Annotated in this window: 34 protein-coding genes, 3 pseudogenes and 2 CRISPR repeat arrays; of the genes and pseudogenes, 24 read left to right on the top strand and 13 right to left on the bottom strand. The window is 46.4% G+C overall.

Features of this window, described 5'->3' with window-relative positions; genetic code table 11:
* Positions 1-152: 152 nt before the first annotated feature.
* A CRISPR array of direct repeats spans positions 153-621; the repeat unit is 36 nt; unit sequence CTTTGGTTAATCACTTCCCCGCAAGGGGACGGAAAC.
* Positions 622-878: 257 nt separating this feature from the next.
* Positions 879-1,091: pseudogene (locus QUA99_RS33210) on the top strand (hypothetical protein); the annotation flags it as partial.
* 97 nt (positions 1,092-1,188) lie between these two features.
* Here QUA99_RS33210 and QUA99_RS20215 read toward each other — a convergent pair.
* From QUA99_RS20215 to alaS, 3 genes and pseudogenes are all read right to left on the bottom strand, one after another.
* A pseudogene (locus QUA99_RS20215) lies at positions 1,189-1,572 on the bottom strand (DHHA1 domain-containing protein); the annotation flags it as partial.
* Between the two features lie 102 nt (positions 1,573-1,674).
* Positions 1,675-2,598: a tetratricopeptide repeat protein gene (locus QUA99_RS20210; RefSeq protein WP_333460401.1), complete on the bottom strand. Its 924-nt coding sequence runs from the start codon at positions 2,596-2,598 to the stop codon at positions 1,675-1,677.
* 401 nt (positions 2,599-2,999) lie between these two features.
* Positions 3,000-5,696, bottom strand: a complete 2,697-nt coding sequence (gene alaS / locus QUA99_RS20205) for an alanine--tRNA ligase (protein ID WP_333236199.1) — start codon at positions 5,694-5,696, stop codon at positions 3,000-3,002.
* A 750-nt stretch (positions 5,697-6,446) separates the two neighbouring features.
* Between alaS and QUA99_RS20200 the strand changes: the two genes are divergently transcribed.
* The 8 genes from QUA99_RS20200 to QUA99_RS20165 all read left to right on the top strand — a co-directional run bounded on the left by QUA99_RS20200 (position 6,447) and on the right by QUA99_RS20165 (position 19,998).
* Positions 6,447-6,656, top strand: coding sequence for a hypothetical protein (locus QUA99_RS20200; RefSeq protein ID WP_333236197.1), 210 nt, complete (start codon positions 6,447-6,449; stop codon positions 6,654-6,656).
* A gap of 170 nt (positions 6,657-6,826) precedes the next feature.
* Positions 6,827-7,435, top strand: coding sequence for a hypothetical protein (locus QUA99_RS20195; RefSeq protein WP_333236195.1), 609 nt, complete (start codon positions 6,827-6,829; stop codon positions 7,433-7,435).
* A 6-nt stretch (positions 7,436-7,441) separates the two neighbouring features.
* Positions 7,442-10,141, top strand: coding sequence for an OmpA family protein (locus tag QUA99_RS20190; RefSeq protein ID WP_333236193.1), 2,700 nt, complete (start codon positions 7,442-7,444; stop codon positions 10,139-10,141).
* A gap of 2 nt (positions 10,142-10,143) precedes the next feature.
* The gene (locus QUA99_RS20185) at positions 10,144-10,680 is read left to right on the top strand and encodes a Rab family GTPase (RefSeq protein ID WP_333236190.1); all 537 of its coding nucleotides are present in this window, start codon (positions 10,144-10,146) and stop codon (positions 10,678-10,680) included.
* On the top strand, positions 10,677-12,230 hold the full coding sequence (locus QUA99_RS20180) for a PAS domain-containing sensor histidine kinase (RefSeq protein ID WP_333236188.1): 1,554 nt from the start codon (positions 10,677-10,679) through the stop codon (positions 12,228-12,230). Before QUA99_RS20185 ends, QUA99_RS20180 begins: the two co-directional genes overlap by 4 nt.
* 60 nt (positions 12,231-12,290) lie before the next feature.
* Positions 12,291-15,077 carry an adenylate/guanylate cyclase domain-containing protein gene (locus QUA99_RS20175; protein WP_333236186.1) on the top strand — a complete coding sequence of 929 codons (2,787 nt, stop codon included), beginning with the start codon at positions 12,291-12,293 and terminating at the stop codon, positions 15,075-15,077.
* Positions 15,078-15,167: 90 nt separating this feature from the next.
* Positions 15,168-18,875, top strand: a complete 3,708-nt coding sequence (locus QUA99_RS20170; protein ID WP_333236184.1) for a PAS domain S-box protein — start codon at positions 15,168-15,170, stop codon at positions 18,873-18,875.
* Positions 18,876-18,879: 4 nt separating this feature from the next.
* Positions 18,880-19,998, top strand: coding sequence for an ATP-binding protein (locus QUA99_RS20165; RefSeq protein ID WP_333236182.1), 1,119 nt, complete (start codon positions 18,880-18,882; stop codon positions 19,996-19,998).
* Between the two features lie 279 nt (positions 19,999-20,277).
* Here QUA99_RS20165 and QUA99_RS20160 read toward each other — a convergent pair whose 3' ends face one another.
* Entirely contained in the window at positions 20,278-21,450 is a 1,173-nt protein-coding gene (locus QUA99_RS20160; RefSeq protein ID WP_333236203.1) for an FAD-binding oxidoreductase, read from the bottom strand.
* 218 nt (positions 21,451-21,668) lie between these two features.
* On the opposite strand from QUA99_RS20160, the gene QUA99_RS20155 reads away from it, so the two are divergent.
* Together QUA99_RS20155 and QUA99_RS20150 are read left to right on the top strand one after the other, a co-directional pair.
* Positions 21,669-21,947: a hypothetical protein gene (locus QUA99_RS20155; RefSeq protein ID WP_333236180.1), complete on the top strand. Its 279-nt coding sequence runs from the start codon at positions 21,669-21,671 to the stop codon at positions 21,945-21,947.
* A 51-nt stretch (positions 21,948-21,998) separates the two neighbouring features.
* Complete coding sequence (locus tag QUA99_RS20150; RefSeq protein ID WP_333236177.1) at positions 21,999-22,538, top strand: DUF2231 domain-containing protein; 540 nt, start codon at positions 21,999-22,001, stop codon at positions 22,536-22,538.
* Between the two features lie 55 nt (positions 22,539-22,593).
* On the opposite strand, the pseudogene cutA reads toward QUA99_RS20150, so the two are convergent.
* From cutA to QUA99_RS20135, 3 genes and pseudogenes are all read right to left on the bottom strand, one after another.
* Positions 22,594-22,925: pseudogene (gene cutA, locus QUA99_RS20145) on the bottom strand (divalent-cation tolerance protein CutA).
* 356 nt (positions 22,926-23,281) lie between these two features.
* Entirely contained in the window at positions 23,282-24,181 is a 900-nt protein-coding gene (locus QUA99_RS20140; protein WP_333236175.1) for a pentapeptide repeat-containing protein, read from the bottom strand.
* Positions 24,182-24,434: 253 nt separating this feature from the next.
* The gene (locus QUA99_RS20135) at positions 24,435-27,014 is read right to left on the bottom strand and encodes a VIT domain-containing protein (RefSeq protein WP_333236174.1); all 2,580 of its coding nucleotides are present in this window, start codon (positions 27,012-27,014) and stop codon (positions 24,435-24,437) included.
* 343 nt (positions 27,015-27,357) lie between these two features.
* Here QUA99_RS20135 and QUA99_RS20130 point away from each other — a divergent pair, with 343 nt between their 5' ends.
* The 3 genes from QUA99_RS20130 to QUA99_RS20120 all read left to right on the top strand — a co-directional run bounded on the left by QUA99_RS20130 (position 27,358) and on the right by QUA99_RS20120 (position 30,945).
* Positions 27,358-28,290: an Rpn family recombination-promoting nuclease/putative transposase gene (locus QUA99_RS20130; RefSeq protein WP_333236173.1), complete on the top strand. Its 933-nt coding sequence runs from the start codon at positions 27,358-27,360 to the stop codon at positions 28,288-28,290.
* Positions 28,291-28,395: 105 nt separating this feature from the next.
* Positions 28,396-30,054, top strand: a complete 1,659-nt coding sequence (locus QUA99_RS20125) for a CTP synthase (protein ID WP_333236172.1) — start codon at positions 28,396-28,398, stop codon at positions 30,052-30,054.
* Positions 30,055-30,522: 468 nt separating this feature from the next.
* On the top strand, positions 30,523-30,945 hold the full coding sequence (locus QUA99_RS20120; protein WP_333236171.1) for a hypothetical protein: 423 nt from the start codon (positions 30,523-30,525) through the stop codon (positions 30,943-30,945).
* Positions 30,946-31,235: 290 nt separating this feature from the next.
* Here QUA99_RS20120 and QUA99_RS20115 read toward each other — a convergent pair whose 3' ends face one another.
* From QUA99_RS20115 to QUA99_RS20100, 4 genes are all read right to left on the bottom strand, one after another.
* A complete protein-coding gene (locus tag QUA99_RS20115; RefSeq protein WP_333236170.1) occupies positions 31,236-32,123 on the bottom strand; it encodes an ROK family protein in 888 nt (295 codons plus the stop codon).
* Positions 32,124-32,348: 225 nt separating this feature from the next.
* A complete protein-coding gene (locus tag QUA99_RS20110; RefSeq protein ID WP_333236169.1) occupies positions 32,349-33,053 on the bottom strand; it encodes a tetratricopeptide repeat protein in 705 nt (234 codons plus the stop codon).
* A gap of 151 nt (positions 33,054-33,204) precedes the next feature.
* Complete coding sequence (locus QUA99_RS20105) at positions 33,205-34,428, bottom strand: murein transglycosylase A (protein ID WP_333236168.1); 1,224 nt, start codon at positions 34,426-34,428, stop codon at positions 33,205-33,207.
* Positions 34,421-34,678 carry a hypothetical protein gene (locus QUA99_RS20100; protein ID WP_172192361.1) on the bottom strand — a complete coding sequence of 86 codons (258 nt, stop codon included), beginning with the start codon at positions 34,676-34,678 and terminating at the stop codon, positions 34,421-34,423. The genes QUA99_RS20105 and QUA99_RS20100 overlap by 8 nt, the downstream gene beginning before the upstream one ends.
* A 443-nt stretch (positions 34,679-35,121) precedes the next feature.
* Here QUA99_RS20100 and QUA99_RS20095 point away from each other — a divergent pair, with 443 nt between their 5' ends.
* The 4 genes from QUA99_RS20095 (at position 35,122) to carB (ending at position 40,637) form a co-directional block, all read left to right on the top strand.
* Positions 35,122-35,250, top strand: coding sequence for a hypothetical protein (locus QUA99_RS20095; RefSeq protein ID WP_333236167.1), 129 nt, complete (start codon positions 35,122-35,124; stop codon positions 35,248-35,250).
* Between the two features lie 91 nt (positions 35,251-35,341).
* The gene (locus tag QUA99_RS20090) at positions 35,342-35,584 is read left to right on the top strand and encodes a hypothetical protein (RefSeq protein ID WP_333236166.1); all 243 of its coding nucleotides are present in this window, start codon (positions 35,342-35,344) and stop codon (positions 35,582-35,584) included.
* 311 nt (positions 35,585-35,895) lie between these two features.
* Positions 35,896-36,735 (top strand): glycosyltransferase, encoded by an 840-nt coding sequence (locus tag QUA99_RS20085; protein WP_333236165.1) that lies wholly within the window; start codon positions 35,896-35,898, stop codon positions 36,733-36,735.
* 590 nt (positions 36,736-37,325) lie between these two features.
* Complete coding sequence (gene carB, locus QUA99_RS20080; protein ID WP_333236164.1) at positions 37,326-40,637, top strand: carbamoyl-phosphate synthase large subunit; 3,312 nt, start codon at positions 37,326-37,328, stop codon at positions 40,635-40,637.
* A 50-nt stretch (positions 40,638-40,687) separates the two neighbouring features.
* On the opposite strand, the gene QUA99_RS20075 is transcribed toward carB, so the two are convergent.
* Positions 40,688-40,927, bottom strand: a complete 240-nt coding sequence (locus tag QUA99_RS20075; protein ID WP_333236162.1) for a DUF6737 family protein — start codon at positions 40,925-40,927, stop codon at positions 40,688-40,690.
* A 56-nt stretch (positions 40,928-40,983) separates the two neighbouring features.
* A complete protein-coding gene (locus tag QUA99_RS20070; protein ID WP_333236161.1) occupies positions 40,984-41,586 on the bottom strand; it encodes a Uma2 family endonuclease in 603 nt (200 codons plus the stop codon).
* 244 nt (positions 41,587-41,830) lie between these two features.
* Here QUA99_RS20070 and QUA99_RS20065 point away from each other — a divergent pair, with 244 nt between their 5' ends.
* The 6 genes from QUA99_RS20065 (at position 41,831) to QUA99_RS20040 (ending at position 56,971) form a co-directional block, all read left to right on the top strand.
* The gene (locus tag QUA99_RS20065; protein WP_333236160.1) at positions 41,831-42,493 is read left to right on the top strand and encodes a VWA domain-containing protein; all 663 of its coding nucleotides are present in this window, start codon (positions 41,831-41,833) and stop codon (positions 42,491-42,493) included.
* Positions 42,494-42,675: 182 nt separating this feature from the next.
* Positions 42,676-43,461 (top strand): PP2C family serine/threonine-protein phosphatase, encoded by a 786-nt coding sequence (locus QUA99_RS20060; protein ID WP_333236159.1) that lies wholly within the window; start codon positions 42,676-42,678, stop codon positions 43,459-43,461.
* Between the two features lie 819 nt (positions 43,462-44,280).
* Positions 44,281-44,973 (top strand): hypothetical protein, encoded by a 693-nt coding sequence (locus tag QUA99_RS20055; protein ID WP_333236158.1) that lies wholly within the window; start codon positions 44,281-44,283, stop codon positions 44,971-44,973.
* A gap of 353 nt (positions 44,974-45,326) precedes the next feature.
* A complete protein-coding gene (locus QUA99_RS20050) occupies positions 45,327-47,093 on the top strand; it encodes a ribonuclease III domain-containing protein (RefSeq protein WP_333236157.1) in 1,767 nt (588 codons plus the stop codon).
* Positions 47,094-47,357: 264 nt separating this feature from the next.
* Positions 47,358-49,475 carry a DNA-binding protein gene (locus QUA99_RS20045; protein WP_333236156.1) on the top strand — a complete coding sequence of 706 codons (2,118 nt, stop codon included), beginning with the start codon at positions 47,358-47,360 and terminating at the stop codon, positions 49,473-49,475.
* A gap of 279 nt (positions 49,476-49,754) precedes the next feature.
* Positions 49,755-54,293: a CRISPR direct-repeat array (repeat unit 37 nt; unit sequence GCCGCAATTAACCTAATTCCCTATCAGGGATTGAAAC).
* Between the two features lie 617 nt (positions 54,294-54,910).
* Positions 54,911-56,971, top strand: coding sequence for an elongation factor G (locus QUA99_RS20040; RefSeq protein ID WP_333236155.1), 2,061 nt, complete (start codon positions 54,911-54,913; stop codon positions 56,969-56,971).
* Positions 56,972-57,324 lie beyond the last annotated feature (353 nt).

The following is a 57,324-nucleotide window of genomic DNA, read 5'->3' as shown; positions in this document are numbered from 1 at the left end:
GTTACAAGTCTTTACGATTCCTAAGTTATCTGAAGGATTTTTTCAACTTCAAATGCTTGTCAATAATCTAACTCGTCCAATTTTTCAAAACTTTAACATCCCTGATTTTAATTTTTCATCTGCCTAGAGTGACAAAAGAGGGTTAGAATTTGGTTTGGTTAATCACTGCCCCGCAAGGGGACGGAAACTTTCCCGGGGGGTAACTTGACTATGCAAATTGGCTCTTTGGTTAATCACTTCCCCGCAAGGGGACGGAAACAATATATCCAGTACCTTTTCCCGTCTATTACTTGAGCTCCTTTGGTTAATCACTTCCCCGCAAGGGGACGGAAACGTTTCATGATTTGATTTCTCCTTGATGTGTCAAATTCTTTGGTTAATCACTTCCCCGCAAGGGGACGGAAACTTCTTGAGCAAAAGCGCCAGAAACACCAAGAACAACTTTGGTTAATCACTTCCCCGCAAGGGGACGGAAACCATTTACTGTGTTAGCCATGATCGTTTCCTCGACTTTGGTTAATCACTTCCCCGCAAGGGGACGGAAACCAATTGTGTCAGCACCCAAATTTCCATAAACCGTTGTAGCTTTGGTTAATCACTTCCCCGCAAGGGGACGGAAACTCTAGCTCATTATCAACCAGCCCGCGTCAAGGTGGCGAAGAAGGCAATCAAACCCTTGAAAATTCGTTGCCTGCGATCGTTCGACAGTCATGCTTTTTAACCGCAATCGACAATAAATCTTGAAATCGATCGATTGCAGACAGCTAGGATGACGTAAGTGCGTCGATCCCACCTTGACGCGGGCTGCTAATTATCAACTTGCGATAATGCTCGTCAATTAGCAGCCTATGCTGGTCTAACTCAAGCGCGAACGGAGTTCTGGAACTTCGGTTCAAGGCAAAACTCGTTTGTCTGATACCGGAAACGTCCGACGAAAAAAGGCGTTGTATATGCCGGAGGTAGTGGCGATGCCCTGCAACCCGTTACTGAAAGCGACTCGCTGTGCGATTATTGGGTCGTGTCCAGGTCAAAATGCAGGTGATTGGTGCAATGATATCGGAAGTTGGTACATTGGGCTTTTGGGATTTTAAAACCCCAAAAGGCTTTCGACCCCAATTATTTGAACGCTACCCCTTTACAGGTCAAGACAGTATCTACAGTTTCCCCTAAATCACCCGATCCGAGTAATTAACCCAACCCTTCAACTAACAAATTGCGAGCACTTTCCAACGCTGACTGCAACTTACTTGCATCGCGTCCCCCAGCTTGCGCCAAATTCGGTCGCCCGCCGCCTTTTCCGCCGCAAATTTGAGCAATTCCCCCGATAAACTTGCCAGCTTGCAATCCTTTTTTATTGACTTGGGGACTAAAAGCAGCCACCAAACTTACCTGATCCGGTTCAGGAATTGATGCCAAAACAACCGCAGCATTTCCTAATTTTTGCTGCAATCTTTGGGCCGCAGTTTTCAGCGCTTCTGCATCCAAATCTCCCAATTGAGCTACAATGATTTTGAATTCGCCGAGCTCCTCACCCCGTTCACCTTTGAGCCTGTCACTGCAAGCAGCCGCCAAACTATTTTGAATCATCCCCCAATCTTGCGGGAAAGCAGGGCGGGTATAAACTTGTAAAGCTGCTTCAAAAAATGCGATCGCCTTTTCTACATTCTCACCCCGCTATCCCTTGATTCTGTCACTGTAAGCAGCCGCCAAACTATTTTGAATCATCGCCCAATCTTGCGGAAAAGCATCGCGGGTGTAAACTTCACTAGCTGCTTGATAAAATGCGATCGCCTGTTTGATATTCTCACCCCGTTCTCCTTTGATTCTATCTTTGTAAGCATTTGCCAAATTAGTTTGAGTACCAGCCCATTGTTGCGGGAAAGCCGCGCGGGTGTAAATTTCACTAGCTGCTTGATAAAAGGCGATCGCCTGTTCGATATTCTCACCCCGTTCTCCCTTAATTCTGCTATAGTAAGCATTTGCCAAATTATTTTGAATCATCGCCCAATCTTGCGGAAAAGCATCGCGGGTGTAAACTTGTAAAGCAGCTTCAAAAAAGGCGATCGCCTGTTCGATATTCTCACCCCGTTCTCCTTTAATTCTGTTACGGTAAGCATTTGCCAAATTATTTTGAGTCATCGCCCAATCTTGCGGAAAAGCAGCGCGGGTGTAAACTTGTAAAGCTGCTTCAAAAAAGGCGATCGCCTGTTCGATATTCTCACCCCGTTCTCCTTTGATTCTGTTACGGTAAGCAGCCGCCAAATTATTTTGAAGACCTGCCCAATTTTTGGCATAAGCATCTCGCTTAAAAATTTGCAGTCCCACCTCATAGCCGGCAATGGCAATTTCCATATTCCTGCTTTTGCTGCCCCGCGGAAACTGTTGAATCAAGTTACTGAACATAATAATATTAATAGTAAGGTTTGTAGCTGCCTCTGACTCCATTTCTGCCAGAGTTTGAGTTGCCCACTCGCGCAAAACTGAGGTGAACTTATCGTCGATTAGTTCGAGATTGTTTTGCAGGATAGCGATTTGTTCGTCTTCAGGGGAGTTGAGGAGGGATTGGATCAGGACGAGATAAATTTGTTTTTCGTTCATTGGACTACCTATGTTTGAGATATTTTACATTTGTTGGGGGGAAAAACCCGGGATTTTTGCACAATACCTTTACCCAGATGTTGTGGGGGCGGGTTTTACCAACCATATCTAACGAATACCAACAATCTAGATCGACCCGCCCTCCACCACCGATAACTCACATCAACCTGGAATTTGCATCGCATCGGAAAATGTAGGTTGGTATTTTTCGTTGGGTGGGGGCGGGTTTTCGAGATTGTCGATTATTGACGATTATGGTTGGTGAACCCGCCCCTACGAGCACCATGTACATTGTAATTTATGGTTGGGTGGGGGCGGGTTTATCAGATTGTCGATAATTGGCAATTATGGTTGGTAAAACCCGCCCCTACAGTTTCCCCGAAATCACCCGATCCGAGTAATTAACCCAACCCTTCAACTAACAAACTGCGAGCACTTTCCAGCGCTGACTGCAACTTACTTGCATCGCGTCCCCCAGCCTGCGCCAAATTCGGACGCCCGCCGCCTTTTCCGCCGCAAATTTGAGCAATTCCCCCGATAAACTTGCCAGCTTGCAATCCTTTCTTATTAACTTCTGGACTAAAAGCAGCCACCAAACTTACCTTGTCCGGTTCAGGAATTGAGGCCAAAACAACCGCAGCATTTCCTAATTTTTGCTGCAATCTTTCCGCCGCAGTTTTCAGCGCTTCTGTATCCACATCTCCCAATTGAGCTACAATGATTTTGAATTCGCCGACATCCTCAGCCGCACTCAGCAACTGGTCGGATTTCGCGATCGCCAATTCCGACTTCACAGCAGCCAAATGTTTCTGAGTATCCTTCAACTCATTCTGCAAATTAGTAATCCGGTTCGGCAATTCTTCAGGCTTCGCCTTAAATCGATCGCCCAAATCGCGCACTACCTTATCCCGCACGTTCAAATAGTCCAAAACAGCTTGACCGGAAACCGCTTCAATCCTGCGAGTTCCCGCCGCTACCCCCGCTTCGGAAACAATCTTAAACAGCCCGATTTCTGCGGTATTGCTGACGTGAGTCCCGCCGCACAATTCCATCGAAACGCCGGGAAAATCGATAACCCGCACCACGTCGCCGTACTTCTCGCCAAACATCGCAGTCGCGCCTTTTTCTCTCGCAAGGGCGATCGGCATTTCTGCAACGACCGCAGCGTGCGCCTCAGCAATCCAACTATTAACTAAATCCTCAATTTTCTGCAACTCTTCTGCTGTGACAGCGCGCGGAGAATTGAAATCAAACCGCAATCTCTCTGACGATACCAGCGAACCAGCTTGCGAAATCGAATCGTCTACAATTTTCCGCAAAGCTGATTGTAATAAGTGAGTTGCTGTGTGGTTAGCCTGAATTCGGCGGCGACCGCTATTGTCAATTTTCGCAGTAATACTATCGCCAACTCTCAGGGTTCCCCGTTCCACCAAGCCGAAATGCACGAAGAAATCTGATTCCTTCTTCACATCATCAACTCTTACCAACAAACCATCACCATTATCTCCGCTTTTCAAATAACCTTTATCCCCAATTTGTCCGCCGGATTCTGCATAAAACGGCGTTTGGTTCAAAACAACTTGTACCTCAGTGCCTGCGGCTGCTTCTTCCACAGATTTGCCGTCAACCAAGATAACTTCCACCTCAGCTAAACTCGACAATTCAGCATAACCGACAAACTCAGTTCCCTGGATAGTTTCAGCCAACTTATCCAAAGAACCCTGCACCGTCAAATCGATTGTTTGGCGAGCATCTTTAGCGCGAGTTTGCTGTTCCTTCATCGCCCTTTCAAATCCTTCCAAATCCACAGAAATCCCCTGTTCCTCAGCAATTTCTTGAGTCAGTTCTAAGGGGAAACCGTAGGTATCGTAAAGAGTGAAAGCATCTTGACCAGAAATCTCTACTGTGGGGTGGGCATCTTGCCCGCCCCCAGAAACCGACAGGCGAGACGCCTGTTCCACAAGAGCTTTTTTGACAATTTCCTCCAGCAGCTTCTCTCCGCGTTCCAAAGTCTTGAGAAACTGCGCCTCTTCCCTTGCCAATTCCGCCTTAATTTGAGCTTCCCGCCGCCGCACATTCGGATAAGCTGCTTCCGAAAGGCCGATCGCACTTTCAGCAACCCGCACCGTAAATTCGCCCTGAATTCCAATCAGCCGCCCGTGGCGCACTACGCGGCGAATCAAACGGCGCAAAATGTAACCCCGACCAACATTCGACGCGCGAATTTCGTCCGCAATCATGTGCACCACAGCCCGAATGTGATCGCCAATTACTTTCAGCGAAACCTTGACTTTCTCATCGCTATTGTGGTAATCAATCCCGGCAATTTTTGCTGCCGATTGCACGATCGGAAAAATCAAATCTGTTTCGTAATTATTGGGGACTTTCTGGAGGATTTGCGCCATCCGTTCCAGTCCCAAGCCAGTATCAATATTTTGATTTTGCAGCGGTGTTAAATTGCCCTCTGCATCTTTATTGTACTGCATGAAAACCAGGTTGTAGAATTCAATAAACCTGGTATCATCTTCGAGGTCAATCTTGTCGCCTCTCTCTGGGTAGAAATCATAGTAAATCTCCGAACACGGGCCGCAGGGGCCAGTCGGGCCGGATTCCCAGAAATTGTCATCTTCTCCCATGCGCTGAATCCGATCGCCCGGAATGCCAATTTCATCGCGCCAAATCGCAAAAGCTTCGTCATCATCTCGGAAAACGCTAACAACCAAATTGGATGCTGGTAAGCCGAAAACTTCCGTGGAAAGTTCCCACGCCCAGGCGATCGCCTGTTTCTTGAAATAATCCCCGAAACTGAAGTTGCCCAACATCTCAAAAAACGTGTGGTGGCGGGCGGTGCGGCCGACGTTTTCGATGTCGTTGGTGCGGATGCACTTTTGAGAAGTCGTGGCGCGCGGTGATTCGGCGGTGCGCTGTCCGAGAAATATCGGCTTGAATTGCAGCATTCCGGCGATCGTCAGCAACACTGTCGGATCTTCGGGCACCAAAGAAGCACTCGGCAATATCTTATGTCCCCGCTGGGCATAAAAGTCGAGGAATGTTTGGCGGATTTGGCTGCCACTGAGAAACTTAGGAGAAATAGTCATGACAAGAACTGTTAAGTATGTAAAGATGTAGCAACAATAGAATTTATAGGACTTTTGCACGGGTGTCCAGAAACCGGGTTTTTAAACCAAAATACACGGGCTGTAAATCCTCAATCTCGGTGAAAAAACCCGGTTTCTTTGTGGGCGAGTGCGTGAGTGCTAACTTACATCTATTTGGATATTCATATCATTATACTTAGTAATGTAAAGAGCTATCAAGTTTTGCAAATTGTGCTTTACTGCTCGGAAAGCTCGTGCTAACTTAATAATAGACACCGGGACAGGAAGAGAAAGGAGGTCGCTATATTTAGAAACAAAGTTCGAGGATATAGACATGGTGTCTCCGGTCTAGATTCCCAGGCGCAGCAGAAATTAACCGAACACAACTTGGAATAGTGGCGAACTGCCGATCGAGCAGTCAAGCCAAACCGCAATCGAGTCAGACTTAGTTGTAGTTGCGATTAAAAGTAAAGCTGGACAAGTTGTACACCCTAGTAAGTAAAAGTTCTCCACCGGAAACACATTTCGTTTGTTAGAAAAAACAAAGCTCTCATATTATTGGGTCTGGTCGCTGTCGATCGGGCCCTATGAATTTTTATAGGGCGATCGCAGCAGGACAGGGAAAAGGGGGAGAGAGGGGCAGAGTTCGACTGTATAAGTGCTTTCTGCTCAAAGGCTAGATCCATCCCTCGGAGCCGCTGGGCGAGCGATCGGTGCAGCTTTTGAGTTATATATTATATATAATGGGACGTGGAGCAAGCCCGCCCGCTTTTTGCCGGAACTCAAGCGCTGTGGTATGAGGCACTGTCAAGATGCGATATCATTGAGGATGTCACTCAAGACATTAAAACCTACCCCGCTGTGCTGTATAGCAGCAAAATCTACGCTTCTATGAGCTTGCTGCAAGCCAAGGATAGCCAACCGCCATTTTTGGTGACAAGACCAGGCTCAAAAATTTGAATCTCAGGATATTTAGAGTCAAGACCCTAAAAAATCCCATCCCCGACGCAAGGGTTAGAGTTCAAAAAATAAAAGCCCGCCCACTCAAAAAAGCTAGTGCCACCAACAACGGTAGTAAATCACTAGCATAGTTCTTAAACTCACAATTTCCGGAGATTCCAGGTACAAGTATGGCAGAAATAACTAAAGAAGAAATGCGCGAACGGCTGGGAAATATCGACCAGATCCGGGATATAATTTTCGGAGCGCAGCTTAGAGAATACGACAATCGCTTCGATAAAATAGATTCCGACTTGTCGATGATGCAGCAAGATATGCAAACTCGCATCGAACAAGTAAAAACAGTTCTTTCAGGAGAAATGAGAGCTGCAGTTGATTCGTTAGAAAAGAAAGTTAAATCGCTCACCTCAAACACCCAAGAAGAAAGCGCAGACATCCGTCAGCAAGTCGATCGCGTTAACCGCAAATTCTCCAGCAGCATGGAAGCCCTCGACGAAGCTATAGACAATCAAACCAGTTCGCTTCGCGACGAACTCTCCCAAACCAGAGAGCGACTATCTGAAGAAACCCGCACTTTGAAAACACAGGTTTTTGAAGAACTAGATCGCCGCTTTTCCATGCTCAGAGATGTTAAAGTTTCTAGAGACGATATGGCAGAAATTCTGTTTGAACTTGGCATGAGGCTCAAAGGAACAGAATTTGTACCCGAACTTAAAGGCGTTGCGGATAATAAGTTAAATACCGAATTTCTGTTGCCGGAGCGCCACAATCACGGATAATAACGCATGGCTTTACCGAAAGAAAATCCGGCTGACGAAGATGAGTTAGAGGGTTTTGTTTCTCAACCTGACGAGTCCGCTGCCGGTGCAGCAACCCAGCTAGAACCCTTGCTGAATCTGTTACTCGATCTCAAAATTATTGCTGGTTCAAACCAGCAAAATGCAGAGCCCGAAGGTGACAGCAGCAGCGAAAACGATCGAGCTGGGGATCTCGGCGGGTTGATGGATTTGTTAGGTATTTCTTCAGAAAAGCAAGAGGAAGTTGCAGCGAGTGTACCCGAAACTGGCGATCGCGAACCTGAGTCTGGCGATTCTTGGGATGTTAAAGATAAGTTCAAAAGTTTGCTATTCGCTACTCAAAAACTCAACATTTCAGAACTCGAAAGAAACTATTCCTCCGCTAAAACTATAGATGTTTCAGCGATCGCCCAGCCGGATTTGGAGGAGAAATCAGAGCCACTCCAAGAATTGTCTAACTTGACAATGGAAGATTCTCTACAGGAAGTACAGGCTCAAAAATCCCAGCGGTTCGATCGGCATTTACAGGATGTTTCCCCTCCCGAAACAGAGTCAAAATTCTCGGTAATTCCCCATAACCCCATAGTTTCCCCAGTCTCAAATCCACCAGAAACTGGATATTTAGATGCTGCGATGGCTTCGGCTATAGAAATCCCAAACGTACTAGAACAGCCGACAGAAATATTAGGTCAAATTAAACAAGACTTAAATCAAGCCGACAGCGCGATGGAAACGCTGCAAAATCTGATTTTCGGCTCAAAAATATCAGATATCGAGCAAGTCAAAAATCTGCTGGCAGAAAACGACTTGCCGGGGGTGCGCCACCTGATGGCAAAAATCGACGATAAATTAGGAAAATTGGAGCACCAAATCTACGATCCCCAAGAGTTGATTCAGTTGATGTTGCCTTGGATCGCAGAAATTCTCAGCCGCAAAATTGCCGATTCCAGAGAAGAAGTTGTCAAGGCGATCGGGCCAATTATTGACGAAGTGATTAGGGCAAAAACTCAGGAAAACAAGTCGGCAATGAGTGCGGCAATAGCTGAGCTGCTTCCCGAGGCACTTGCTCAACAAATAGTGAATTCGCCAGCGGATATTGCTAAGGCGATCGCCCCAGAAATCGGTCTGGCAATTAAAGAGCAAATTCGCCTCGACCAAGAGTCGATCGCCCAGGCCCTCGCCCCGGAAATGGGCAAAGCGATTACAGCCCAAATTGAACTCGAACGAGACGCAATGGTCGATGCCCTCTATCCCGTAATTGGCAATACTATTTCCAGATACATGGCAGAAGCTATCAAGACAATCAATGAAAAAGTATCAAATGCCCTCAGCGTCGAAGGAGTTCAGCGCAAAATTCGCTCCAAAGTACAAGGAGTCTCCGAAGCCGAATTAATCCTCAAAGAATCAGTACCCTTTACCATCCAAGCAGCATTCTTAATTCACAAAGCATCAGGCTTGATAATTTCCGAATTTCAAAATTCAGAAAGCTACCAGTTAGAATCAGAAATGGTAGCAGGAATGCTCACAGCTATTCGCAGCTTTGTTAACGAGTGCATCGTGCAGCCCGGAGAAGTTTCCGAACTCAATCAAATTGAATACGGCGACTCAAAAATCCTGCTAGAAGTAGCGGGTTATTGCTACATGGCAGTCGTGATCAAAGGAGAACCGCCACAGTCGTTCATCAACAAACTGCGGCAAACAGTTAGTAATCTCATCCTTAATTACGCTAAAGTAATTCACGAGTTTAACGGCGACCCCGGTACTATACCCGAGTCGCTGCACCCGTACATAAAAACTTTATTCGACCCCCTGCAAACGGAAAAATCAACCAAACCTCCGATCGCCCTAGCCGTTATCAGTTTAGCCGCCCTGAGCTTAATCTTAGTACCTTGGGGAATTTATCAGTACCGCAGCAGCGTTGAGCGCCGCCTCGAAGCAAATGCCATCGCAGCTTTAGCATCCACTCCCGAATTAGCAGTTTACCGCTTAGATGTTGCAGTTGATGGCAAAACTTTAAAGCTAACCGGTAAGTTGCCAAATCAAGAATTGCGGGCACAAGCCGAAAAAATAGCCGCATCAACTGCACCGAAATTGCAATTAGATAATAGGATTATAGCTGTAGATGTCCCCCCAGATCCAGTTTTGACGGCGGCCGAGGTGCAGCGGATTACCGCTGTTTTGAACCAGAGAGAGGGCGTTTTAATTTCTACTCGGTACGGCGACCGCAAAGTGACTGTAGAGGGTACAGTTAGAGACGGTGCAGATGCACAGAAAATAGCTCAGTCCCTGAAGCAAATTCCCGGTGTTCAATCGGTGATTAGCACAGTTAAATTAGAGCCTCTTAAAATTACAACCCGCATCTACTTCCAGCCAGGAACGGCAACATTAGACTCTACATACGGAGAAACCATCGCCAGTGTCAAAAAATTCATGGCTCGATATCCTCAAAAACATATTAAGATAATTGGGCACAGCGATCGAACTGGAGAAGTTGTGACAAATCAACAGTTGTCGCTCAAGCGTGCCGCAGCAGTGCGAGATGCTTTAGTGCGACAAGGTGCTGACCCGAAGCGCCTCCAAACGGTCGGCAGCCCAAATCCTCCTCCCGGCTTGGAACCCAATCAACCGCTACTTTTAAGCAGATGCGTGCTATTTGAACCAACAACCAAGACCGCAAACAGTAAATAATTATGTCAGTTACTATATCTAAAAAAATGTGCATGATCGGCGACTTTGGCGTCGGCAAAACCAGCCTGATCCGCCGTTTTGTCGATCGGCAATTCAGCGACCAGTACCTGTCCACTGTGGGAGTAAAAATTTCCCGCAAAAGCGTAGAATTAGAAGGCGTAAAACAGCGGGAAAACGTGACTGCACAGTTGCTAATTTGGGACTTAGAAGGGCATACAAAATTCAAAGGAATAGCACCGACTTACTTGCAGGGAGCTAGCGGCGTTTTAATCGTTGCCGATGTCAGCCGCTCCGAAACAGTTGAGCGAATCTCCGAACACATTCAGCTTTTTTCTTCAGTCAATCCTAAAGGGTCAATAATCGTCGCTTTGAACAAAGTAGACTTGATTGACGAGGAAAAATTGGCGCTGCTAGTGGAAATATCCCATTCGATAGGTCAAGACAAAGTAATAGCAGTTTACGCGACATCTGCTAAAACAGGCAAAGACGTTGACGAAATCTTCTATAAACTAGCTTACACAATGGTAGAACAAGTATGAACCCCCTTTTGAAAAAGCTGTTGGAGCCACGGCAAACAGAGTATTTGTTAGTAAATCACAATTTCATTATTCAGGAAACCTCCGCCGAACTCCACCATTATGCCGATACTCCGGTCGATGCCATACCCGGTGCAGATGCTCGCATCAGTTTTCCCGAATTGATTGGCATAGAAAATATCCTCATGTCTATCATTATGGGACGGCTGCCGAGTTTTGAACTCAAAGGTATCGCTCGATTTGCCGATCCCAACCGCCCTTTATACTTTGATATGTTGGCTATTGAACATGAAGGCGAACAAGAAGATGTGCCAAGTAAATTGCTAATTTTGATTGAAGATGCCACCGAAAAGATGGTGATGAAGCAATCGTTGATTCAAAGGGCGAATGAAGCTAATCTTTTGGTGAGCGCCTTAGCCGCTTCTAAAGATTATATAGATAAAGTTATTAGTTCGATGGGCGATGCTTTGTTGGTGACAACAACATTAGGAACTATCAAAACAGTCAATCAATCAGCAAAATCCTTATTTGGGTACAGCGAAGCCGAATTGATCGGCCACCCCCTCTCCATAATAGTAGTCGAAGAAAAATTACTTTACCAAGCTCGCCACCGCTATATTTTGTCTCATCAAGAGCTGCTCAGAGAACTGCAAGTAATCTGCACTACTAAAGCAGGAGAAGAAATTTGGGTAGAATTTTCCTGTTCGGCAATTCAGACAGAATTACAGGAACTTTACGATTTCATCTATATCGGCAGGGACATCACAGAACGCAAGCAACAAGAAATAGAAATTCGCCGCTCTTTGGCAAAAGAGCAAGAACTCAGACAGGTAAAATCTCGTTTTTTCTCAATGCTCGCTCACGAATTCGGCAATCCTTTAAGTACAGTATTATTTGCTACTAAAATCCTCCAAGACTACGGCGACGAAATTACCCACGCGGAAAAAAAAGAATACCTCCAACACGTTAAATCAGCATCTAAACACATGGCTCAGCTATTAGATGATATGCGGTTGCTCAGCAGCGCCGAAGCCGGAAAACTCGAATTCAATCCCGCACCAGTTGACTTACAAAAATTTTGCAGCGAGTTAGTAGAATCAATTAAAATTAGTTACGGAAAAAATCATAGAATTAACTTTATTTGCCCAGAATTAGTTGCGCCGGGAAAAAAAATAGAGAACGAGTCGGAGGAAACGCAACACTGGCCCGCACTCGATGCAAAATTGCTGCGGCACATCTTGACAAATTTGCTGTCAAATGCTGTCAAATATTCGCCGATCGACAGCAATATTTATTTTGAATTAAATTGTGACAATGAAGAAGCTAAATTTCAAATTAAAGACGCAGGCATTGGCATTCCCATCGAAGACAAAGAACAACTCTTTGAATCTTATTACCGAGCGCAAAATGTCGGAAAAATACCAGGTACAGGACTGGGTTTATCCATAGTGAAGCTGTGTGTAGACTTGCACGGAGGTAAAATCGAATTTTCCAGCGACACAGGGTTAGGCACTACCTTTGTAGTCAAAATTCCATTTTACAAACAGAGATAAATAGATTAATTTCAGATAACTCGGTACAACCGAGGGCGCATTCAATACTACCAATATCACATGAAAACCTTATTAAAAAAACTGTTAGTTCCCCACCACTTGGAGTACCTAGCACTGGATAAAGACTTTTTAATCCAAGAAATCTCTCTCAAAGTGCAGCGGTTTGCCGATAGTCCCGAGGAAGTAGTCGCCGGCAACGATGTCCGCATTCCCTTTCCAGAATTGGTGGGAACTGAAGAAATTTTAATCGATATTTTTGAAAGACGTTTGCCCAATTTTGAATTAAAAGCAATCGCGCGGGTATTAGAAAATGGCTTGCAGCTTTATTTTGATATGTATATCGTCGAGTTCAGCAATGACGATAATTATCAGAGATTAATTATATTTTTTGAAGATGTAACCGACAGGATGGGTTTGGAACAAACTCTAGTCCAAGCTACCAATGAAATGAATATTTTGTTGACTACCTTAGCGGCTACTAATAATTATGTGGAAAAAATTATTACTTCAATGGCAGAAGTTTTGTTGGTAACAACGGCCACGGGAAAAATTAAAAAAGTCAATCAAGCGGCTCAAGATTTGTTCGGTTACAGCGAATCGGAATTAGTCGGCCAGCAAATAGATGCTCTTGCTGCTGTGGGCTCCTCTTTGCCAGCAGTCAGCCAAGAGGGACCTCAGCAATCGCAAACTAACGCCGAAGTAATTTGCACGGCAAAAACCGGAGAAAAGCTAACAGTTGCCTTTTCCTGTACTGCGATTCCGGCTGACATTACAGGCATTTCTGGCTCTTGGGCCGCCGTCCAAGATTTCGTGTACATCGGTCGCGACGTTACAGACAGACAGCGAGCGAGCAAGCGAAAAATAGCTCAGTACGTCACCACTCGCATCCTGTCGGCATCCGAAACAATCAAAAAAGCTCTAGCAGCAATTATTCCCGTAATTTGCAACAGTTTGGGATGGGATACCGGTGAACTTTGGATGCCGGAAGCTGGGGAAAAACTGCTGTCAGGAAGTAACAGAATAAATGCTGTTTCCGACCCCAATTTGCTGCGGTGCGTCGCCAGTTGGAAAAAACGCTCAGTTTCCATCCCCAAATTTGCCGAATTTGCCGAAACAATGACCTGTGCCTTTGGCGAAGGATTGCCCGGTCTCGTTTGGGCCAGCGGTTCCTCTCAGTGGATTGCAGATGTCACAGAAAGCGACGGGTTTCTACGCCGAGAAATCGCCGCCCAAGAAGGACTGCACGGAGCTTTTGGCTTCCCGATTTTGGGCGACTACGAGCCGGAAAATTCTGCCCGGTCTGTCTTGGGGGTGATGACTTTCTTTAGCCTGGAAGTGCAGTGTTTCGATGAAGAATTGCTCCAGACAATGGCAACAATCGGTAGCCAAGTCGGTCAATTTATCAAGCGAAAGCAAGCGGAAATAGCTTTGCGGGAAAGTGAAGAACAACTGCGAGACTTATTTGAAAATGCTACTGACTTAATTCAAAGTATTGGAGCAGACGGTCATTTTTTGTATGTTAATCGGGCTTGGCGGGAAACTCTGGGCTACAGCGAAGCAGAAATTGCTCAAATGACTGTTTTTGATATCATTCATCCCAACAGTTCTCAAGAGTCTCTGGACATATTCTATCAAGCTATTACCAAAAAGACCGTAAATAAAAAGACGTTGTATCCAGACTCTATTCAAGCAATATTTATTACTAAACATCACGAACAAATTTGGCTGGAAGGCAGCATAAGCTGTAAATTTGCCGAAGGTTCGCTAGTAGCGATTCGCGCTATTTTGCGAGACATTACGGCTCGAAAGATGGCCGAAGACGCCCTAGCCAAATCTATATCCCTGCTGCAAGCAACTTTTGATTCTACTGCGGACGGTATTTTAGCTATTGACAGGAGCGGAAAAATAGTCACTTTCAATCGAGAATTTGTGGAAATGTGGCGCATACCTAACGAAGTGATGGCACTGCGAGATGACGCCACAATGAACGCTTTTTTTCTGAAACAACTCAAAGACCCTCAAGCATTTCAAGCAAGAATAGAATCGCTTTACGAGCAGCCAGAAGCCGAAAGTTACGACTTATTGGAATTTCAAGACGGCAGATTTTTTGAACGCTATTCGCAACCGCAGCGGCTGGGAGATGAAATTATCGGCAGAGTCTGGAGTTACCACGACATTACGGAACGGAAGCAAGCAGAAGATGCTTTGCGGGAAGAACAAGAAAAATCCGAAAAGCTGCTGCTAAATATTTTGCCGCAAGCAATAGCAGAACGCCTCAAACAAAACGAAACTACTATTGCCGAATACTTTCCGGAAGTGACTGTTTTATTCGCCGACATTGTAGGGTTTACTGCTTTGTCTGCCGTCATGAATCCGATCGAACTCGTGGAGATCCTCAATCAGATTTTCTCAGGATTCGACATTTTGTGCCAACAGCACGGGTTAGAAAAAATTAAGACTATCGGCGACGCATACATGGCGGTAGGAGGACTACCGGAACCCAGCGCCGACCACGCAGAGGATATCGCCCAAATGGCCCTAGATATGCAAGCAGAAATAGCCCGATTTAATACTAGCCATAATAAATATTTTAGCATACGCATTGGCATTCACAGCGGCCCGGTTGTTGCCGGAGTAATTGGCATTAAGAAGTTTATTTACGATTTGTGGGGCGACACGGTAAATATTGCTTCCCGCATGGAATCTCAGGGTTTGCCTTGGCGGATTCAAGTCAGCGAAACTACTTATAAGTTACTGGCAGACAAATATTTGTTTCAGGAGCGGGGAATTATTGAAGTTAAAGGCAAAGGGGAAATGAAAACTTATATTCTACTTCGGAAAAAATAATGTCTGTTATAACTCATCAGTCATCAGTCCTCTAGCTGATGACAAAAAGTGTTGCTAAAGTTAATTAGCAATACTTTTTCGCCAAGACTGATGCAACTTGCTAATTTGCCCGCAAATTTACGATCGCCCGACGAAGTTGTGGATCGCCACCCTGTGACGGTTGCGCCCTCTACTTCCCTCGGGGATGCGATCGCCCTGATGCGTGGGGCGAGAAACCCTTGTCCGCTACCTAATTCACCGCCGCACTCAAACGAAAGGGTAAAAGCCTCGATTAGTTGCGTCTTAGTTGTCGATGAAAATCAGCTAGTCGGACTGCTAAGCCCGGAAGATGTGCTGAACTTAGTCGCCTCCGAATCTGGATGGCAAACAATGAAAGTTGCCGATGCCATGACGCGGAATTTCATTTTCTTAAAAGAATCAGAATTTAGAGATATTTCTACCACATTTAAGCTATTTTGTCAACACTCGATCGATTGCTTGCCAATTGTGGACGAACGGGGTCAGCCCGTAGGTTTAGTCAGCGAAAAAAAAATACGCCGAGAAATTTACAGGCGAGTCAAAAAGTTGCAGCAAAAATTTGTCAAACTTCAGCAAAAACAGTGTGAAATATTAGAAAACCAGTCAGAAATCGCCAAACAAGTCAGCGATCGCAAAAATGCCGAAAATGCCCTGCAGCAGAGCGAGGCGCGCTACCGGGCAATTGTGGAAGACCAAACCGAACTGATTTGCCGCTACCTCCCCGACGGTAAAATCACATTTGTCAATCAAGCTTACTGCCGTTATTTCGGCTTGCAACCAGAAGACTTGCTCGGCAACAGCTTCATGACGCTGATCCCAGAACCAGACCGAGAACTTTTTCAAGAGCACTATACTTGTGTGTCTCCCGACAAGCCTGTTTTTACGTGCGAACACCGAGTCATTTTGCCGAGCGGGGAAATTCGCTGGCAGCAGTGGATCGATCGGGCTATATTCAACCAGAGCGGAGAAATCGTCGAGTATCAAGCAGCAGGCCGCGATGTCACGGAGCGCAAACAAGCAGAAATCGCTTTGCAACAGCTCAATGCAGAGTTAGAACGACGAGTCCAGCAGCGGACTCAATGGTACGAACTGGCAGTATCGGCTGGCAAAGTGGGTGTTTGGGACTGGAATTTGGAAACCGACGAAATCTACATTGCTCCGTCTTTGAAAGCTTTGTTGGGCTATCAGGATGCAGAGATTCCCAACCGCATGGAAAATTGGGTGTCTCGCGTTCATCCCGACGATCGAGTTGCAGTCGAGGAAGCAGTAAAGGCTTATCTAGAAGGTGTGACAGAAATTTATGAAGTAGAACACCGGATGCTGCGCAAAGACGGGAGTACCTGCTGGATACTTGCCCGCGGCAGCGCGATCCGATCGGCTTCCGGCAAGGCCTTGCGCCTGACTGGCACTGACACCGAGATTACGGATCGCAAATTGACCGAAGAAAAACTCCAAAACTCCGAAGCAGAACTGCTGGCGCTGTTTAATGCCATGACGGATATCGTGCTGGTTTTCGACGCAACCGGCCGCTACCTCAAAATAGCCCCCACGGCTCCCGAACTGCTGTACAAACCGGCTAATGAAGTGCTGGGAAAAACCCTCGCCGAAATCTTTCCAGAAGCCGAAGCTAATTTTGCCCTGGGTCACATTCGCCAAACATTGGCATCCGGCCAAACCCACAGAGTTGAATACAGGATGGAAATTGGCTCCAAGTTATTTTGGTTTGATGCCACTATTTCGCCGCTGGAATTTGAGCGGGTGATGTGGGTCGCCCGAGACATTACCGCTCGCAAACAGGCAGAAGCTGCACTCCAAAAAAGCGAGGAAAAGTTTCGCAACTTATTTGACGATGCTCCGATCGCGATCGGTTTGACAAGCGTGCGCGACTACCGCACTATCAAAGTGAATGAAGCTCACCGCCAGATGTTGGGCTACAGCGATTCGGAGTTGGCGACCATGACTTTTACTGAACTCACGCATCCAGAAGATTTACAAGCAGATGTGGAGCAAGTCAAGCAGTTGGTCGAGGGTAATATTTCTCGCTTCGGGATCGAAAAACGCTTGATTAAGAAGAATGGCGAGCTGATGTGGGCTAACTTGACGGTGACGCTGATCCGGAACCGCGAGGGAATTCCTCTTTACAGTATGGGGGCGATCGAAGATATCAGTTATCGCAAGCGGGCAGAAATGGAATTTCAGCAGTTAAAAGAACGCCTGCAATTTTTACTGGCTTCTAATCCGGCAGTAATTTTTACTGCTGCACCTACAGGAGATTTTTGTACTACTTATATTAGCGACAACGTTAAGGCAATCGTTGGCTACGAACCCCAAGAACTGTTAGCAGATTCTAAATTTTGGTCGAGCCGGATTCACCCGGAAGATCGGCAACAATTTTTAGTAAATTTTTCTGATTTGTCCGAGGGTAAAAACTGCATTTGCGAGTACCGTTTTCTGCACCGAGATGGACTTTACCGCTGGCTGCGGACGGAACTGAAACTATTGGTTGACAGCAGGGGAATTCCGATCGAAATTATTGGTTACGCCGCCGAGATCACCAATTCTAAATATGCCGAAATCGCGCTGCAACAGCAATTCGAGCGAGAACGGCTCGTCGAGGCGATCGCCCGTCGCGTCCGCCAGTCTTTGCAATTAGAAGAAATTCTCAACACTACGGTTGCCGAACTCCAGCAAGTATTGTTAGCCGATCGAGTTTTGGTCTATCAAATTTTACCCAAAAGCGGCGGGCGAGTCATTGCTGAAGCCGTGGCAGAAGGATGCAGCAAACTCGTGGATAGATGTTTTGGCGAAGAAGTTTTTCCGCCTGAAAGTTATCAGCTTTATTTGCAAGGGCGAATTTCTGCGATTTCCGAACTAGATTCTCCCAGCATTACACCTTGTGTGATGGAGTTTATGAAAGAAATTCAAGTTAGGGCAAAGTTAGTAGTGCCCATTATTCAGCACAGCCAGCTTTGGGGATTGCTGATTGCCCATCAATGCGATCGCCCTCGCCAGTGGCAAGAATGGGAAATGAATTTATTTCAGCAGTTGGTAAATCAATTAGCGATCGCCATTCAGCAATCTTTGCTATACCAGCAACTGCAAGCTGAACTGAGCGATCGCAAACAAGCAGAAGCAAATTTGAAAAACTCCCTCAAAGAAAAAGAAATTTTGCTCAAAGAAATTCACCACCGCGTCAAAAACAACCTCTGCGTAGTTGCCAGTCTGTTAGAATTGCAATCTAACACAGTTGCCGACCAGCAAATAGCCAAGATGTTTGAAGAAAGTCAGAATCGCCTTTACTCTATGGCTCTGATTCACGAGAAACTGTACCGATCGACTAACCTGGCGCAAATCAATTTTGGCGAATATCTCGAAGATTTAGTAAGTAACTTGTTTCACTCTTACAATATTAGTGACAATCGCATTCAGTTGCAGGTATTAGCTGAACCAATTTACCTAAATATTGAAACTGCTAGTCCCTGCGGTTTAATTGCCAATGAATTGGTTTCAAATACCCTCAAACACGCTTTTCCTGATGGCACTAGCGGTACAGTTAGTGTAGAATGTTATCAAACGGGCGATGGAGAAATCAACCTCTTAGTTAAGGACAACGGGATCGGCTTTCCTGAAAACTTAGATTTCCGGAAAACTAACTCAATGGGCTTTCAAGTTGTCTGCACTTTAACTGAGCAGTTAGAAGGAAGCATCGAACTGTCAAGACAAGCTGGCACCGCGTTTTACCTAAAATTTAACGAGTTAAACTACTCTCAAAGGTTTTAAAATCATGGATTTGGCAGAAAAAGCAATTAATATTTTGATTGTCGAAGACGAACTATTAATTGCTAAAAGTTTAGCCCAAAAATTAGAAAAGTTGGGATATCAAATCGCAGACATCGTTTCTTCAGGAGCCGATGCCATCAAGCGCGCAGGCGAATTGGAACCAGATTTAATCTTAATGGATATAGTCATCAAAGGCGACATTGACGGCATAGAAACAGCAGTAATAATTAATCAAGAATTAGATATCCCAATTATCTATACAACTGCCTATGCCGATGACGCAACTTTGCAGCGAGCCGAAAATACTGGATCTTACGGCTACCTCCTCAAACCGTTTAAACAAAGAGAACTGCACGCCACCATCAAGATAGCGCTGAGCAAACATCAAGAAGCCGTTAAAATGCAACAACTAATTGCATTGGCAGCAGCAAAAAGCGAAAACAGATCGCGATTTATTTCAATGGCATACCACGATTTAAACACTCCTTTAACTACCATACAGCTATCGGCTGAAATGTTGGAAGATAGCGAATTGCAGAAAACCCCAGGAACGACCAATAAAAATGTCGAACGTATCAAAAAAGCTGTCAGCAATATGAGTGAATTGCTGGAGGAAATTTTAATGCTCAGCAAAGCCGAATCTGGCAGACTTTCCTTGAATTTAAATCCGGTAAATGTGATAGATTTGTGCAAATCTATTTTAGAAGAAATGCAACCCCTCGCTACTCAAAAACACGTAGTAGCTTTCCGCAATCAAACAGAAAAAATCCAAGCTAATCTGGATGCAAAACTGCTGCAACACCTCCTCACTAATTTGCTGTCAAACGCTATAAAATATTCTCCTAATGGTGGGAATATATGTCTAGAATTAAGCTGTGAGGGTAAACAAGTAATTTTTTGCGTTAGAGATGAAGGGATTGGCATGACATCGGAATATCAGGAGAAATTATTTCAGCAGTTTGAACGGGGTGCTAATGTAGGCAAGATTAAAGGATCGGGGTTGGGACTTTGCATTGTCAAACACATAGTTGACCTGCACGGCGGTACAATAAGTGTGGAAAGTGAACTAGGCAAAGGTACTACGTTTATTGTCGCGCTGCCTTTTTTAGTGTTGAGTCATTAGTCAGTAGTCAGTAGTCAGTAGTCATTAGTCATGTCCGGTAAAATAAGCACAATACTTGTAGGGGCTGGTTTCACCAACAATCTATCATCCAGACTAACAATCTACATAAACCAGCCCCCACCACGCGACAGAATTTCATCGCGGACAATTCAACGGAGAGGAGATAAAAGTATCGGGGGGGCGGGTTTATGAGATTGTAGATTACAGGCAATTATTGTTAGTGAACCCGCCCCTACAAAATTCATACAAGTCTGAATCCGGCCGGACATGATATCATTTTTAAGCAAATCGATCGGGAGATAAAAGCTCGATCGCCCTATCTTCTTCTCCCCCCGCCCAATTAGCAAATCGCTCAGCCAAAGCAGGTACAATAGTCAAAGGATTGCTGAGACCAGAAAAAACGTGCAATCCGGGGCGATCGGCAATCGGCCCCACTACGGGCAAATTATCAGCGCTAAATGCCACAATACACTCGTGCCAAGTTGCCGGTAAAGCTGCCAAAGCAGGCAAAACCTTGCTGATGCCTGCACGAATTGCCGTTTCGCTGGTTTCGCGATCGACTTTAGCATTCAAATCGCTCAAAGTGCGCGACAATTGCCCGATCCGCAAACTGCCATCATTAAACCCAATTGCACCCGAATCTAAAATCGGCGACAGCAACTCTTTACCAGGTTCATCCCAAAGAAAATCCACCTCAATTCTACTCGATTCAGCTTCCAATTCAAAACGTTTTAATACTGCAGGCATCACCAAAGTCCTGAGTTTCAAATCCACAGGTGCAGTTTCCAAAATCTCCGTGCGAGTAAAATAAACTCCCACAGAAACACCAGCCAGCTTCAGCAAACTCCGACTCCAACCTCCTGCACAAACAACCGCATTTTGACAACGATAAATTCCCTGGGCCGTCTTGACTCCCGAAATCCGATTTCCCTCTTCTATAAACCCAATTACTTCAGCAAATTCTATAGTTCCTCCCAACCGCATAAACCCTTGACAGTAAGCTTTATTTGTGGCTGTCGGCGAAATGTGACCGTGACGCACAGTCAGAGCTCCGGCGATCGCGCTTTTATTCAGCAAAGGTTCCAACTCGCCAGCTTCTGCAACGCTCAAAAGCTGCGGAACAATCGCAAAATGCGCGTAATTAGCCGCTACTTTTTCGGCATCAATACCCGAATCAATTGTCAGCAACAAATCCAACTCGCGAAACTCAGTATCAGCATCTAATTGGGCCGATAAATTGCGGTGGCGTTCGATACCTTCCCGACACAATTGACGAGTTAAATCAGTCGTTCCCGACCAATAAGCCAAGCCGCCGTAACTAAAACGAGTAGCATTTTGCATGGTAGCATCTCGTTCCAAAAGCAGCACACCAAAACCTTTTTTTGCCAGTTCGTAACTCAGTGACGCACCCGTAATGCCGCCGCCGACAACAATCCAATCGTAACTTTTCATGGGCAACTCAAAGGTAAGGAAAATATCATGCTTAGATTTTAGCTTAGGTTTTTTCGGAACCAATCGAAAAGCCTCTTCCTGTAGGTAGAGGCTGCCTGCGATCGGCATAACTGAAACTTCCACCCCTCGGGAGATGTTGGCGCAGGGATATTTTTCGTTCAATAGTAGGAATTACAGCCAGCATCAGCAAAAAAATTAGAAATACCAGAGAGGTTTTTATGAGTATCGACAAACCAGGCAAAGATATGGAGCGCACTGTCAATCCGGGCGATCGTATTTCCGACGAACCGCAAACCATTGAAGAAAAAGCCCAGCAACTGGCGGTAGACCACGTGCCAGACATCACGGGAGATGTTGTTACAGTTCCAACTTATGTGATCGTAGAAGAACCAGACGGGGAAAAGAAAGCTTTGCACCACGTCAAAGACGCCGAGGAAATTTCCGACGTAATTCGGCAGGCCCGCGTTGACGAAAATGGCGAGCGGATTTGGGATTAATTTCAATCCAATAAAAACGGGTTTGTTGTACAAAAGTTATCTGTAGAAATCATGGAAACAAATCAAAGAAATAGTACGCCCTATCCCAATATTCCGCCGATTCTCGAAAGTGACGACACAGAATACCGCGATGCCGGCATTACAAGCACAGTTTCAGTTGCAGGTCATCCCCTCCACCCAGTGCTGATCGTGTTTCCGGTAGCCTTTTTAGTAGGAGCCGCCGGTTCGGATATCGGTTATTGGCTGACAAGCGATCCGTTTTGGGCGAGAGCTTCGGTTTGGCTGATCGGTGCCGGTTTTGGTGCGGGGATTTTGGCGGGAATCACGGGCTTTTTAGATTTTTTCAAAATAAAAAGAGTGCGGGAGCGCAGTGCCGGTTGGTTGCACATGGGCGGCAATGTGGCGGCTTTGGTACTTTCCCTGATTAACTTGCTGTTGCGACAAGGAAATCCGGCTGAGCCGATCGTATATACAGGTTTAGCAATATCGATCGTCGTGGCAACCTTGCTGGGCGTTACAGGCTGGTTCGGCGGCGAACTAAGTTTTCGCCACAAAATCGGCGTCATCGGCCCTACCAGTCATAATTCCTAGGTTCCTGACCGTTTTTAGTAAAGGCTTCAGTTCCTCTTCATTGGATAATTTAGGACTACAGTCTTGACTGCAAACTTAAAGATTGTCCCAGCCAATTCAGATAAGCATCGCTGCCAGCGATAATAGGAATAGCAATAATTTCGGGAACTTCATAGGAATGGAGTTCCTGAACTTTTGTTTTGAAAGCCTCAAATTTAGCCAAATCAGTTTTAATCACCAACTGCCACTCTGACTCCGCATGAATCTCGCCTTGTCAAGTATAAACAGAGGGAATTGGCAACAAACTCACACAAGCAGCCAGCTTGTTTTCAACTAGATATTTAGCGGATTCTCCGCCTCCGCCTCCGATGCAGCAGTTACCAGCACCACCCCAAAATTAACAGTCATAACGATTTTAAATTTTAGATTATAGGACTTACGCACCGAGGCCGAGAAACCGGGTTTTTCAAGCAAAATACTTGGTTTAAACCCTAAATCTCGGTTAAAAAACCCGGTTTCTTTGCGCGCGAGTTCGTCCATTGATTTTCAAGCAGTGCGATCTGGACGCTGGCACTCGCCTGTAATTCCGCAGTTACCAGATTTGAGCGGGAGCCTCTCAATGAAAGCAGCCCAGGTAGAAATCTCTGTTTTGAGGCTCTCTTGCTGCGAGGAAAGAGGAAGGAGGAAGGAGCCAGAAGAAGTGTTTTTACAAATATGAGATGCTCCCAATTTAATCGCCCAAAATTTCCCATCTTCCTTCCTCATTACCCATTTTTAATTTCGGTAACTTCCCAAGAATTGACTTTGCCAGCTCCAGCTAATGAAAAATAGCGCCTAGTAGATTCCGGCAAAATAGCTCCCGCCAACAAAGCATTATCTAAATTAGCTCCTATTAACGTCGCCTCGCTCAAATCTGCTGCCATCAAATCAGCTTGACACAGCTTCGCCCAATTCAGATTTGCCCCTCTCAAACAACTTCCCTTTAACTTAGCCCCGGTTAAGTTTGCACCCGCCAACTTCACCCCCCGCAATTGAGCCGCGCTAAAATTTGCCCCCGCCAAATTCGAGCCTTCCAAATTAGCTCCCATCAGTTTAGCTTCACTCACGTTAACGCCGCTCAAATCTGCACCGCAGAGATTCACCCCTGTCAACTGCGCTCGCCGCAAACTCACTCCGGTTAATTGAGCTCCCAAAAGTTTTGCACTGTTGAGCCTTGCACCGTAAAGGTTGGCCCATTTAAAATTAGCTCCCGTCAGATTCGCCCCCAGCAAGTTAACTAATTGCAAGTCGGCGCTGCACAAATTGGCATTCCACAACACAGCACCCCGCAGGTTTGCGCCGGTTAAAGTTGCGCCGCTTAACTTTACTCTCGGCAATTTTGCTTTTACCAAAAAAGCTCCGCTGAGATTAGCTTTTGTCAAATCTGCGCATAAGAGTTTGGTTTCGCCCATTTTGGCAAAACTCAGATTTGTTCTCTGCATCTGTGCGCCTTTGAGTGTTGCTTTGGTGAGAAAAGCTCTGCTGAGGTTCGCCGCAGAAAGATTAGCTCGCGAAAGGTTGACTCCGATTAAGATTGCTCCGCTGAGGTTTTTCCCGCTGAGGTCGGCTCCGGTAAAGTCTCTTTGTCCTTTTTCGTAATTGTTGAGCAGTTCGCTAACTTCCATAGGGCGTGATACCTTCTACGATTGAGGGGTGTGGATCCAGAAATCTTTACTGTTAAGGTTGTTTCAGAAAGAGAACTGTTTTAGAAATTAGACTGTTTCAGCATTTGCCTCAAACTGTATAAATCCCTTTAACATCACTTTCTGTTTAAAGGCAATCTCTTAATAAAGATTTTATATCTTCCTCGCGGTACCGATCGCGCTTTCGGTATTTTTGAATTAAAAGTTAATGTTTTTTGACATAGACAGTCATTGCTTAACGATCGACAGTGATTCGCAACTTCAGGCGCAGCGAGCCCTTGAATCCTGCGGGAGGTTGCCAGGAACTCAAGGCCTTATCGAGAGTATCTACGGCGTCTGTTGCTTGCAGCGTCGATGTTTGAGGGTCGATCGCCGCTCGGGCAACACGGCCGTTTTGTACCGATAACTCCCACACCATTTCACCGCTAACCCCCGCCGGGAGATTGACAGATTGCAAGTATTGAGTCAAAGCGGCGAGTGCCCCGGCATCCAACCCTTCGGCGCTAACTACTTGGAGGCGAGAAGCCTTTGGCTGCGATGGTTGCAACTCACCGTAACTTCGCGGCCGCGGCGGCGGCATAACAGGAATTGGACTCACCGGTGCGGAGTTGCGATTCGAGGTAACGCTGCGAGTGCCGCCTCTAGTTTGCTCAGCCCCCTCGGACTCAAAAATACCTTCATAGCTGACACCCTGCGGTAATTCCACAGGCACTTGCACGCGGCGGCGAGTTCCATCTGGTTCGACTCGCACTTCTTCGCTCACAGCCACAAAAGCCGTGTATTCCGACAGCAACCGATAAGTCAGAGCAGTATTAGTTACAGCTTCCACCAGAGATTTAGTCTGCCCACCAAACATTTGATTCATTAAATCTTTAATGCGCGATCGCCCCCAAAGCTGAGCTACCGCCGGATTGCCAAAATCCGTAGCGGTTGCTGCGACGGAAGTAGACTCCCGCTGCCGCCCGCCGGATCGAGCAAAATTAACAGGTAAAACTTGCTCGTAAGCTTTGCCGCCCGCAAGAGTGCCGCGGATGCGAAGTTGTCCGTTAGCTCGATCGGTCTTTTTGCCAAACAAAACCAGCGGCCCACTCGCAAACAAGTCTGGGGGTGCGATCGGATAAATCTCCGGTTTTTCCCCCATTCCTTCCCAACTAATTTGAATATTAGTCAATACCGGACGATTAATTTCCCGAAAAAACTTTTCTGCCGCTTCTGCTGACGGTTCATCTTGACGAATTACTTGAGACGTGCCTCTTCCCACTTCCGCCAAACGGTTGAGCAAAAACCGATTCACCGAACCGCCGACACCAAAACTATAAAGTCGATTTCCCGGTTTCAGACTCCCCTGAACCCGCGCTAGCACTTCATTTTCATTGCCAATGTAACCGTCAGTAATTAGTACAATACTCCGCAGCCTTCCCGTTGCCGCCGCCGGAAAATTCATCACTGCTTGAATGCCGTTAAGCAGTTCAGTGCCACCGTTTGCCTGCAAGTTTTGGATGTAATTAATGGCGCTTTGTCGGTTGGCAGCCGTATTTGCTAAAGGATTTGTTGAAAGCGCTTTTGCAGTATTTGCAAAATCAATAATAGTAAAAGTATCGTTGGGATTCAGTCCTTCAATGAAGCGGCGCATCAACTCCTTAGATTTTGCTAGCGGTTCGCCCTGCTGAGAACCGGAAGTATCCATTAAAAACACGACATCTTTAGGTACAATTTCATTAGTTTTGTAGTTTAATGCCGGAATTAAATAAGTAGCAAAATGACCGCCCCGCTTGTCGGATTGAGTCAAAATAGTTGCCCGAGTATTTTCACCCGCGACTCGATAGCGCAGAATTAAATCTTTATTGGGAATTGTGTCAGAATTGGCTAATTGGACTTGTACAATATTGCCGCTGCGGTGAGTGGTAATTTGATGGGAAGTAGAGCGGACATCCCCGATCGCCACTCCGGCATCTATTTCTACCGAAACAGCGATATTGTGACCCGATCGCGTTCCTGGAGCCAATACAGGCGGGTTAATGCGATCGGCATCGGTATTAACCCCCCCCTGCCCCCCCCTTGCTAAGGGGGGGAATTGAGCATCGCCCCCCCTTAGTAAGGGGGGGTTGGGGGGGGTCGAATTTCTCGAAATATACCGCGGCCCTACCACCATTGGAAACACAAATTCGTAATCGCCGCCGGCAAATTTGAGACTTTCGGTGTAGCGAATCGTAACTTCAATTTTTTCTCCCGGTTTGATATTAGCGAGAGACTGAGTAAAAATATTGTCGCGTTCTTGTTCCAACAAACCAGCAGTCCGGCCTTGCTTTCTGGCTTGTTCGTAAATTTCCAAAGCTTCCTCGCGGCGTTTGATATCAGCTTTAATAGTTCGCGAGCCTATTTTAATTTCCATATCGTCCACCGCCGCTTCGTCGGGCAAAGGAAATACATAAACAGCTTCTAAAGATTCGGGAAAAGGATTTTCAAACTTCTGAACAACTTCGACGCGGGAGATATTGCCAGCTATTTTGGCTTTAACTTCAGTCTGCTTGAGAGGAAAGACTTGTTCTGGGGTCGTATTGGGAGTTTTGACGAACAAACCGCCGACTGGACAGCGAGTTTCGGGCGATCGTCCGCCATTGCAATTAACATCGTTACTAGCGAGGATTTGCGGCGACAGAGACGAATAATTTTCCCCAGGATCTTTTGCCCGCGCGGCATTGGGAGCGAGCCACGCGCTACACTCGTTAGCGAAGCCCTCGAAGAGGATCGCAGCGAGCAATGCCATACCAGTACAAAGCAACCGTTGAGGGGATAGAACGCAGACAAACTTCATAGCTGTTTTTTTAGCAGACTTGAGATGCTTTGTTTACCATGACTTTACCATTGCCGAAACGTTCCTGAGTTAGTTTTTTGGCAAAAATCACCAAGGGCGTAGGGCTGATTTTAGGTTTTAGATTTTAGATTTTAGATTGACTCGCCTAGGGGCGGACTGGGCGCTGGAACTTTTGTCGAAGCCATGATTGCTCAGGGCGACTGCTGTCAGCCGCTTGATCCCTATTGGGGTGATGTCGGTTGGGGCGATCGTCCGCGAACCCCAACCGAGAAGATTGTATGATAGTTAAATAATTAAATAACTCTAACCTCAACCTCTTAACCTTTAATAAATTAAAATTGCCATGAATTTTATTAACCCCAAAACCGACTTTGCATTTAAAAAAATATTCGGCTCTGCTGAGAGTAAGGACATTTTGATTAGTTTCTTGAATGCCATGCTCTACGAAGCACAGCCAGTCATCGAAGATTTAGAAATTATTGACCCTTATTTAGCTCCCAAAATCAAAGGAGTCAAAGATACTTACTTGGATGTCAAAGCTAAGATTGATGGCAACAAAACGGTAATTATTGAAATGCAAGTATTGAATGTAGAGTCATTCGAGAAGCGGATTTTATACAATGCCACTAAAGCTTATTCAATGCAGCTAACCACAGGAAGCCGTTACAGCTTGTTAAACCCTGTGATTGCTCTGACGATTACAGATTTTCAAATGTTTGATCATCTGGAAACAGTGATTTCGCGCTTTGTTTTCAAAGAAAAAAATTTTTTAACCGAATATCTAGCTGATGAATTTGAACTGGTATTTGTTGAATTGCCAAAATTTGACAAGACATTACAGGAGTTAGAAACGCTGACAGATAAGTGGATATATTTCATGAAAACTGCTCAAATTTTACGGTCGGTTCCCGAAGAGTTGGGAAATGTGCCGGAACTCCGGCAGGCTTTTGCAATTGCGAATGAAGCGAATCTCGATCCTGATGAATTGGAAGATTTAGAAAGGCGAGAAATTTTTATTCAAGACCAGCGCGGTGCCATTACCAAAGCTACCAGAATGGGGATAGAACAAGGAATCAGACAAGGCATCGAACAAGGAAAGTTGGAGTTAATTGTTCGTCAGTTGGAGCGCCGTGTCGGCCCCTTGTCGCCGGAGATTCAAACTCGCATCGCTCAGTTATCCGCTCAGCAATTAGAGAATCTAGGAGAGGCACTATTAGACTTTGCCAGTGTGTCAGATTTGACAACTTGGTTGCAAGCACATAACAATCGTCAATGATAGCTCAAAGGGGTGTAGGGGCAATCCCCCGTGGTTGCCCTTATCGATTACCTATGTCACATTTGAGTCTGACCTGACATTGAAACATCTAAAGTCGAAAATCCTATGAGCAAATTTGTGTTTGTGACTGGCGGCGTGGTTTCCAGCATCGGCAAGGGTATTGTCGGTGCTTCCTTGGGCCGCCTATTGAAGTCGCGGGACTATTCAGTCTCGATTTTGAAGCTAGACCCCTATATTAACGTTGACCCCGGCACTCTCAGCCCGTTTCAGCACGGAGAAGTTTTCGTGACGGAAGACGGTGCGGAAACTGACCTGGATTTGGGGCACTACGAGCGTTTTACCGATACTTCCATGTCGCGCCTCAACAGCGTCACCACGGGTTCCATCTATCAAGCTGTGATCAACAAAGAACGCCGCGGCGAGTATCAGGGGAGCACGGTGCAGGTGATTCCGCACATCACTAATGAGATTAAGGAGCGAATTCACCGAGTAGCCAAAAATACCAATCCCGATGTCGTGATTACGGAAATCGGCGGAACGGTGGGAGATATTGAATCTTTGCCGTTTTTGGAGGCAATTCGCCAGTTTCGCAAGGATGTCGGGCGGCAAAATGTTGTGTATATGCACGTCACGCTGATACCTTGGATTCCTTCGGCTGGGGAGATGAAAACTAAACCGACTCAGCATTCGGTGAAGGAATTGCGGTCGATCGGCATTCAACCAGATATTTTAGTCTGTCGGTGCGATCGCCCGCTGTCTTTGGGCATGAAACAGAAATTGTCGGAATTCTGCAACGTCCCGGAAGAATGCGTCATCACCGCTCAAGATGCTAAAAGTATCTACGAAGTGCCGCTGATGATGGAACAGGAAGGTTTGGCCGAACAAACGATCAATTTGCTGCAACTCGAACCGCGGCAACCCGATTTGACTCAGTGGCAAACCTTAGTCAAGCGGCTTTACAGTCCCAACCACAAGATTGATATTGCTTTAGTTGGCAAATACGTGCGCTTGAACGATGCTTATCTTTCGGTGGTCGAAGCTTTGCGGCACGCGGCAATTGCGATCGGCTGCGACCTGAATTTGCACTGGATTAACTCAGAAGATTTAGAATCGGGAAACCTCGATAATTATCTCAAAGATATCAACGGCATTCTTGTACCGGGAGGTTTTGGGGTTCGGGGAGTTGACGGCAAAATAGCGGCGATCGAATATGCCAAACACCATAAAATACCCTTTTTGGGATTGTGTTTGGGGATGCAGTGTGCTGTGATTGAATGGGCGCGCCACACCGCCCAACTAGAGGATGCCAACAGCGCTGAATTTAACCCAGATACAGCAAATCCGGTAATTAATTTATTGCCAGAACAGCAAGATGTAGTCGATTTGGGCGGTACAATGCGACTGGGTTTGTATCCGTGCCGCGTCTACCCAGACACCCTAGCTTTCAAACTTTATCAGAAAGAAGTGATTTACGAGCGGCACCGCCACCGGTACGAATTTAACAACGCCTACCGCAATCTTTTCTTAGAATCAGGTTATGCAGTCAGCGGGACATCTCCTGACGGCCGATTGGTAGAAATGATCGAATTGCCCAACCATCCCTTTTTCATAGCCAGTCAATTTCACCCCGAATTCCAATCTCGACCTAGCGCGCCCCACCCCTTGTTTCAGGGGTTTATCCAGGCGGCTAGCATCCAGGGAAAGCAGGATGTTTTAAAAGATGAGGGTCGCGACTTGGTGGCCGGGAAACTTGCAGGAAACTGATCCGATATCATGTCCGATCGATTAGTTCTGATATATTAGATGTCTGTAGGGGCGGGTTAAAGTAGACAATATTCAAATCAGGGCGACAATCGACATTACAAAACCCGCCCAACAGACCAATATAATTTGATAGGGGTCGCACTTACCGGACATGATATCGGGTCGCATTCTCAACGATTGAAAAACCTCACACCCCAGCCCTAGCATAGGGGTTGGGGGGGCTAATACCCCAAGGGAGAAGACAAAAGGCAGAAGGCAGAAGGTAAAAATGCTAATATTTTTACTTGAATTTTTAGTTTGGATTTCAAGAGTGATACCAGTTTCTAAAAAGAATGCAAATTTAGGCAAGTTCCCAACCCCGATAGTCATCTGTCATGCCCAATCTAAAATCTAAAATCTAAAATCTAAAATGGTAGGAGTTGTCAAACTATCCTAAAATACCAGGAAACACAAGTTTGAGGAGGCTTTGTGGCTTATTGGAGCAAAATTACTTATGAGAAAAGTACATACATAATTGATCTTGACACTATTAGTGCTTTTTCTAGCGAACTGGATAACAAGCGTATCACCTTTTGGCTGCCTAATAGCAGTCAGCCGATTATCCTCAATCCCCAAGGCAATTATGAGGCTTACAAGCAAGTTCTCGATTACCTCAAAAAAACCATCGATCGCAATTCTAGAGGCTCGTGGATTAAAATTAATTATGACCGCAAAGAATTTACGATTGACATGAGTCGAATTAGCTCTTTTGCTTGCGAACAGAACGGTCGGCTAAGCTTTTGCCTGCCGGACAGCGCAACTAATATTATTATCATGCGCCAAAGCAACCCGGACGCTTATCAAGAAATTCAGGAATACATTAAAAATACGACTGGACAATCTCTGCCATGAAAAAGTCATTAGTCATTAGTCATTAGTTTAGGACTTACGCACCGAGGCTCAGAAACCGGGTTTTTTTACGGAAAAACTTGGTTGTGACCCCCAGATTCGGTAAAAAACCCGGTTTCTTTGGTATGTGTGCGTCCAGGACTGTAGTTAGAAGGATCGACAATGAAGGATGAAGGGAGAATATTTTTAGTAACTCCCAACATTCATTTTATTTTTTTTGTGGTAATGTGCGCGCGGCGCACCCTAAGTTTATATATGAAAAAATGGCTGTAAAATACGCTGCATTTTAATTTTTAAGTATTGAGCTGCCAAGCTAATTTTGCTGCCCCTACCATGCCTGCTTGATTGCCCAATTCAGCCACCAATAACTGCAAATCTTCGCGAGAACTCGGCAGTACACGTTGCTGAATTTCGGCTTGAACCTGAGGTAAGAAAAATTCTGCACCTGCACTAATTCCGCCGCCGATAATAATAGCTTCCGGCGTTAAAATATAAATTATACTTGCCAAACCGATACCCAGATAGCGCCCGTAATTTTGCCAAAATTCTAAAGCTTTGCCATCTCCAGACTTAGCTAAATTGGCTAATTCTAGAGGTTCCAAACCCGTTTCCCGGCGAATTGCTTGCACGGAAACATACTGTTCTAAAGAACCGCGATTGCCGCTGTTGCATTCCGGGCCGTCGGGATTTATAGCAATCAATCCTAGTTCTCCTGCCGCGCCTTGATGGCCTGTAAATAGTTTGCCGTCTAGGATAACTGCACCGCCGACGCCTGTACCTAAAGTTAGTAAGATTAGGTCTTTAAAGTTCCTTCCTGCGCCCAACCAAGCTTCTCCCAATCCGGCACAGTTGGCATCATTTGCTAATATGGTCGGCAGTCCGGTTTTAGCTTCCAACCAGTCAGCTAGGGGGACGTTATGCCAGTTTTTGAGGTTAATTGCTACTCTGGCTATGCGGCCTGTGGCGTCTGCAGGGCCTGGAGTGCCGATGCCGATCGCACATACAGCATTTTCGACCGGATTCAGTTGTAAAATAGCATCGGTCATCGCGGCTAAAACGGCTTCTGGCGTTGCGGGTTGAGGGGTTGGAACAGTTAAGGATTGGTGACAAATGCCGTCTTCGCTGAATCTGCCGAGTTTAATTGCGGTTCCGCCTAAGTCAATGCCGATTACTTGTGTCATTCGATTTGGGATTTTGGATGCAAAGATTTGGGATTAATCCTCATAGGATAAACATATTTTAGAGTGCGGATTGTGCACTTTACCAAGTAAGTTTGTAGTGAGGATTTAACTCCTCCCACTCCTATTTTAGTGTATAATAATTAGCGAGGAAAACTGCGCTTAATTCTTAATAGTATCATATCGATCGCAATACCTAGCAAAAATTATGGATACCAGCGAGTTCGCCTATGGAATTTCGCCTAACTTACGTTGCGCTACCTCTCGGTTGTGCAAAGCATCGCGGTAGTCTGGTTTGAGAGCAATTGCCTGGTTATAAGATGCGATCGCCTCTTCAAATCTTCCTAAATTATACTGCTCGTTCCCCCGATCGCACCACGCCTCAGCATCTACATTAACTTCCGATTCTGCCTCCGCAGCCTCTGTGCCTCTGCGGTTCACTTCCCCAGAAAAACCCAAACCATCCCCAACAAACACCGCCTCAATCACCCTCCCCTTTGCATCCTCCTCCTCAACCTCCGGCAGCGGAAACCGTGTCAAAATCTCCCGCCCAATTTGCCTCGCAACCTCTGACAATTCCCCGCTGCCAATTCTACCTAACAATACCAGCCGCTGCGCCAATTCCTGAAGCGATGGCACCGCTGCTGCGGATGCGGTGCCATCGTGTTCGCCCTCTAACAATCTTTGCCCAAACCGTCGCAGCCAAGCAGCCAATTCACCATCTTTAAGGCGTTTTGCGATTAAGAATCCCGCTACATCCCCTCGACTCCAGCCGGCATTCACCCCTTCCAGAATTTCCATGAATTTCGACTCGTATTCCGCGTCAGTTAAGGTTGGGCAGATGGCGGTATTTGCCGGCGGGGTGGGTGGGGTTGGGGTGCCGAACAGGCGCTGAAATAGTCGTTTGAAGAATTGCCAAATTTTGTTGAGCATTTGTGAGATTGGGAGGGTGGGGTATTTTCTATTTTATAGCAATTATCAAAAATAGATTACATATTGATTGCCCGCGATATATGTAGGGACACGGCAGTGCCGTGTCCGGGATTTCGACGCACAGCAAACAATCACATGAACTAGAATTAATCTACTTTAAAAGCGGATAATACAGTTCTCCTGTTGAGTTGATATAACCGGCCCTATCGCCCGCTAAATTACCCGTTCCCATAAATACGTCAACTCTCCCCGCGCCTTTGATTGCACCGCCAGTATCTTGATCCAAAACGTACCGATTCACGGCATTTTGTTCGAGTTGTCCTGCCGCATTCGGATAAGGGAGTTTTGTACTAATTAATGCTAGTGCGCCGGGGGGCATTAAGGCTTTATCGGTGGCGATCGACCTTTCGGCAGTTACTGGCACTCCAATGCTTCCTGTGGCTGGAACTCCGTTAGTATCCCGGAAGAATACAAAGCTTTCATTTTTCGGCAAATATTTGTTCATATCTGCGGGAAAGTTAGTGAAATATTCCCTTAGTTTCGGCAAATTTAACTCTTCTAAAGTAAACTTTCCGTCTTTAACTAATTCTCGCCCGACTCCTGTATAACTGTGACTGGTTTTGCCTGCAAAACCGACTGTCATGACGCTACCATCTGTTAGCTGCAATCTCGCAGAACCTTGGACGTGAACGAGAAATGCTTGGAAGCGATCGCGCAACCAAACTAATTCCAATCCCCGCAGCAATCCTTTGCTTCCCTGCAAAGCATCTTCGCCTTCTAATTGCAATCTTGTCGGGTGAGGTTTCGGCCAAGATGCCATGTTTGGCGGCATCCGGTACAGGGGATAACGGTATTCGGAATTAGGCGTGCGAGAAGCTGCGTAAGTCGGCTCGAAATAACCTGTAAATGCGACTGTTCCTTTGCCATCTTTGCCCGTGGATTTGTAAAATACAAATTCGCGCTTGACAGATTCCTGAAGTTGTGATGGGGTTGTGGAACTCACAACTAATTGGCGGAATCGATCGAGGGAACGCCGAACTCGATCGCGCGTAACTCCTGCTACTGGATAGCGACTGTAAGCAGCGGCAGCCGCCGATGTATTGAGATAGCGGAGGCTGTTGTCGATCGACTTTAACAGCAATTCTTTATCACCCGGTTTGCCATTTTCGCCCCAAATTTGAGAGTCAAAGGCGAGATCCTCCGATTCGCTAGCTTGCAATTGATTTATACTAATTGGTTCCAGCGGTCGCGCTGCAACGGCGGGTATCGAAAAAGCGATCGCCAAAACGCAACAGGCGATCCCCAATAGCTGATAGCGAAAAATCTTGCTCAATTTCCAATCTTCCCTACTGAATTGATTATTTTCCTTATTCATCGTATCGTTCGACGCTAGAAGTAAATATCGGTTCTACGCGAATTGCGAGAACGCTGGTAGGTCGAACTACCATGTATTCGCCTTGAATATTTTTGATCGGGACGTTAAGAAATTCTCTTGAATCTTGTTTCGGTACCAGCGTACTGCTGTACCACTTTTGAAAATCTTGCAGCGTTGCGAAACGCACTTCTTCGCGGTGGCCGCCCTCAAGCAGCAGGTGTACGGAATATTCGCTGGGTGTTCTAGGCATAGGAGATAGGGAGAGTTGTTGGAGGACAATCAAAAATCAAAAATCAAAAATTGATGTGGTTGCCCTCAAGCAGCAGGTGCACGGAATATTCGCACTTGTGTTCTAGGCATATCTGTATTTTAGTTTTTTGATTTTAAGCTTTTGGAACGATTCCATATTTTACCTCTTCCTCGGCGCATTCCCTCATCTAGTAGGTTGGGTTGAGGGAGAGGGGGAGAGTTGGAGAAGGGGAGAGTGGGAGAGGGGGAGAGGGGGAGAGGGGGAGAAGGGGAGAGTGGGAGAGTGGGAGAAACCGGAGAGTTGTTGCAGGAAAATCTCAATCTAAAATCTAAAATCTAAAATCGATAGAGTTGTTGCAGGAAAATCTAAAATCTAAAATCTAAAATCTAAAATCGATTGACGGCAGCCCCCATCTGCGGCTACGCTGTGAAATTAAGGTTGCTTTGCTTGCAGAGGAAGCAGCCCGCGTCACTCAAAAATCTAGTTGCACTGCCCAAAGCTGCTACCAACAGCAATGGACAGCTAACCGCCAAACTGAGTACACCAGTCTGGAGGCTAATGGAGAATTCTAACATTCTCTGTAGCCGCCCTGCTCTGTGTTACCGTGCGGGGCGGCTGGGTTTTTGGGTTTTCCTAGAAAACCAAAAACCAGGAGACCATATTATGTCACAGGAATTCGTACCTGACGATAACTTATCCGCGCGTCCAAATGACTCTTCAGCAGTATCGGAACAAGAAGTCGTGCGGATAACGGTTGTCGGTTCCCGCGCAGCCGTGTTAGAAACCATCCACACATTGTACCGACTGGGATTTGCCGCCGTCGGGGATTGCAGCCCACCACAGCGAGGTGCAAAGCCGGGACAAGTTATAAGTGTACTCATTCGCCGCCGTCAGCCAAAAGCCTGAGAATTTGGCTGTTACATCGTTTCCGCTTGCATCGGAATGATACCGAGGACACGGCGCCGTGCCGTGTCCCTACAATTAATCGCGGTAGGGACACGGCACGGCGCCGTGTCCTCATAATTCTGGTACAACCGGAAACGGTATTACATCCACGTCGGGCGCGCGCGGAAGGCACTTTGAGCCGTCGCATAATTAAGTTGTATGACTTGTGCAGAAACCGAGTTTCTGCCAAGTTCTATCAACTTGCGATCGGGGTTGATTTAAGAAAAAATTATGCTAGGGTTATTTTACATAAACCTTCATCAATGAGTGGAATGAACCTATCCATTATTGGCGATCAAAATTACATTTTGGGGATAGCAGCGCTGCTGAAATCCATAGAACTCAATGTTACAGAAGATCCGAATTTGCCTGTCAATATTACTGTGGTATCAACAGGTATAAATACACAGCAAAAGGAAAAGTTGCAGAAGTGCTGCAAATACGAGATTGAATGGGAAGAAGTTAAACCGAATTACGGGGGATTGCTGTCCCTGTCGGGTTCTAAGCTCACTTACGCGAGATTGGAACCGGAGAAATACACAAAAGCCAAAGACAGGCTGATTTGGCTCGACAGCGACATGATCGTTTTGGGCAGTTTAGAGCCACTGTGGAACTTAGATTTTGAAGGAATGCCCGTAGCTGCCGCGCTCAATGTCTGGGGAAATCCGAACAACCCGGCAGATAAAAACCCTTATTTCAATGCGGGTCTGTTAGTTTTCAATCTAAAGCTTTGGGAAGAAGAAAAACTTTCTGAAAAAATGCTTGAAAACGCTCGGGTCAACCTTTGGTGCGATTGCGACCAGGGGACATCTAATTCGGTTTTAGCCGGAAGGTGGAAGCGATTGGAGCAGATATGGAACAACCACGATACGGATGATATGTCAACTAGAGTGATGCACTTTATATCCAGTCCGAAACCTTGGGAAAGCCCGCAACCTAATAAATTATGGCTGGAGATGTTGTCTCAGACACCGTTTAAGGACGAATTGCGCCCCATTAAAAATAATTCCGATTGGGTTTCTCGGTTAAAGGCAAAATACAAAAGATGGGAGCCGTGGCTGATGGAACCGACAACAAAAATTAAGAGCTACCTGAAAAATAGACAAAGGTAATACCGTTTTAGATTAAAGATTAAAGAAGTGGGAGTTAGTGATGAGTGTCGGGGTTTGGATAGCGAGCGTGCAGTTGCATTCTTTTTTGCAACTGCTGTAACTTGAGGCAGGATGCCTATTTCCCAATCTGTGCTTGAGGGGCGGCGGACATCAGCCGCCGCCCCTCAAGCACATTCATTTTTGGTGGAACAGGCATCTTGCGTGTTTCCGCAGTATTTTGATGAAAAAACCCGGTTTCTGCGTAATTCCTGTGGTGGTGGAACAGCAATTCTGCCTGTTTCCCCATAAAAAAATTTATCTGGGAACAGGCGGTGCGATCGACTCAGAAGCCTTGTAACTGGGGTTAAGCCAGCAGCGAGGGAACGCTGAGAGCACTTTAGCAGCGGATTTGTATTATACAACACGATATTACCAACAACAATTAAAATAGTTTGGACTTGATGATATCTTTCACCATTTTTCGATCGAACTCTTCGCGGGAGGGCTTCCCCTAGCTGCGAAAGTTGCGAGGTTTCAGCCTCCGGCTTGTGGAAATTGGTGCAAAATGTCAAATTTATCGTTAATCTTGTCCAATTACCAATTACGAACCTATGCCCCGTCGTCAAGACTTAAAAAAGATTCTTCTCATTGGTTCCGGTCCAATTGTTATCGGCCAAGCGTGCGAGTTTGACTATTCGGGGACGCAAGCTTGCAAAGCTTTGCGAGAAGAAGGCTTTGAAGTAGTGTTGGTGAATTCCAACCCTGCAACAATTATGACCGATCCGGAAACTGCCGATCGCATTTACATCGAACCTCTAACGCCGGCAATCCTCGAACAAATCATCGCCAAAGAAAAGCCTCAAGCAATTTTACCGACGATGGGCGGTCAAACGGCGCTAAATTTAGCAGTTGCCGTCGCTAAAAATGGCGTTCTGGAAAAGTACAGCGTCGAGTTGATTGGCGCTAAGTTGCCAGCAATTGAAATGGCAGAAGATCGGCTATTATTTAAAGAAGCGATGGCGCGAATTGGAGTCGCCGTTTGCCCTTCTGGAATTGCCAACAATCTCGACGAAGCCAAAGCAATCGGTCACCAAATCGGCAGTTATCCCTTAATTATTCGTCCTGCTTTTACAATGGGCGGCACCGGAGGTGGCATTTCTTACAATCAAGAAGAGTTTGAAGAAATGGCACAAGGCGGGATTGACGCCAGTCCGGTATCGCAAATTTTGATCGAACAATCTTTGATTGGTTGGAAAGAGTACGAACTGGAAGTGATGCGGGATTTGGCAGATAATGTGGTGATTATTTGTTCGATCGAAAATCTCGACCCGATGGGCGTCCACACTGGCGATTCTATCACCGTCGCCCCGGCTCAAACTCTCACAGACAAAGAATATCAGCGCCTGCGAGATGCTTCGGTGAAAATTATCCGCGAAATCGGAGTTGAAACCGGCGGTTCCAACATTCAATTTGCCGTCAATCCAGTCAACGGAGATTTCATCGTTATTGAAATGAACCCTCGGGTTTCCCGTTCCTCCGCCTTGGCCTCGAAAGCAACTGGTTTCCCTATTGCAAAAATGGCCGCAAAATTAGCGGTAGGTTATACCCTAGACGAAATTTCCAACGATATCACCAAGAAAACTCCGGCGTCTTTTGAGCCGACAATTGACTACGTGGTGACGAAGATTCCCCGATTTGCCTTTGAAAAGTTCCCCGGTTCCGAACCGACTCTGACAACGCAAATGAAGTCTGTTGGGGAGGTAATGGCGATCGGGCGCAGCTTCAACGAATCCTTCCAAAAAGCGCTGCGGGGATTGGAAACAGGCCGCGCTGGTTTCGGCTGCGACAAACCCGAAAAGTTGCCGAGTTTGGAACAAATTCGCGCCGGATTGCGGACGCCAAATCCCGATCGCATTTTTACAGTCCGCCACGCGATGATGATGGGAATGTCGGTGGAAGAAATCTTTGAGTTCACAGCTATCGACCCTTGGTTTTTGGATAAAATGCAGGAATTGCTGGAAACTGAGAAGTTCTTGAAACGGACGCCGTTGGAAGAGTTGACAAAAGAGGCAATGTTTGAAGTAAAGCAGTTGGGATTTAGCGATCGCCAAATTGCTTACGCCACTAAAACATCGGAAGATGAAGTCCGCGCTTACCGCAAACAGTTAGGCGTAATCCCGATTTACAAAACAGTCGATACCTGTGCCGCTGAATTTGAAGCGTTTACACCGTATTATTATTCCACCTACGAAGCGGGAGCGGCAATTTGGGACTTGGGCGATGAAGAAAAGAAGATTTCGCCTGTGGGCCACACTCTGGCGCCGGAGTCGGAAGTTTTGCCTTCTACCAAACGAAAAGTGATGATTTTAGGTGGCGGGCCGAACCGGATCGGACAGGGAATTGAGTTTGATTACTGCTGCTGTCACGCTTCCTATTCCCTAGGAGAAGACGGCTTTGAGACAATTATGGTCAACTCGAACCCCGAGACGGTTTCGACGGATTATGATACTAGCGATCGCCTGTATTTTGAACCGCTAACAAAAGAAGATGTTCTCAACATTATCGAAGCAGAAAATCCAGAGGGAATAATTATTCAGTTTGGCGGCCAAACACCGCTGAAATTAGCGGTTACTTTACAAAAAGCGCTGGAAAATCACCCCGACGTACAAACAAAAATCTGGGGAACTTCGCCGGATTCCATTGATACTGCTGAAGACAGGGAGCGATTTGAAAAGATTCTGCGGGAATTGGATATTCAGCAAGCCGCTAACGGTTTGGCTCGCAGTTTTGAGGATGCTTTAATAGTAGCTCAACGGATCGGTTATCCGGTAGTGGTGCGGCCGAGTTACGTGTTGGGCGGGCGAGCCATGGAAATTGTTTATTCCGATACGGAATTGGAACGTTACATGACCTATGCCGTGCTGGTAGAACCCGATCATCCGATTTTAATTGATAAGTTTTTGGAGAATGCGATCGAGGTGGATGTAGATGCGATCGCCGATGCTACTGGGAATGTGACGATCGGCGGTATTATGGAACACATCGAGGAAGCGGGAATCCACTCCGGCGACTCTGCTTGTTCTATCCCTTACCAAACGCTTTCGGCCTCCGCTTTAGAAACAATCCGCCGCTGGACTGTAGAATTAGCAAAATCTCTGAAAGTGATCGGGTTGATGAACATTCAATTTGCCGTTCAAGGGGAAGAAGTTTTCATTTTGGAAGCTAACCCGCGCGCTTCTCGGACAGTACCTTTCGTGTCCAAGGCGATCGGAGTTCCCTTAGCAAAAATCGCGTCGCGAGTCATGTCCGGCAAAACTCTAGAAGCTTTGGGTTTTACTGAAGAGATTGTACCCACTCATGTTTCGGTAAAAGAAGCTGTATTGCCCTTTGCTAAGTTCCCGGGAACTGATACCTTGTTAGGGCCAGAAATGCGATCGACTGGCGAAGTAATGGGAATTGACACCGATTTTGGCAAAGCATTTGCCAAAGCTCAACTCGGCGCCGGACAAATGATGCCGCTGTCGGGAACCGTGCTCGTTTCGATGCGCGATCGCGATAAACTAGCAGTTGTACCGGTTGTCAAGGAATTCTTGGAACTGGGTTTTAGTGTAGTCGCCACCCACGGAACACGCAAAGTCTTGCGAGAGGAAGGTTTACAGGTAGATTTGGAATTGAAACTGCACGAAGGGCGGCCGAATTTGTTGGATTCGATCAAGAATGAGAAAATTCAACTAATTATCACCACACCTTCCGGCGAAGAATCCCGGGCCGACGGCATCTTTATCCGGCGCACAGCTTTGACTTACAAAATCCCGATTATTACCACAATAGCCGGTGCCAAAGCGACAGCAGCGGGAATTCGATCGCTCAAATCAAACCCGATGGAGGTAAAAGCAATTCAAGACTATTACCCGCAAACCTAGGGTTCACGCCGCGCACCTTACCCGCAACGTAGGGTGCGCGCCACCAAAACCTAATCTGCATCGGAGTCCAAAACTCCGCTAGACAGCATCAACCTCGGCCAAACTAACAAGAAAAAACCCATCCAAGCTAATAAAGGAATCGCGACTAAAACAGTTATCCAAACAGTTTTAAACAAAAACCAACTACCCGAAATCAAACTCGTGCCTGTCAAAAGAATAGACCAAGGCTGACACCACCATGGTTTGTAATTCCAAGGACTAATAGCTTTTTTTTCAGAAACAGATTTCATATTTATTTTCAGCGATTTTTTATAGATAATAGTCTGGCTAGCTGGATTAACCGAAGTTAAACATTCATCACCTGTTCTGCTGTCAGCGTTAATTCTGGAAAAGTCCGCGACACAATTCGTTCGCTGCCTTTAAACGCGCTTCTTTGATAGTTGCCATCTGCATCCAAAAGGTGAACAAATACAGTTGGAACTTTGGGATTTCCCAGAAATTCCCTGCTGCCAATTGCTAAATAATCGACAATCCAATACTCAGGAACTCCGAGGCGCCGATATTCGTCCAATTTGTCTGTATAATCGTCCTCCCAGTTTGTTGATGTTACTTCCACTGCCAGTTGAATTGGTTCCCGCATTGCAGCATAAGCAGAACGGTTCGAGCGCCACAAATCGCGATCGATTACGCTGACATCCGGTCTCCGCCCTTGTTCGATTCCGGCTTTACTTACAGTTCTGATAACGGCTGTAGTGTTGACTACGTAATTCAAATTCAGTCGCCGGATTTCATCATTGAAGCCAAATAATATGAAATTAGCAACATCATCATGATTTCTTGTGGCATTCATCTCTACAATTTCTCCATTTACCAGTTCATAGCGTCCATCTTCTGGACATTCTACAAGGAATTGGTCAAAGGTTAATTTCTGTGTGACTGTTGCAATCATAAGATTTATCCTTATTTGGCAGTAATACTATTAGTCTATATTACCACAGGCAGGAAGAAATTTGTTTTTTTGACGGCAGACATCCAATTCTCAAATCTAAAATATACAATCAAAAATCAAAAATCGATTCACGTAAATGGTAAAATGCGATCGCCCTAGCAATTTGCACTAAAATTTGTTACTGACTTGATACAGTAAAGTAACAAACCTAGAAATCGAGCCACTCCCAGGTCAACCCCGAACCATGAGACTAGACGAAGCCGTAGAATTTGCCGAAAACCCAGAGCCGCGCTGTCCCTGCGTCCTCCTGCTGGACACCTCCGGCTCCATGCAAGGCGCACCTATAGATGCCTTGAATGAGGGGCTAGAAACCTTTAGGGCTGACCTAATTAAAGACGAACTAGCTAAAAAACGAGTAGAAGTCGCGATTATTTCATTTGACAATCATATCAAAGTCGTGCAAGACTTCGTAACCGCCGACCAGTTCGAGACGCCGCTGCTGACAGCTCAAGGACAAACCCACATGGGCGCAGGCATTCAGCTAGCATTAGATACCATTGCTGCCCGCAAATCCGAATACCGCAACAACGGCATTACCTACTACCGCCCGTGGGTATTTATGATTACCGACGGCGAACCTCAAGGCGAATCAGACGATGTTGTGGAAATAGCAGCACAGCGGATTAAAGAGGAAGAAACTAACAAGCGCGTGGCATTTTTTGCAGTCGGAGTGGAAGGTGCTAATATCGCCCGTCTCGCGCAAATTGTCGAGCGCACGCCTGTAAAATTGAGAGGATTAGACTTTAGAGAGATGTTCATCTGGCTGTCGGCTAGTATGCAGAGAGTTTCTCACTCAAAAATTGACGAACAAGTAGCACTGCCGCCACCCGGATGGGGAACTGTTTAGTCATTAGTCATTGGCGATCAGTCATTAGTAAGAGTAAGAGTGCCGTAGGGACAGGGCAGTGCCGTGTCCCTGCAAGGGCTAGTACCTACGAACCCAGAAAAGTGCTGTAATTAGGGATAAATAAACCCGTCCTGACTTTGCATAGTTGTGAATTTACGAAGTTTTGAATTAAAGAGTTATTAATGCAGAATTCATCCTTTAATTGGCAAGTTGTAGCGGCATCGGTGATAGGTACCAGCCACGAAAAAAGATCGCAGCCTTGTCAAGATGCTCACTGCTGGCGTCTCTTGCCGAACGGTGTTTTAGCGGCAGCGGTTGCCGACGGGGCTGGCTCTGCAGCACTCGCAGAAGTTGGGGCGAAAATTGCTGTGGAAGCGGTTGTCGAAACGATTTGCCAGCAACAGGAAAGGCTGCCTCAAAATGACGATGAATGGCAGGTATTCTTGACAGCATCGCTGCAAGTTGCGCGGGCGCAGGTGGAAGCAGAAGCGGCTGTGCGGGAAGTGGCTGCGAGAGATTTAGCCTGCACTTTAATTGCGGTTGTTGCTACACCGGAATTAATCGCAGTTGCTCAAATCGGCGACGGTGCGGCGGTAGCGGGTGATAGTGCAGGAAATGCGATCGCCCTGACTGTACCTCCCTGCGGCGAATACATCAACGAAACTATCTTTTTGATTTCGCCGAATGCGATCGAAACAGCGCAATTTCAGGTACTGCGGGAAAAACTGCGGCACTTGGCCGTGTTTTCCGACGGCTTGCAAATGCTAGCGCTCAAAATCCCGGAAGGCACGCCGCACGGGCCGTTTTTTGCGCCTTTGTTTCGGTTTTCTGGCGAGTGGAAAGAAGAGGAAGATGCGAAACAGCAGTTAGAGTCATTTTTGCGATCGCCCCGCGTTTCCGAACGCACCGATGATGACTTAACATTATTGTTAGCAACTGTTTCCGATCGGCAGGTACAGGAAAATTGAGAACCGACATCTTCTTGCGAAAAGGAATATGTATCCGCGTTTATCTGGGTTTGTCGGCGGTAAAAATATCCATTTTTTGATTTTTGCCATCTAATAATTTCAGATTCACGTAAATAGCTGCAAAAAAAATTATGACATCTCAACGAGTTATTGCCCGAAGCTTGGTGCGAGAAACATTTGCTACTATAGGTTCTCTATACGTTCCCGTATTAATTATTAGTTCTTCCGGCTTAATAATGCTAGTGGTCAATGTTTTTAGCAAATTAGATCCACTAGGGGTTGCTTTATATATGACCTACTGGATCTGGGCGGGTAGTTTATCGTCGAAGGCCCTAATTGTCTACACTCACCGACGTTTGACAGGAAATAAAGTAACTGTGGGTGAGGCTTTCAAGCAAGTAAACACAAGAGAGGTGCAACTCATTTTTGCTAACCATTGAGAATTACTTAAAGGACGCGAGTCCTTGATGATGCGAGCGATTTATGCGCTAATTCTTATCGTTTGTGTACCATCATTCTTGATTGTCAGATTAATCGCTCCTATGGGGACGCAGGTAACAGCTCTAGTTATGGGTACTCTCATCGGATTTTTAATGGGGCAGGTGATTGCTGTTTATTTGGTTTTATTTAACCTGCGCCTGCGGTAATCGGCAGCAACTATTAAATAGACATCTCCTAAAAATCAAGTCAAGCGCTGTCAGGATACCTACCCCACAAAAATTGTTAGCGCTGTCTCGCGAGCGGTGAAAATTTGGCGCGGTTCTATAATAAAATCGAGGTGTCAACAATTCTGCTTTAGTTTGTACAGTAGGTCGTCGTTTGCAAGCACAAGAGATTAAGGATAAGCTCAACTCCCTAATTAGCGCAGCAGATCCAATAGATCCGAGTTTGGCGAGAAGATTGGATGAAATCAATCGCTGGGTGAAAGATGTTAAACCCGGTTCGCTAACGGCTAAAAAATTTGTGATGGCTTTTTTGCTGCAGCTTATCCGAGATTCTCAGGTTTGGCTGGCCATTCAATCTCTACCTTCGGAAATAGAAAAAAAAGCCGCTTTTGAGTTAATGACGCCCGGGGAAAGGTATTGGTACAGCTATCTATTTCCTAAATGGCTGAGCGAAAACGATCGCAAATTTTTTATCTGGAAACAAAAACTGAAAGCAGGCAAATTCGATCCTGGTGATGATATAGTGATTCGCGCGATCGCAGCTCGGATTGTCGAACGCCAAGGAACTGTTTTGTATCGCTATGTTGCAGATCTTTCTATGGCAACCGATTCGATCGTTAGCAACCGCCAACAGCAGCCGCTCTGCATTCAAGTCACTACTCTTTCGGATGAGTTTTCTCAACAAAAATATCAGAATTGGCAACAAACTCTTCAAGATTGGGGGATTGACAGAGGATTATTTTTAAGTTATGATAGAAACGATGCAAATTTCCTGAACCAGCTAGTTAACATTGCATTATATAATAGCGATAATTTGCCCGCAGGTCGTTACCTGAAATTCCCGTAAATCAACCAGGTCTGCTGCTGAGAATATTTCGACTGCTAAAAACTGGGTGAAAAAGAAATTTTGACTAACTCACATATTGCACAATTCTCGACAATGCCAAAAACCTAACCCCCAGCCCGCTTCCGGAAAAGATGAAGGCTACGCGAAGATTCTTGCTCTCGTTTTCTGTTTCCGGGAGGGGTCTGCCAGACGGCGGCAACAGGTGCTTGATACGAAAGCTAAGCAACGGGAATATTTACCGCAGGAATCAATCTTGTCATATAACTAGCAACTCGGGATCAATTAAATAGAGATTTGATTTAATGGCGGTGAAATTGTTGGAAATAAAATCAAATTACAGCAAACTCAATACTATGACAGTACAAGGTACGAACACCGTTGAAAATAACTTGCAAAAAGTCTGGGAAGAACTGGAAGCAGCCAGAAAAATGCAGGATGAATGGATGAATTACGGGGTAGATTTTGTGGATTTGTATGTTGAAGATGCTGGCGGTGATTGGTTGGAAAAGTGGGGAAAATGTGAAGAAGAATTAGAGGTAATAAAAAATAAAAAGGTAGATATTGAAGCAGTCAAAGCAGCGATCGACATTTGCAGCTTTGAGCAAATAAAACTGCTGGAAATTGCCTTGACTCGCGGTTCCCATACCAGCCATTGCCCCGCTCGTTTGCGCGATCGTCCCGTTTGGCAAGAAGTTAAATACAACAGGCTTGCACTTTTAGGCGGAGCGATTTTTGGTGCTGTTGTTACCGATTATCTGTACCGCGAATATCCCGACCTCGCTCCGGATGCTATCTCAACCTTAAAAGCTAGTTTAGCAGACAATCAAAAACTCTCGGCTGTTGCACGAACTTTGAACTTGAACGAACTTAGTTGGCGCGTCGGGAGCGGTCAAAAGACAGACAAAAGCGAGTACAATAGATTTTTGCCCGAGACTTTTGAAGCGTTGTTTGGTGCGATTTACTTAGAGTTCGACCGCGACTTTTCCAGTGCGGGAAAATGGCTGATTCAGCGTTTGATTGAAAAAACAGTCAGCGATCGTCTTTATCTAACTTGGCAGCCGCAAATTGTGCCGGGAAACGAGGTCAAACGGCGGGAAATCCTGGGCGCGGACATTCTAGATGCGATCGCGATCGACTATTTGTACAACCGCTTTCCCGAACGCAACGCCAGCCAGCTAACTCGCTGGAAAAATATGTTAGTCGCCAAAGAGATTTTTCCCAAAGACTTTAAGGCAAAATTAGGCAGCCATTACCTAGAGTTGGAAAGCAATTTCTCGCGCACTCGCGATTGGTTGGTGGATAACTTTATCAAAACCGCAGTTGACGAACTGGTAGAGGAAACCGACACTCAACCAGAATATCTGATTGACAGTGCAGACCCAGAATCGCTGCCGGAATTGGTCAGCAGGATTACAGATAAAAAATGGAAAAATGAATTTTTGAGAGTGGCCAGCATTTTGCAACCGGCTGACGATTTTTTGCTGCTGATGCAACAAAAAATAGACAGTCTGGCAGCTAAAGATGAAACTTTGCAGCATTTGCTACTGTGGGCAAATCAAAAGTCTCAGTCAGTGAAAACGAATTTAAAAACGGCGGAAATTCGCGGTTTTTATTTAGCCTTGGTTTGCGTCCTCGATTTGACTTTGACTGGCGTTCTCGATCCGAGTCTGAAGTTTGATAAATCGAAAGTTCGTAAGTTGAGGAATTCTTTTGCAAGCGCTAGAAAAAATGTAGAATTTGCCGAGGTCAGCGGATCTCTAAAATTGGCTTGTGACGGTGATGTAGCGGGTATCTTAGTTGGCATCTTGGGGCTAAACATTGAACCAGAACTCAAACAACTGCTGGAAGAATTTCAGACTCAGATGCCGGATTTGCAAAACTGGAAAAAGTGGCGCGAAGAGTGCGGTCGCTGTTGGATGGCCAAATTCAAAAGCGCGATCGGCTACAATTTAGATTTCTGCCCCCAACAGAAAACATTGCTGAAACAGTATTATTATGCCCACAACTTGCTGGTGGAATGCCTCAACAGCGATAATTGTCAGGTGACACCAGTCGTCAGACAAAGAATTGAGGATAAAATGTTTTTATTGTCGGTGGATTTGAAGCTGGTTCACATTTAAATTTGATAGCGCGGACGGGCGGGACGCCCATCCCACTAATGGATGGACGGGCGGGACGCCCATCCCACTAATGGAAACAGGGCTGACGCACTCCGACCCAAGAAACCGGGTTTTTTACCGAATCTGCGGGCTGCAACGCCTATTTTGGTGAAAAACCCGGTTTCGACGCACCCGCGCCTAAGTCATAACAAAGGTAAGATTTAATGTGCAAGTCAAGTTTATTGAGTGATGGCTTCCAAATCCTCTATCCCATAACGGAATTCTATGCAGTTGCAGCGCCAATTTAGCGGACAACTGATTGCGATCGACAGCAACAGCGCGATCGCCAGCGGGGGTGAAGGTCGCATCTACCCGATCGCCCAAGACTCGTCCCTTGTAGCAAAAATCTACCACAAACCGACAGACGAAGACGGCGACAAACTCACAGTTATGTTCAGTATGCCGCCGGATGCACCGATCGCGGAACCGGGACACGCTTCTATTGCTTGGCCGATCGATTTGCTGCATACTGTCGGCGGGCGAGAAAAAATCGTCGGTTTTGTGATGCCGCGCGTCAACAAAGTGATGCCGGTACACACTTTCTACACTCCCAAAACCAGGCGCGAACAAAAACCGCTATTTAGCTATCTTTACCTCCACCGTACCGCCAGAAATCTCGCCTCGGCTGTAAACGCCCTCCACGTCAGGGGTTACGTCATCGGCGACGTGAACGAGTCGAACATTCTCGTCACGGATACGGCGTTGGTAACGCTGGTAGACACGGATTCGTTTCAAGTGCGCGATCCTTATACCGGTTATGTTTATCGGTGTCCCGTGGGGAAACCCGAGTTTACGCCGCCGGAGTTGCAAGGGCAGACTTTCCGCGATATCGATCGAACTCCAGAGCACGATTTGTTCGGTTTAGCTGTATTAATTTTTCAATTGCTGATGGAAGGTACGCATCCGTTTTCGGGAGTTTATCTCGGTAGCGATGAACCGCCGTCTTTGGAAGCGAGAATTCGATCGGGCCATTTCCCCACAGGTACGAAGCGGATTCCCTACCGCCCGATGCCCGCTGCGCCTCCTTTCGAGATGCTGCATCCGCGGCTGCGGCAGATGTTTATCCGCTGTTTTGAGGAAGGGCACGGCAATCCTGCGGCGCGCCCGGATGCGAAAACTTGGGTGAATGCGATTCGGGAAGCGGAAGATTCTTTAATTACTTGCAGCAAAAACAGTCAGCATAAATACGGAAATCATCTGAGTCGGTGCCCTTGGTGCGATCGGGCAAAACTCCTCAAAGGCCGCGATCCGTTTCCTTCGCGGCAAGCAGTCAGCAACGGATTGCACTTGCAGCCGGCGAAAATCAAGCGTAAAAAGCCCCAACCCCCGCCCGTCGGGAGGGATCCCGCAGTGCGCCGGCAACAGCCCGCCACGGGGCTGCCGCGCCAACTCGGCCAGTACGCAGTGCCGCTGCTGCCGATGCCGATGTCTTCTCGGAGTCGGACTCCCGCGCCTCGGGTTCCGGCGGGCAAGTTTGAACGCATTTTTCAGGATGCTGCTTGGGGAGGTGTTTGGGGCAGTTTGTGTTTGGCGGCGGTGTCGGGAATTTTTTCGGTAATCGCTGAGGGCGGCGGCGCTATTTTGGGGGCGATTTTTGTCGGTTTGATTTGGGGCTGTTTTTTTGGGATGATGTGGGGCGTTTTTACTTTGTCGCCGAATCAGATTTGGCGGAAGTGGGGAGGTGTTTTGGTGGGGGCGGCTTGGGGGGCTTTTTTCTTAGCGGCGATCGGCGGTGCGGTATCTGGGGTGATTAATAACAATCCGGCGATCGGGGAGGCGATTTTGTCGGGTGCGGTGACTGGTGCTGTCTGGGGCTGTGTTTGGGCTGCTTTTCAGCCTCCTCTGGCGCAGCCGGTGGGCAGGGTGTGGGGCCGGCGGGGAGGGTATTTGGGGGCGGTCTGGGGAGCGTTTTTGGGGACTGTGGCAGGTGTTTTTTTGGGGGCTGGGCTGGTGGTTTGGCAGCAATATTACGGTCAGATGCGGCCGGTGAACGAGTTTGCAAGTTTGTTGCTGGGTGTGGCGATCGTGGCGGCTGGTGTGGGTTCTGTGGGAGGTGTGCTTTCTGGGGGTTTGTTGGGTTTGTGCGGGTTTTCGCCGAAGCTGCCGATTTCGTTTCAGCCTTCGGGGATGAAAGGTGGGGCTTTGGGGGCGATTTGGGGCAGTTTTTTGGGGACTTTCGCGGGTGCTGTGTTGGGGGCGTTGGTGTCGGCGATGTTTCCGGCTGTTAGCGCTGGGGTGCCGGTGGAGTTGGGACCTGTGGCGGGGGCGATCGTGGGCGCTGGTTTGGGGGCGATTTGGGGGATGGTTTCGGGTACTGTTTGGGGGGCTTTGGGGAAGTGGTGATCGGGTTGATGTGTGTTTTTGGGTGGAAAATCCGTGAATGGGTAGGTGTAAAAATCGAGGTGTTAAATTTTGGGGCTACAATCCATGTGCTGCAAGAGTTTGAGGCTCTATGTCTGAAAAAATGATTCACGGAAATGCGGAAAGTATTACAGGATAAGGCTTTGGGGTGAATATGAAAAAATGGGTATTGACAAGTCGAAGGCTGAAATGGTACTTTCGTTTTAGATTCACGGAACTGAACCTTGAAAACCAAATACAGCAAGGCTTGTGGAACGGGCGGCCGCAATTAACCTAATTCCCTATCAGGGATTGAAACCGCGAGACTGCCAGCGGTGCTCGAACCGATCGCCCGCCGCAATTAACCTAATTCCCTATCAGGGATTGAAACTGATTGCGTATCCAAAAGGGAACTTGTTTTGTTTTGGAGCCGCAATTAACCTAATTCCCTATCAGGGATTGAAACTGGTTTAGCAGGCGGGCGGAAATTCTTCAGGGTGTAGGAGCATCGCCGCAATTAACCTAATTCCCTATCAGGGATTGAAACCTTGCTTCCAAATTCCGACCAAGATGTCGGTCGCCTGCATCCGGCCGCAATTAACCTAATTCCCTATCAGGGATTGAAACTTTTTGCTTCTGCTTCAGGGCCCTTGAAAATTTCGCCGCAATTAACCTAATTCCCTATCAGGGATTGAAACTTATCGGCGCACTGGAGGGCTTGTTTGTTACGGGCCGCAATTAACCTAATTCCCTATCAGGGATTGAAACAATTGCTACTTAGCCGATCGCCCCTCACAATCATGCAAGCCGCAATTAACCTAATTCCCTATCAGGGATTGAAACTTTCACTGTCACAGGGGGGGGAGGGGGTAAAATGCGCCGCAATTAACCTAATTCCCTATCAGGGATTGAAACGGCGCGCCCCGCAGCGGTACCACAATTGTGCAAAGCCTGGCCGCAATTAACCTAATTCCCTATCAGGGATTGAAACGAAAACCCCCTCCCGTAAAGGAAAGGGGACTTGATCCTATGGCCGCAATTAACCTAATTCCCTATCAGGGATTGAAACACAATTGAAGGTGAATTTGCTTGGGTAGAAAAGTGCCGCAATTAACCTAATTCCCTATCAGGGATTGAAACGTATCGGCGAATCAAATTGCCGTACAATGACCAATATTGCCGCAATTAACCTAATTCCCTATCAGGGATTGAAACGGTCCAAGCAACAATCTCATTGTAATTATCCAAGCCGCAATTAACCTAATTCCCTATCAGGGATTGAAACTGTGAGTTCGAGAATTGCCGAAACCTTACGTTCTGCCGCAATTAACCTAATTCCCTATCAGGGATTGAAACACGGCTGCACTGCTGGAGGCAACCCGGCGCAATTTCTGCCGCAATTAACCTAATTCCCTATCAGGGATTGAAACTCTACTTCAATTTTATTCTAGAATCCGCAATCAATAGCGCCGCAATTAACCTAATTCCCTATCAGGGATTGAAACTTGAGCCTTCAAATTAGCGGCAGCTTTGTGTATGCCGCAATTAACCTAATTCCCTATCAGGGATTGAAACAGCAATTTTTGCCTCAATCTCTGGGGAAATGGGCTCAAGCCGCAATTAACCTAATTCCCTATCAGGGATTGAAACGGTACAAATATGGACATTCGCACGGGAGTTACCGTTACTCAAGCCGCAATTAACCTAATTCCCTATCAGGGATTGAAACTTTAAAACTACGCTGCCGGCTGCTGGCGATCGCGCCGCAATTAACCTAATTCCCTATCAGGGATTGAAACCAACTGGGAGGCGTTGAATCGCTGAAGTCGCAAGCCGCAATTAACCTAATTCCCTATCAGGGATTGAAACATGAGAAAGCATTTTCTCTAGGTTGCGTTGCCAATCTGGCCGCAATTAACCTAATTCCCTATCAGGGATTGAAACAACTTGCGATGTGCGAATGCAAGAAATATCTAGAGCCGCAATTAACCTAATTCCCTATCAGGGATTGAAACGGCGACGTAAAAGGAATTCTTTTAACGGTTATTATTTTTACGCCGCAATTAACCTAATTCCCTATCAGGGATTGAAACATATTAGCTCATACAGTACCTGTTTAAGCTGCCATTGGGCCGCAATTAACCTAATTCCCTATCAGGGATTGAAACATGAGATAAAAGATCGATTAATTGAATCTTGATCCTGCCGCAATTAACCTAATTCCCTATCAGGGATTGAAACATTTTTAATCCTCAGTCTGAATTTTTCCAGTGTGCCGCAATTAACCTAATTCCCTATCAGGGATTGAAACTCACCTCTTCTTCTGTATCGCAATAAATCCCGGTTGGAGCCGCAATTAACCTAATTCCCTATCAGGGATTGAAACGGTACTTTATGACAATCTCAAAATCATGGGGTATCACTGGCCGCAATTAACCTAATTCCCTATCAGGGATTGAAACCTTCTGTTTCGCTTCCCAATATTTCGGGCATGATTGAGCCGCAATTAACCTAATTCCCTATCAGGGATTGAAACTAACAGGTAAAGAGTCCAAAGTAGTAGTAACAACTTTGCCGCAATTAACCTAATTCCCTATCAGGGATTGAAACCAGACGATCGACGGCGGGTAGGATTCCCCGCGCGCCGCAATTAACCTAATTCCCTATCAGGGATTGAAACTCGCTTGTTGCCTTCTCATGAATAGCTTTGAAACGCCGCAATTAACCTAATTCCCTATCAGGGATTGAAACTAACTTTTTCTCAGCATCGATGCCGATGATCATGGAGCCGCAATTAACCTAATTCCCTATCAGGGATTGAAACTGGGTGCTGGCTCCCTCGACCTTGATTAACCCCAATTCGGCCGCAATTAACCTAATTCCCTATCAGGGATTGAAACGCGCCAATTGGTAGAGCAAGCGCCCGCCGCCGAACGCCGCAATTAACCTAATTCCCTATCAGGGATTGAAACCCCTTGTAAGTTGTGGGTGACCTATCCTTTTTTGTAGCCGCAATTAACCTAATTCCCTATCAGGGATTGAAACGGGCTTTGGTAGCGGATTTTACCCAGTGAGTTTTTGCGCCGCAATTAACCTAATTCCCTATCAGGGATTGAAACTGAATCGTTCAACCTGCGCATAGTTACGATTCCCGGCCGCAATTAACCTAATTCCCTATCAGGGATTGAAACTTGAATATTCAAAATTAATTTTTAATTTCATTTTGGCCGCAATTAACCTAATTCCCTATCAGGGATTGAAACAGAATACTCATCATCAAACACTAGATGCACTCGATCGGGAGCCGCAATTAACCTAATTCCCTATCAGGGATTGAAACGATGTAGAGGCCCGCGATTGTATCGTCACAGAAAGCCGCAATTAACCTAATTCCCTATCAGGGATTGAAACTTTAAATCAATTTGCCGCTCGTTACCTTCGCCGAAGCCGCAATTAACCTAATTCCCTATCAGGGATTGAAACGGGTTTTTGGCTGGCACTCTCCAGAACAACTGCAAGCGCGCCGCAATTAACCTAATTCCCTATCAGGGATTGAAACGCGCATATCCGAAATGTCAGATGCTGATCTACGGCAAGCCGCAATTAACCTAATTCCCTATCAGGGATTGAAACGCCCTTTAAATTCTACCCTTTCCTGTCGATGCAAGCAAGCCGCAATTAACCTAATTCCCTATCAGGGATTGAAACACTCCGGCTACAACGGGTGATACCGCATACCTACAAGCCGCAATTAACCTAATTCCCTATCAGGGATTGAAACGCAAGCTGCTAGCAATCACATGGAAGCTAAGATCGCGCCGCAATTAACCTAATTCCCTATCAGGGATTGAAACTTTTCCTGTGTTTGCGTATCTTGTCCCAGACGGCTTAAGCCGCAATTAACCTAATTCCCTATCAGGGATTGAAACCCGGGCTGCAAAAGCACCGCGCCCGGAACCGAACGAGCCGCAATTAACCTAATTCCCTATCAGGGATTGAAACTGCCAGTACCATCCACAGAGATAGTCAAAATCTTGGGCCGCAATTAACCTAATTCCCTATCAGGGATTGAAACGTATAAGTCGTTGCCGGACTTGGATCTTTTACGGCCGCAATTAACCTAATTCCCTATCAGGGATTGAAACACGGAACCAAGAAGCGCGGCGGACGGCTGGCAGAGCCGCAATTAACCTAATTCCCTATCAGGGATTGAAACACCGATCGCCATTTTACGGCAAACGTCCCCGATGGGCCGCAATTAACCTAATTCCCTATCAGGGATTGAAACTACTATCAACTCAGGCGAATTGACAAATTTTTCGGCCGCAATTAACCTAATTCCCTATCAGGGATTGAAACACTTTGTAAGGTAAGTTAACACACATCAAGCCTATATGATATGCCGCAATTAACCTAATTCCCTATCAGGGATTGAAACTCTAATTCAACAACCTCCAACAATACCATCATGGAGTGCCGCAATTAACCTAATTCCCTATCAGGGATTGAAACTGGTGGCACTTACTCACAAATAATCAATCAAATTGTGCAGTGCCGCAATTAACCTAATTCCCTATCAGGGATTGAAACTGAATAACAGGATCTAGCATGAAATTGCAAGAATTCGAGCGTGCCGCAATTAACCTAATTCCCTATCAGGGATTGAAACGTCGCATTGCTGAAGCGTGTTCGCTGATGACTAAGGGCCGCAATTAACCTAATTCCCTATCAGGGATTGAAACTGCAAAAGGAAAACACAATGCTTGTTACCAAAAAAATCATTTGCCGCAATTAACCTAATTCCCTATCAGGGATTAGACCTCTTGCAAAAATAGCTGGGACGGGCTCTCCGGCCCGTCCCACAAAAAGTTTTTTCTCTTGTGGGATGGGCCGGAGAGCCCGTCCGAAAATTTGATCGAAAGGACTTTTGCAAGAAGTCTATTGAAATAATTGCTCTTATCCTATTAGCAATATCTGATGTGACAGCAATTCACCTAAATCCCTATTAGGGATTGAAACGATCTACTCTGCCTAAGCAAAAGACATTCCCGTATGGGTGAGCAGGAATTAACCTAAATCCCTATTAGGGATTGAAACGTACAGGAGCAAGCGGTTTGCGACTGCTGAGAAATTAGACACGAAAAACCGCTAAAATCGAGGCAGAGCCTCTAGAAATACGTTCTCAGGCAGAGCCTGGGAACGAGAGTTTTATCCGCGTTAATCTGCCTTCATCTGCGGTTAAAAATTAAAAATATTAAGAAAAACTACAATTTGTGTTTGCGTCACTCAAAATACGCTAGCGTCAAAAGTATAGAATCATACCAAAATCTGAAGTTGCTCGAAAATGCAATAAAAATTAACCTAGAAAAAGTCTAGAAAATGGTATAGAACTGGTTGCACCAAGAGCAATGGAAAACAAGTTTTCTGTTGGAGGCAATATGAACGAAAAAGTCCTTGGGGCCGCGCGGAACGTTGCAATTGTTGGCCCTTATTTAAGCGGTAAAACCGCACTGCTCGAAAGTTTGCTGTCGGTGACAGGGACAATTACCCGCAAAGGAAATGTCAAAGATGGCAACACAATAGGTGATAGTTCGCCGGAAGCGCGCGATCGCCAAATGAGCGTAGAAGTAAACGCCGCCACCGCTGAATATCAAGGCGTCCGCTTCACATTTCTCGACTGTCCGGGCTCGGTAGAATTTGCCCAAGAAACTTACAATGCGCTAATTGGTGTGGATGCGGCGATAATTGTTTGCGAACCCGTTGCCGATCGCACTTTAACCCTCGCACCCCTGTTTAAATTCCTCGACGATTGGGAAATTCCCCACCTAGTTTTCATCAACAAGATCGATCGAGCTTGCACAGACGAAACCACTTGTGGCAGCAACTTCACCGAAGTGATCGACGCGCTCAAATCCGTTTCCAGCAGACCAATTGTACCTCACCAATATCCGATCGGCAAAAACGAACAAATCATCGGTTTTATCGACTTAGTAACCGAACAAGCTTACCACTACCATCCGGGCGCCGCCGCAGATCCCGTCCCGCTTCCAGAACACCTCAAAGCACAAGAAAGCGCAGCGCGGCAGCAAATGCTCGAAGAATTGGCGAATTTTGACGACCATTTACTCGAAGAATTGCTCGAAGAAATCAATCCCGACGCCGAAGAAATTACCCGCGATTTAAAGATGGAATTAGGCGCAGATTTAATTGTGCCAGTATTCATCGGCATCGCCGAACAAGATTTCGGCGTGCGGCCTCTGCTGGAAGCTTTGCTGAGGGAAGCGCCGACACCCGAAACTACAGCCGATCGCCGCGGCTTTATACAAAGTGAAAACAAAGTTCTGGCTCAAATCCTCAAAACCTATTACACGCCCCAGGGAGGCAAACTATCGTTAGTGAGAATGTGGCGGGGGACGCTGACAGACGGAGCAATTTTGAACGGCGTTCGAGTTAACGGTTTGTACCGCTTGACCGGCCAGCAAACCCAAAGTTTGCAGTCTGTCAGCGCCGGGGAAATTGTGGCTTTGGGAAGGCTAGAAGGCTTGAAAACAGGCGATGTGTTGGGCTCGGAGGAAGAATTGCCAAAAGCCGAAATCATCCCGCCTGTCTACGCACTGGCGATCGTCCCAGAAAAGCGCAACGATGAAGTTAAGCTGAGCTCCGCTTTAGCTAAATTGCGAGAAGAAGACCCATCTTTAGTCTGGGAACAGCACGGCGACACTCAGGAAATTATACTTTGGGGTCAAGGCGAAATCCACCTGAAAGTAGCCCTAGACAGGTTGCGCCGCAAGTATAACTTGCCGATGGTAACTCACTTACCGCAAGTGCCGTACAAAGAAACCATCCGCAAACCTGTATCTTCCATCCACGGGCGCTACAAACACCAAAGCGGCGGGCACGGACAGTTTGGCGACGTGTACCTCGACATTCAACCGCAGCCTCGCGGAGAAGGTTTCAGCTTTAGCGACAAAATAGTCGGCGGAGTCGTCCCAAAACAGTACATTCCCGGCGTGGAAGTGGGAGTGCGCGAGTATTTGGATCGCGGCCCGCTGGGTTTCCCCGTGGTAGACGTAGCGGTGACGCTGACGAACGGTTCCTACCATTCCGTTGACAGTTCCGAACAAGCTTTCAAGCAAGCGGCGCGTTTGGCGATGCAGGAGGGAATGGCGAAGTGCGAACCGGCATTGCTGGAACCGATCGCCAAAGTTGAAATTTGCGCTCCGAACGAGTGTACATCAAAGGTGTTGCAGTTGGTCAGCGGACACCGCGGCCAAATTCTCGGCTACGAAGGTAAACAAGACTGGAAGGGATGGGATGCTGTTTCCGCTTATTTGCCGATCGCAGAAATGCAGAATTTGATTGTAGAATTGCGATCGCAGACAATGGGAGTCGGATTTTTTAATTGGGAGTTCGATCGATTGCAAGAAGTGCCGGAACCTTTAGCTAAGCGGGTTTTGCTAACCACTGGCGGCAATGGAAACGGCAACGGTAAAAGTTAGGTAATTGTCTTAAAAAACCCGGTTTCTTCAAGAAACCGGGTTTTTGTACGAGTTGCAATTACAATTCATTGGGGTTCATTCCCATTTACCTCACATCTTGCACCATTCTCGCTTAACAGGCTTTCGGGCCCGTTCCGCGAGAAAATTCACTCTTCGCGGAACGGGCCCGAAAGCCTGTTCATAAAAGCTTATTGAGAATGGTGCAACATCTCAGATTTACCTGATTATTCAGTTAACTTACGTAACGCTGAAATAATATTCTCAGCTAGCATTAACCGGAACTTACCCCTGCAGGGGGTAGTTTCGGTGGCTGTATTCTTTGAGCTGTATTCGTTTTAGCCATTTGGCAGTTC

It is taken from the genome of Microcoleus sp. F10-B2 (assembly GCF_036704965.1).
Classification (GTDB): Bacteria; Cyanobacteriota; Cyanobacteriia; order Cyanobacteriales; family Microcoleaceae; genus Microcoleus.
Note: the sequence above shows the minus strand (reverse complement) of the source record. Positions and strands in the feature narration are given on the sequence as shown.

Excerpts from the sequence above, each read along its gene's own strand:
- QUA99_RS20210 (WP_333460401.1), bottom strand. The coding sequence starts at position 2,598 with ATGAACGAAAAACAAATTTATCTCGTCCTGATCCAATCCCTCCTCAAC.
- alaS (WP_333236199.1), bottom strand. The coding sequence starts at position 5,696 with ATGACTATTTCTCCTAAGTTTCTCAGTGGCAGCCAAATCCGCCAAACA.
- QUA99_RS20195 (WP_333236195.1), top strand. The coding sequence starts at position 6,827 with ATGGCAGAAATAACTAAAGAAGAAATGCGCGAACGGCTGGGAAATATC.
- QUA99_RS20190 (WP_333236193.1), top strand. The coding sequence starts at position 7,442 with ATGGCTTTACCGAAAGAAAATCCGGCTGACGAAGATGAGTTAGAGGGT.
- QUA99_RS20185 (WP_333236190.1), top strand. The coding sequence starts at position 10,144 with ATGTCAGTTACTATATCTAAAAAAATGTGCATGATCGGCGACTTTGGC.
- QUA99_RS20180 (WP_333236188.1), top strand. The coding sequence starts at position 10,677 with ATGAACCCCCTTTTGAAAAAGCTGTTGGAGCCACGGCAAACAGAGTAT.
- QUA99_RS20175 (WP_333236186.1), top strand. The coding sequence starts at position 12,291 with ATGAAAACCTTATTAAAAAAACTGTTAGTTCCCCACCACTTGGAGTAC.
- QUA99_RS20170 (WP_333236184.1), top strand. The coding sequence starts at position 15,168 with ATGCAACTTGCTAATTTGCCCGCAAATTTACGATCGCCCGACGAAGTT.
- QUA99_RS20165 (WP_333236182.1), top strand. The coding sequence starts at position 18,880 with ATGGATTTGGCAGAAAAAGCAATTAATATTTTGATTGTCGAAGACGAA.
- QUA99_RS20160 (WP_333236203.1), bottom strand. The coding sequence starts at position 21,450 with ATGAAAAGTTACGATTGGATTGTTGTCGGCGGCGGCATTACGGGTGCG.
- QUA99_RS20155 (WP_333236180.1), top strand. The coding sequence starts at position 21,669 with ATGAGTATCGACAAACCAGGCAAAGATATGGAGCGCACTGTCAATCCG.
- QUA99_RS20150 (WP_333236177.1), top strand. The coding sequence starts at position 21,999 with ATGGAAACAAATCAAAGAAATAGTACGCCCTATCCCAATATTCCGCCG.
- QUA99_RS20140 (WP_333236175.1), bottom strand. The coding sequence starts at position 24,181 with ATGGAAGTTAGCGAACTGCTCAACAATTACGAAAAAGGACAAAGAGAC.
- QUA99_RS20135 (WP_333236174.1), bottom strand. The coding sequence starts at position 27,014 with ATGAAGTTTGTCTGCGTTCTATCCCCTCAACGGTTGCTTTGTACTGGT.
- QUA99_RS20130 (WP_333236173.1), top strand. The coding sequence starts at position 27,358 with ATGAATTTTATTAACCCCAAAACCGACTTTGCATTTAAAAAAATATTC.
- QUA99_RS20125 (WP_333236172.1), top strand. The coding sequence starts at position 28,396 with ATGAGCAAATTTGTGTTTGTGACTGGCGGCGTGGTTTCCAGCATCGGC.
- QUA99_RS20115 (WP_333236170.1), bottom strand. The coding sequence starts at position 32,123 with ATGACACAAGTAATCGGCATTGACTTAGGCGGAACCGCAATTAAACTC.
- QUA99_RS20110 (WP_333236169.1), bottom strand. The coding sequence starts at position 33,053 with ATGCTCAACAAAATTTGGCAATTCTTCAAACGACTATTTCAGCGCCTG.
- QUA99_RS20105 (WP_333236168.1), bottom strand. The coding sequence starts at position 34,428 with ATGAATAAGGAAAATAATCAATTCAGTAGGGAAGATTGGAAATTGAGC.
- QUA99_RS20100 (WP_172192361.1), bottom strand. The coding sequence starts at position 34,678 with ATGCCTAGAACACCCAGCGAATATTCCGTACACCTGCTGCTTGAGGGC.
- QUA99_RS20090 (WP_333236166.1), top strand. The coding sequence starts at position 35,342 with ATGTCACAGGAATTCGTACCTGACGATAACTTATCCGCGCGTCCAAAT.
- QUA99_RS20085 (WP_333236165.1), top strand. The coding sequence starts at position 35,896 with ATGAACCTATCCATTATTGGCGATCAAAATTACATTTTGGGGATAGCA.
- carB (WP_333236164.1), top strand. The coding sequence starts at position 37,326 with ATGCCCCGTCGTCAAGACTTAAAAAAGATTCTTCTCATTGGTTCCGGT.
- QUA99_RS20075 (WP_333236162.1), bottom strand. The coding sequence starts at position 40,927 with ATGAAATCTGTTTCTGAAAAAAAAGCTATTAGTCCTTGGAATTACAAA.
- QUA99_RS20070 (WP_333236161.1), bottom strand. The coding sequence starts at position 41,586 with ATGATTGCAACAGTCACACAGAAATTAACCTTTGACCAATTCCTTGTA.
- QUA99_RS20065 (WP_333236160.1), top strand. The coding sequence starts at position 41,831 with ATGAGACTAGACGAAGCCGTAGAATTTGCCGAAAACCCAGAGCCGCGC.
- QUA99_RS20060 (WP_333236159.1), top strand. The coding sequence starts at position 42,676 with ATGCAGAATTCATCCTTTAATTGGCAAGTTGTAGCGGCATCGGTGATA.
- QUA99_RS20050 (WP_333236157.1), top strand. The coding sequence starts at position 45,327 with ATGACAGTACAAGGTACGAACACCGTTGAAAATAACTTGCAAAAAGTC.
- QUA99_RS20045 (WP_333236156.1), top strand. The coding sequence starts at position 47,358 with ATGCAGTTGCAGCGCCAATTTAGCGGACAACTGATTGCGATCGACAGC.
- QUA99_RS20040 (WP_333236155.1), top strand. The coding sequence starts at position 54,911 with ATGAACGAAAAAGTCCTTGGGGCCGCGCGGAACGTTGCAATTGTTGGC.